Source organism: Nocardiopsis coralli (genome assembly GCF_014892575.1).
GTDB classification, from domain to species: Bacteria; Actinomycetota; Actinomycetes; order Streptosporangiales; family Streptosporangiaceae; genus Nocardiopsis; species Nocardiopsis coralli.
Window position 1 is genome coordinate 1 of record NZ_JADBGI010000023.1, and the last position, 57,671, is coordinate 57,671.

General features: G+C 71.7%; 44 protein-coding genes, 1 tRNA gene and 1 riboswitch (1 of these 46 running past the window's edge). Of the genes, 25 read left to right on the forward strand and 20 right to left on the reverse strand.

All coding sequences use genetic code 11. The features are described 5' to 3' along the window. The coding region (locus IDM40_RS21785) for an acyltransferase (RefSeq protein WP_193123904.1) at positions 1–500 on the reverse strand (500 nt) is incomplete at its 3' end. Positions 501–686: 186 nt separating this feature from the next. Next, on the reverse strand, positions 687–2,720 hold the full coding sequence (locus IDM40_RS21790) for an acyltransferase family protein (protein ID WP_193123905.1): 2,034 nt from the start codon (positions 2,718–2,720) through the stop codon (positions 687–689). 342 nt (positions 2,721–3,062) lie between these two features. Between IDM40_RS21790 and IDM40_RS21795 the strand changes: the two genes are divergently transcribed. From IDM40_RS21795 to IDM40_RS21805, 3 genes are all read left to right on the forward strand, one after another. Further along, entirely contained in the window at positions 3,063–3,677 is a 615-nt protein-coding gene (locus tag IDM40_RS21795; RefSeq protein ID WP_193123906.1) for a superoxide dismutase, read from the forward strand. A gap of 317 nt (positions 3,678–3,994) precedes the next feature. Continuing rightward, the gene (locus IDM40_RS21800; protein ID WP_193123907.1) at positions 3,995–4,168 is read left to right on the forward strand and encodes a hypothetical protein; all 174 of its coding nucleotides are present in this window, start codon (positions 3,995–3,997) and stop codon (positions 4,166–4,168) included. A 48-nt stretch (positions 4,169–4,216) separates the two neighbouring features. Next, complete coding sequence (locus IDM40_RS21805; protein WP_193123908.1) at positions 4,217–5,701, forward strand: SGNH/GDSL hydrolase family protein; 1,485 nt, start codon at positions 4,217–4,219, stop codon at positions 5,699–5,701. Positions 5,702–5,800: 99 nt separating this feature from the next. Here IDM40_RS21805 and rocD read toward each other — a convergent pair whose 3' ends face one another. Beyond that, positions 5,801–7,069: an ornithine--oxo-acid transaminase gene (rocD, locus tag IDM40_RS21810; RefSeq protein ID WP_193123909.1), complete on the reverse strand. Its 1,269-nt coding sequence runs from the start codon at positions 7,067–7,069 to the stop codon at positions 5,801–5,803. A 369-nt stretch (positions 7,070–7,438) separates the two neighbouring features. Here rocD and IDM40_RS21815 point away from each other — a divergent pair, with 369 nt between their 5' ends. From IDM40_RS21815 to thiD, 3 genes are all read left to right on the forward strand, one after another. Continuing rightward, the gene (locus IDM40_RS21815; RefSeq protein ID WP_193123910.1) at positions 7,439–9,124 is read left to right on the forward strand and encodes an acyl-CoA synthetase; all 1,686 of its coding nucleotides are present in this window, start codon (positions 7,439–7,441) and stop codon (positions 9,122–9,124) included. 324 nt (positions 9,125–9,448) lie between these two features. Continuing rightward, positions 9,449–10,378: a DUF368 domain-containing protein gene (locus IDM40_RS21820; RefSeq protein WP_193123911.1), complete on the forward strand. Its 930-nt coding sequence runs from the start codon at positions 9,449–9,451 to the stop codon at positions 10,376–10,378. Positions 10,379–10,402: 24 nt separating this feature from the next. Further along, a riboswitch (TPP riboswitch) is annotated at positions 10,403–10,507 on the forward strand. Next, positions 10,495–11,298, forward strand: coding sequence for a bifunctional hydroxymethylpyrimidine kinase/phosphomethylpyrimidine kinase (thiD, locus tag IDM40_RS21825; protein ID WP_193123912.1), 804 nt, complete (start codon positions 10,495–10,497; stop codon positions 11,296–11,298). Its footprint overlaps the riboswitch before it by 13 nt. Before the next feature lie 83 nt (positions 11,299–11,381). On the opposite strand, the gene IDM40_RS21830 is transcribed toward thiD, so the two are convergent. Continuing rightward, entirely contained in the window at positions 11,382–12,797 is a 1,416-nt protein-coding gene (locus tag IDM40_RS21830; protein ID WP_193123913.1) for an alanine/glycine:cation symporter family protein, read from the reverse strand. A gap of 192 nt (positions 12,798–12,989) precedes the next feature. Beyond that, positions 12,990–13,232, reverse strand: a complete 243-nt coding sequence (locus IDM40_RS21835) for a DUF6457 domain-containing protein (protein WP_193123914.1) — start codon at positions 13,230–13,232, stop codon at positions 12,990–12,992. Positions 13,233–13,494: 262 nt separating this feature from the next. Between IDM40_RS21835 and IDM40_RS21840 the strand changes: the two genes are divergently transcribed. Beyond that, positions 13,495–14,673, forward strand: coding sequence for a macrolide family glycosyltransferase (locus IDM40_RS21840; RefSeq protein ID WP_193123915.1), 1,179 nt, complete (start codon positions 13,495–13,497; stop codon positions 14,671–14,673). A 136-nt stretch (positions 14,674–14,809) separates the two neighbouring features. Here IDM40_RS21840 and IDM40_RS21845 read toward each other — a convergent pair whose 3' ends face one another. After that, the gene (locus IDM40_RS21845) at positions 14,810–16,126 is read right to left on the reverse strand and encodes a pyridoxal phosphate-dependent aminotransferase (protein WP_193123916.1); all 1,317 of its coding nucleotides are present in this window, start codon (positions 16,124–16,126) and stop codon (positions 14,810–14,812) included. Positions 16,127–16,257: 131 nt separating this feature from the next. Here IDM40_RS21845 and IDM40_RS21850 point away from each other — a divergent pair, with 131 nt between their 5' ends. Then, positions 16,258–17,208 (forward strand): LysR family transcriptional regulator, encoded by a 951-nt coding sequence (locus IDM40_RS21850; protein ID WP_193123917.1) that lies wholly within the window; start codon positions 16,258–16,260, stop codon positions 17,206–17,208. Positions 17,209–17,364: 156 nt separating this feature from the next. Here the strand turns inward: IDM40_RS21850 and IDM40_RS21855 are convergent, their stop codons facing one another. From IDM40_RS21855 to IDM40_RS21865, 3 genes are all read right to left on the reverse strand, one after another. After that, a complete protein-coding gene (locus tag IDM40_RS21855) occupies positions 17,365–17,682 on the reverse strand; it encodes a hypothetical protein (RefSeq protein WP_193123918.1) in 318 nt (105 codons plus the stop codon). A gap of 94 nt (positions 17,683–17,776) precedes the next feature. Beyond that, the gene (locus IDM40_RS21860; RefSeq protein ID WP_193123919.1) at positions 17,777–19,003 is read right to left on the reverse strand and encodes a glycosyltransferase; all 1,227 of its coding nucleotides are present in this window, start codon (positions 19,001–19,003) and stop codon (positions 17,777–17,779) included. A 4-nt stretch (positions 19,004–19,007) separates the two neighbouring features. Then, positions 19,008–19,895 (reverse strand): DMT family transporter, encoded by an 888-nt coding sequence (locus IDM40_RS21865; protein ID WP_193123971.1) that lies wholly within the window; start codon positions 19,893–19,895, stop codon positions 19,008–19,010. A gap of 326 nt (positions 19,896–20,221) precedes the next feature. On the opposite strand from IDM40_RS21865, the gene IDM40_RS21870 reads away from it, so the two are divergent. Continuing rightward, a complete protein-coding gene (locus IDM40_RS21870; protein ID WP_193123920.1) occupies positions 20,222–21,844 on the forward strand; it encodes a beta-N-acetylhexosaminidase in 1,623 nt (540 codons plus the stop codon). A 17-nt stretch (positions 21,845–21,861) separates the two neighbouring features. On the opposite strand, the gene IDM40_RS21875 is transcribed toward IDM40_RS21870, so the two are convergent. Together IDM40_RS21875 and IDM40_RS21880 are read right to left on the reverse strand one after the other, a co-directional pair. After that, on the reverse strand, positions 21,862–23,100 hold the full coding sequence (locus IDM40_RS21875) for an alanine racemase (RefSeq protein ID WP_193123921.1): 1,239 nt from the start codon (positions 23,098–23,100) through the stop codon (positions 21,862–21,864). 119 nt (positions 23,101–23,219) lie between these two features. After that, positions 23,220–24,221 (reverse strand): glycerophosphodiester phosphodiesterase, encoded by a 1,002-nt coding sequence (locus IDM40_RS21880; protein ID WP_328807091.1) that lies wholly within the window; start codon positions 24,219–24,221, stop codon positions 23,220–23,222. A 248-nt stretch (positions 24,222–24,469) separates the two neighbouring features. On the opposite strand from IDM40_RS21880, the gene IDM40_RS21885 reads away from it, so the two are divergent. Beyond that, entirely contained in the window at positions 24,470–26,008 is a 1,539-nt protein-coding gene (locus tag IDM40_RS21885) for a hypothetical protein (protein ID WP_193123922.1), read from the forward strand. Positions 26,009–26,322: 314 nt separating this feature from the next. After that, the gene (locus IDM40_RS21890; RefSeq protein ID WP_193123923.1) at positions 26,323–28,134 is read left to right on the forward strand and encodes a gamma-glutamyltransferase family protein; all 1,812 of its coding nucleotides are present in this window, start codon (positions 26,323–26,325) and stop codon (positions 28,132–28,134) included. A gap of 530 nt (positions 28,135–28,664) precedes the next feature. Here IDM40_RS21890 and IDM40_RS21895 read toward each other — a convergent pair. The 3 genes from IDM40_RS21895 to IDM40_RS21905 all read right to left on the reverse strand — a co-directional run bounded on the left by IDM40_RS21895 (position 28,665) and on the right by IDM40_RS21905 (position 33,595). Beyond that, on the reverse strand, positions 28,665–29,885 hold the full coding sequence (locus tag IDM40_RS21895; protein WP_193123924.1) for a C40 family peptidase: 1,221 nt from the start codon (positions 29,883–29,885) through the stop codon (positions 28,665–28,667). A 345-nt stretch (positions 29,886–30,230) separates the two neighbouring features. Continuing rightward, the gene (locus IDM40_RS21900; RefSeq protein WP_193123925.1) at positions 30,231–31,907 is read right to left on the reverse strand and encodes a bifunctional 3'-5' exonuclease/DNA polymerase; all 1,677 of its coding nucleotides are present in this window, start codon (positions 31,905–31,907) and stop codon (positions 30,231–30,233) included. Positions 31,908–32,674: 767 nt separating this feature from the next. Then, on the reverse strand, positions 32,675–33,595 hold the full coding sequence (locus IDM40_RS21905; RefSeq protein WP_193123926.1) for a 2-hydroxyacid dehydrogenase: 921 nt from the start codon (positions 33,593–33,595) through the stop codon (positions 32,675–32,677). A gap of 346 nt (positions 33,596–33,941) precedes the next feature. Here IDM40_RS21905 and IDM40_RS21910 point away from each other — a divergent pair, with 346 nt between their 5' ends. Next, complete coding sequence (locus tag IDM40_RS21910) at positions 33,942–34,316, forward strand: nuclear transport factor 2 family protein (RefSeq protein WP_193123927.1); 375 nt, start codon at positions 33,942–33,944, stop codon at positions 34,314–34,316. A 17-nt stretch (positions 34,317–34,333) separates the two neighbouring features. On the opposite strand, the gene IDM40_RS21915 is transcribed toward IDM40_RS21910, so the two are convergent. Then, complete coding sequence (locus tag IDM40_RS21915; protein ID WP_193123928.1) at positions 34,334–35,146, reverse strand: TrmH family RNA methyltransferase; 813 nt, start codon at positions 35,144–35,146, stop codon at positions 34,334–34,336. 438 nt (positions 35,147–35,584) lie between these two features. After that, a complete protein-coding gene (locus IDM40_RS21920; protein ID WP_193123929.1) occupies positions 35,585–36,250 on the reverse strand; it encodes a hypothetical protein in 666 nt (221 codons plus the stop codon). A 457-nt stretch (positions 36,251–36,707) separates the two neighbouring features. On the opposite strand from IDM40_RS21920, the gene IDM40_RS21925 reads away from it, so the two are divergent. Further along, positions 36,708–38,438: a substrate-binding and VWA domain-containing protein gene (locus tag IDM40_RS21925; protein WP_328807092.1), complete on the forward strand. Its 1,731-nt coding sequence runs from the start codon at positions 36,708–36,710 to the stop codon at positions 38,436–38,438. A 336-nt stretch (positions 38,439–38,774) separates the two neighbouring features. Beyond that, on the forward strand, positions 38,775–40,544 hold the full coding sequence (locus IDM40_RS21930; RefSeq protein ID WP_193123930.1) for a substrate-binding and VWA domain-containing protein: 1,770 nt from the start codon (positions 38,775–38,777) through the stop codon (positions 40,542–40,544). 84 nt (positions 40,545–40,628) lie between these two features. Here the strand turns inward: IDM40_RS21930 and IDM40_RS21935 are convergent, their stop codons facing one another. After that, positions 40,629–41,618 carry an alpha/beta hydrolase gene (locus IDM40_RS21935; protein ID WP_193123931.1) on the reverse strand — a complete coding sequence of 330 codons (990 nt, stop codon included), beginning with the start codon at positions 41,616–41,618 and terminating at the stop codon, positions 40,629–40,631. Between the two features lie 66 nt (positions 41,619–41,684). Between IDM40_RS21935 and IDM40_RS21940 the strand changes: the two genes are divergently transcribed. The 7 genes from IDM40_RS21940 (at position 41,685) to IDM40_RS21970 (ending at position 48,719) form a co-directional block, all read left to right on the forward strand. Then, on the forward strand, positions 41,685–42,263 hold the full coding sequence (locus IDM40_RS21940) for a TetR/AcrR family transcriptional regulator (RefSeq protein ID WP_193123932.1): 579 nt from the start codon (positions 41,685–41,687) through the stop codon (positions 42,261–42,263). Positions 42,264–42,878: 615 nt separating this feature from the next. Next, complete coding sequence (locus IDM40_RS21945) at positions 42,879–43,427, forward strand: hypothetical protein (RefSeq protein WP_193123973.1); 549 nt, start codon at positions 42,879–42,881, stop codon at positions 43,425–43,427. A 99-nt stretch (positions 43,428–43,526) separates the two neighbouring features. Then, positions 43,527–45,596: a hypothetical protein gene (locus tag IDM40_RS28345; protein ID WP_235997833.1), complete on the forward strand. Its 2,070-nt coding sequence runs from the start codon at positions 43,527–43,529 to the stop codon at positions 45,594–45,596. A 310-nt stretch (positions 45,597–45,906) separates the two neighbouring features. Then, entirely contained in the window at positions 45,907–46,575 is a 669-nt protein-coding gene (gene orn, locus IDM40_RS21955) for an oligoribonuclease (protein WP_193123933.1), read from the forward strand. Between the two features lie 303 nt (positions 46,576–46,878). Beyond that, a tRNA-His gene (locus IDM40_RS21960) sits at positions 46,879–46,951 on the forward strand. 200 nt (positions 46,952–47,151) lie between these two features. Beyond that, complete coding sequence (locus IDM40_RS21965) at positions 47,152–47,970, forward strand: helix-turn-helix domain-containing protein (protein ID WP_193123934.1); 819 nt, start codon at positions 47,152–47,154, stop codon at positions 47,968–47,970. Between the two features lie 122 nt (positions 47,971–48,092). Beyond that, complete coding sequence (locus tag IDM40_RS21970; protein WP_193123935.1) at positions 48,093–48,719, forward strand: YHS domain-containing protein; 627 nt, start codon at positions 48,093–48,095, stop codon at positions 48,717–48,719. Between the two features lie 320 nt (positions 48,720–49,039). Here IDM40_RS21970 and IDM40_RS21975 read toward each other — a convergent pair whose 3' ends face one another. Beyond that, on the reverse strand, positions 49,040–49,939 hold the full coding sequence (locus IDM40_RS21975; RefSeq protein ID WP_193123936.1) for a hypothetical protein: 900 nt from the start codon (positions 49,937–49,939) through the stop codon (positions 49,040–49,042). 172 nt (positions 49,940–50,111) lie between these two features. Further along, on the reverse strand, positions 50,112–50,459 hold the full coding sequence (locus tag IDM40_RS21980) for a DUF6086 family protein (RefSeq protein WP_193123937.1): 348 nt from the start codon (positions 50,457–50,459) through the stop codon (positions 50,112–50,114). Between the two features lie 196 nt (positions 50,460–50,655). Between IDM40_RS21980 and IDM40_RS21985 the strand changes: the two genes are divergently transcribed. The 4 genes from IDM40_RS21985 (at position 50,656) to ilvD (ending at position 56,776) form a co-directional block, all read left to right on the forward strand. Continuing rightward, the gene (locus IDM40_RS21985) at positions 50,656–51,384 is read left to right on the forward strand and encodes an NUDIX hydrolase (protein ID WP_193123938.1); all 729 of its coding nucleotides are present in this window, start codon (positions 50,656–50,658) and stop codon (positions 51,382–51,384) included. Then, complete coding sequence (locus IDM40_RS21990; RefSeq protein ID WP_193123939.1) at positions 51,381–52,532, forward strand: 5'-methylthioadenosine/S-adenosylhomocysteine nucleosidase family protein; 1,152 nt, start codon at positions 51,381–51,383, stop codon at positions 52,530–52,532. The genes IDM40_RS21985 and IDM40_RS21990 overlap by 4 nt, the downstream gene beginning before the upstream one ends. 80 nt (positions 52,533–52,612) lie before the next feature. After that, a complete protein-coding gene (locus IDM40_RS21995; protein ID WP_193123940.1) occupies positions 52,613–54,601 on the forward strand; it encodes a hypothetical protein in 1,989 nt (662 codons plus the stop codon). A 483-nt stretch (positions 54,602–55,084) separates the two neighbouring features. Next, positions 55,085–56,776, forward strand: coding sequence for a dihydroxy-acid dehydratase (gene ilvD / locus IDM40_RS22000; protein ID WP_193123941.1), 1,692 nt, complete (start codon positions 55,085–55,087; stop codon positions 56,774–56,776). Between the two features lie 89 nt (positions 56,777–56,865). Here the strand turns inward: ilvD and IDM40_RS22005 are convergent, their stop codons facing one another. Then, positions 56,866–57,671 carry the end of a tetratricopeptide repeat protein gene (locus IDM40_RS22005; protein ID WP_193123942.1) on the reverse strand. 1,957 nt of this gene lie beyond the right edge of the window, so only the last 806 of its 2,763 coding nucleotides appear in the window; its start codon lies beyond the right edge, outside the window; it ends in the stop codon at positions 56,866–56,868.

Here is a 57,671-nt window from a genome sequence, read left to right on the forward strand (position 1 = left end):
CCCTGGATCGACAGCGACCAGAAGTGCTGGACCGGGCTCGCGGCCTCCCCGCGCGCGAGGTAGTCCACGGCGGCACGGGCCAGGGCCCAGTTCTCGTGGTAGAGCGCGGCGGCCCGCACTTCGGCGAGGGTCTGTTCCCACCGGGTGCTGGGCAGGAAGACGTAGGTGGCCGCGAGCACGGCCGCCAGGACCACCGCGACCGGCGGCAGGAGCCGCCGGGCCAGGCGGGAGATGAACGCGGTGAAGGCGATGCGCCCGTCGCGCTCCAGCATCCGCAGCAGCGAGCCGGTGATCAGGAACCCGGTCAGCAGCAGGAACACGTCCACGCCGCCGGAGACCCGGCCGAACCAGACGTGGTAGACGACCACCAGGGCGACCGCGACCGCACGCAGTCCTTCGATCTCGGGCCGGTACCCGCCCCCGGACCCTCGCTCGGAACGCCCCCCGGCCGGTGCACCAGGGGTGGCGACCGGACGGAGCCCCGGAACCGACACGGACATGGGCGCCCTCGCTGCATGGGACGGCGACAGAAGCATCAATCACCCTAGGTCCATGCCTGTTCACACATGGTGATACGCGTGTTCCGGGAGGTTCCCCGCGTTCGGGGACTTCCCTCCGCACCCGCCCCGCAGCGGAGGAAAGCCCCTCGGACACACGAATCGGAGGCCCCCGGACGGGCCCCAGCGTCACCAGCCGGTGGCCTCCAGCAGGGAGTCCTCCATCATCGGCACGAGCGTGCGCGCGTAGGTCGCCGTCATGTGCGAGTGGTCCCAGAAGACCAGCACGTTCCCGACCACCGCGTCGCACTGCCCGCCCGGGCACACGTACTCGGTCAGGTCGAACGTGCTGACGTGCTCGGGCAGCGTGCGTTCCTCGGCCGGGTCGGTCTCCTCGTGGCTGTAGGCGGCCGGGGAGGTGCAGTCCGACTCGAGCCCGCCCTCGACGCACTCGGCGGTCTGGTAGTCGCGGCGCGGCAGGTCGCGGACGCCGAGGACGTCGATGCCGAGGTCGCCCAACTCCTCCCAGCGGTCGACGAACCCGTCGGGCAGGCGCTCACCGCTGGGGTTGGCGGTGGTGGAGGAGGTCAGCAGGGCGTCCGGTTCCAGGTCGGAGAGCACCTCCATGGCGTCCTCGTTCCACTCCTGGCACTCCTCGAAGACCTCGCCGTCGCGCATAGGGGTCTCGGCGCTGAACTGGCACCCGCTCTTGGTGAAGGAGACCAGCCGCCAGCCGTGCTCCTGGGCGACCTCCTGCACCGCCGGGTACCAGTGCGCGACACGGGAGGCACCGACCATCGCGAGGGTGTGCTCGGCGTCCTCGGGCCCTTCTTCGCAGACCACGACCTCGGTCTCCTCCAGGTTGACGTGGCAGCCCTGGTCGTGGTGGTCGGACAGGTCCTCCTCGGCGAGCACCGGGTCGGGCAGGATCGGCATCTCTCCCCCGGCCGGGTACGCGTCCGTGGCCGTGTCGGCATCGGCGTCGGCCAGGCTGAGGGCCCCGGGGTAACTGGAGACCTCCTCGGCGAGCTCGGCCCGCGCCTCCTCCTCGCGCACGATCTGACCCGACCACAGGAGGGACCCGGCCATGAGCGGCACCAGGAAGGAGGCGGCCAGGGCCATGGACCGCGCGGGTGTGCGGCGGTCACGCATCAGCCGGGTGACACCGCCGTCCACGGCCCGGTGCGAGATCCAGGCCAGGGCGAAGGAGAGGGCCACGACGCCGGCGCCGCCCAGGAGTGTGGCGGTGCTGCGGTCGGTCAGGTGCAGGTAGACCACCAGCAGCGGCCAGTGCCACAGGTACAGCCCGTACGAGAGCCCACCGATCCGGGTCAGCGGGCCCCAGGTCAGCAGGCGGTCCGCGCCGTAGCGGCTGCCCGTGGTCCCGGCGACGATCACCAGCACCGCGGCCCCGGTCGGCCACAGCGCGATCCACCCCGGGAACATCGTCGAGACCGGCACCAGCGCCCCGCACAGCACCAGCGCGGCCAGGCCGGTCCAGCCCAGGACCAGGCGCAGGCGTGCCGGCAGGTCGAGGCGGTGCACGACCAGCGCCAGGACCGCACCGAACGCCGGTTCCCACAGCCGCGCCCCGGTGTCGAAGTAGGCCCAGGCCTGGTCGGTTCCGGTCATCCACACCGAGTAGGCGAAGGAGGCCGCGAACACGACGGAGACCGCGGCCAGGGACGCCCGCCGCACACTCGTGCCCAGGCGGGACGCGGCGAACGCGGCCAGGGCCAGCAGCAGGGGCCACAGCACGTAGAACTGCCCCTGGATCGACAGCGACCAGAAGTGCTGGACCGGGCTCAACGCCTCCTCGCGCGCCAAGTAGTCCACGGCCTTCTGCGCCAGGACCCAGTTCTCGTGGTACAGCGCGGCCGCGCGCACCTCCTCGAGCACACCCGGCCACCGCGAGGCCGGCAGGAACACGAAGGTCAGCGCCAGGACCCCGCCGAGCGCCACCGCCGCCAGGGGCACCAGCCTGCGGGCCAGGCGGGAGATGAACGCGGTGAAGGCGATGCGCCCGTCGCGCTCCAGCATCCGCAGCAGCGAGCCGGTGATCAGGAACCCGGTCAGCAGCAGGAACACGTCCACGCCGCCGGAGACCCGGCCGAACCAGACGTGGTAGACGACCACGAGCAGAACCGCGACCGCGCGCAGCCCCTCGATCTCGGGGCGGTGGCGCGGGCGGGACACCGGTGTTGAGGACGGTGTTGCGGACATGGGTTGCAGCGACCTCACGGGGTATGGGGGTGGGACCACGGAGCGACAGCGCTCGGCGCCGTCGCTGCATCGTGCCCGGCCACGGTGTTGCCGTGGTGAAGCCGCGGAGAACGGTCGGCCAACGCCTGGGACCATTACCACGGACCGGGCCGGGCCACACCGTAAGGGCTCGCGCGGACCGGTATTGAAGGACCGGTGTCGAATTCCCGCGAGCGCCGGATTATTCCCGGAACGGGGCCCCGAAGGCCTGACATGGGGGTCCGCACCGGTCGGCTGATAGCTTGCTCAGTAGCGATCCCATCGCTGGTGAACGAATCGCGTCATTGGAAAGGTGCGTCAGAGATGTCTGCGCCGTACGAGCTTCCCGAGCTGCCCTACGACTACGCCTCCCTGGAGCCCTGGATCTCCGGGCAGATCATGGAGCTGCACCACGACAAGCACCACGCGACCTACGTGGCCGGTGCCAACACCGCCCTCGAGAAGCTGGCTGAGGCGCGCGAGTCCGGCGACTTCGGGACCGTGCCCATGCTCGAGAAGAACCTTGCGTTCAACCTCGGCGGTCACGTCAACCACTCCATTTTCTGGAACAACCTCTCCCCCGAGGGCGGCGACAAGCCCGAGGGCGAGCTGGGTGCGGCGATCGACGACCAGTTCGGGTCGTTCGACGCCTTCCGCTCGCACTTCAACGCCGCGGCCACGACCATCCAGGGTTCCGGCTGGGCCATCCTCGCCTGGGACGCCCTGGGCAAGCGCCTGATCATCGAGCAGCTCTACGACCAGCAGAGCAACGCCGCCCTGAGCAGCCAGCCCCTGCTCATGCTGGACATGTGGGAGCACGCCTTCTACCTCCAGTACAAGAACGTCAAGGCGGACTACGTCAAGGCGTTCTGGAACGTGGTCAACTGGGCCGACGTCCAGAAGCGTTTCGCCGACGCCCGCAAGGTCGAGATCGGCTAGAGGCTTTCCCGGGTCCCACGGACCCGCGTCCGCGTTCGGGCGACAGGCGGAGGGCGGCACCCGCACGGCGGGCGGCCGCCCTCCGGCATGTCCGGGGCCCTGGCCCCTTCGCAGTGCCCGCGTGGTGACGGTGTGTGTCGGTACGAGGTTCGGCGCCGGATCTTTGTGGACTTCCACGGGTGCCACGGGGCGGCCCGACCGGCAGAGTCGAAGTGCCTCCCTGGCAGATGGGGGCGTGACGTGTCCCAGCGGGATTGGCCGCCGCTGGGGCCGTCGCCCCCTCCCCCGCCCCGACCGCGAGTGAAGGGGACCGACGCGTGGACGCGAGCGAACAGCACCTCCGCGAGGGCGAGCAGCACCCCGACCCTCTCGACTACCGCAGCCCCTGGACCCTCAGGGCCAACCGACACCCCGACGCCGAGGTCGGCCAACCCGGCAGGCCCGGCGGGGGTGGCGTTCTCGACACGAACGAGGCGAATCGCCCCGGGTAGTCTGGGCCGAGACCATCAGCCGTCCGGGAATGGGAGGCGGTAGCGGCCGTGGCGACCCGTGGTGACGACCCGTCGGAATTCGGCGAGCCCGAACACGACCCCGAGGCCGGGGAACACGGCCGGGACCGGGAACCGGAGGAGCAGGACGGCGTGCCCGAGGAGGGCCCGGCCGGCGGGGCCGAGCAGCCCCCCGGCCCCGAGGCCGACCCCGGGGCCGATGCCGGACCCGGACCCGAGGACGGGTCCGACGCCGAGACCGGGGGCGACGCCGATTCCGAACCCGGTGCGGCGCCCGCGACCGTACGCGGCCGGTTCTCCCGCCGGCTCCCGCGCAGCAGGCGCGGACGCATCGGTCTGGCCTCCGCCGCGACCCTGGCCCTGGTCATGGTCGTCACGATGGCCGTGCCCGCCACCCGCGAGGGCGTCACCGACCTGTGGTGCGGGCTCACCGGCGCCGTGTGCCCCGGCGATCCGCCTCCCCTCACCGAGGAGGAGGAAGAGGAGGAGCTGGACTGGCGTGTGCGCGTCGACCCCGAGGACGCGGCGCTGTGGGGCAACTACGTGGCGCTCGGCGACTCCTACTCCTCGGGTGACGGGGCCGGCGACTACGACCCCTCGACCGCCGAACCGGGCGGGTGCTGGCGCTCGGAGAACGCCTACCCGCGGCTCATCGCGGAGGACTACGAGTTCTCCGGGACGCTCGCCTTCTTCGCGTGCTCGTCGCACAAGGGCGAGGACATGCTCGGGCAGATCGGGACCCCCGAGTCGCAGATCGAACGAGTCACCGACCACACCTCGCTGGTGACGGTCGGGATCGGCGGCAACGACCTCGGGTTCATCCCCGTCCTGCGCACCTGCATGGTGCGGATGCCGATCCTGGAGAACACCGCGTGTGTGGACCAGGAGGACGAGATCGCCGACCGGATGGAGCAGTTCGAGGAGACCCTCACCGAGGTCCTGGAGGAGATCCACGACCGCGCCCCGGACGCGCGCATCCTGGTGCTGGGGTACCCGCGCCTGTTCCCCGAGGACCCGACCGGCATGTACTACACGCTGAGCGTGAGCGACCAGCTGTGGTTGAACTCGGTCGCGCAGCGCTTCAACGAGACGATCCGCGACACCGTCTACCGCGTGGACGGCGACGTCTACGGCGAACGCGAGGTCGGCAGCGCGGAGTACGTCAACGTGTTCAGCGCCCTGAGCGGTTACGAGGTGAGCGCGGACGAGGCGTGGCTCAACGGGATCGTGCTGGGTGAGCTCGGCGAGGGGCTCGAGGTCGACCGCGCGAGCTTCCACCCCACGGCCGAGGGGCAGATGTCGATCGCCGACCGTGTGCGGAGGCAGATCGAGGAGGGGCCCGAGCGGACCCTGTACGTGACCCGGGAGACCGTGGAACAGGTGGACGAGGACGTGCTCATGTCCGAGCTCGGGGGGCCGCTGGACCCGATCGAGCCGGAGGACGGGACCGTCGACGAGGTCACCCCCGAGGAGGACGCAGCCGAGGACTCCCCCGAGGAGGCCGGCGCCTCCTGACGTTCCGCGTGGGAACTCCGACAACGTTCCACGCCCGACAACGTTCCGCGTGGGGCGCGAGCGCCGGTGAGTGCCCCACGCGGAACGTGAACGACAGGATCAGCGGCGCAGGTCCTCCAGCACCTCGCCGAACCGGTCCAGACCCCAGTTGAGGTCCTCCTCCGAGATCACCAACGGCGGCGACATCCGGATCGTCGAACCGTGCGTGTCCTTGACCAGCACCCCGTGCTCGGCCAGACGACGGCACAGCTCCTTGCCGCTCCCCAGCGCGGGGTCCACGTCGACCCCGGCCCACAGGCCGATACTGCGCGCGGAGACCACGCCGTTGCCGACGAACTCCTTCAGCCTGCGCTTGAGCACCTCGCCCAGGCGCTGGGCGTTGTCGAGGTAGGGCCCCTCGGTGAGCATGCGGACGACGGTGTGGCCCACGGCCCCGGCGAGCGGGTTCCCGCCGAAGGTGCTGCCGTGCTGCCCGGGTCGGATCACGCCGAGCACGTCCTCGTCGGCCACCATCGCCGAGACCGGCAGGATGCCGCCGCCCAGCGCCTTGCCGAACAGGTAGGCGTCGGGAACCACGTCGAAGTGCTCGCAGGCGCGGATCGTCCCGGTCCGCCCGAGGCCGGACTGCACCTCGTCGGCGATGAAGAGCACCCGGTTGGCGTCGCAGATCTCCCGCACCCGCGGCAGGTAGTCCGGCGGGGGCACGATGACGCCCGCCTCGCCCTGCACCGGTTCGATGAGCACGGCGGCGGTGGTGTGGTCGATGGCCTCCTCGAGCGCGGCCGCGTCCCCGTAGGGCACCGACCGGAACCCGGGTGTGTACGGCCCGAAGCCGGTCCGGGCCTCGGTGTCGGAGGAGAAGGAGACGACGGTGGTGGTTCGCCCGTGGAAGTTGTCGCCGGCCACGACGATGGTGGCCTGGTCGGCGGGCACGCCCTTGACCTCGTAGGCCCACTTGCGGGCGACCTTGATCCCGGTCTCGACCGCCTCGGCCCCGGTGTTCATGGGCAGGACCTTCTGCTTGCCCGCCATGTCGGCCAGGGCGTTCACCCACGGCGCGAACCGGTCGTTGTGGAAGGCCCGGCTGGTGAGGGTCACGCGGTCGAGCTGGCGGTGGGCGGCCGCGAGCAGGTCCGGGTTGTGGTGGCCGAAGTTCATCGCGGAGTACCCGGCCAGGCAGTCCAGGTACCGGCGTCCCTCCACGTCGGTCACCCAGGCGCCGCGGCCCTCTGCGACGACGACGGGAAGGGGGGCGTAGTTGTGGGCGGACCGCTCCTCGGCGAGGGCGATGTGGTCCGCACTGGAGAGTGACGGTGCGCCGGGGTCCCCGGCGGGGTCGTGCTGTCCCAGGTTCTGGGTCGTGCTCATCGAGATAGCTCCGATCACCATTGACCGATGTCACGCACTTGATACCCACCGTCGGGCGGGGTAGCGCCCTCCGGCGAAGGTCTCCAAGAGTTGAGCAGATGATCCGCTGAGCCCACAAGGGGTGGCACACCTCACAGGTTGACCGGGCAGGCCGAAATGCCGGAAACACGTGCGCCCCGCTCCCCCGACCTGGAGCCCCCCCCCCCCGGCCCGTCCCCTGTGACCCGGGCTCCCGGCACTGGTGACGCGCACCATTCCCCCGACGGGCATCGGCCGAGGCCCCGAGGGGTACGGTCGCGACAGAGCCCCGCGCCGCCACGAGCTCCCCCCGCCGGGGACGGCGCCCGACCTTTGCCTGGGAGGTCCCGCGTGCCCCCATCCGCGTACCCGGACGCACCCTTCTCCCTCGCCCGGCTTTTCGAGGCCGTCACCGAGGCCGTTCCCGACCGCGTCGCCGTGGTCGCGGGCCCCCGACGCCTCACCTACCGGGCCCTGAACGCACGTTCCACACGGGTGGCCCGCCACCTGGCCGGCGCCGGTGTGCGGCCCGGCGAACACGTGGCCCTGCTCGCCCACAACCGTGCCGAGTGGCTGGAGTCCTTCCTGGGGATCCTGCGCGCGGGCGCGGTGCCGGTCAACGTCAACTACCGCTACGTGGCCGGGGAACTGCGCCACGTGCTCTCCGACTCCCACGCCGTCGCCCTGGTCGCGGAGGACTCCCTGGCCGCGACGGTGGTCGGCGTCCGCGCCGACCTGCCACGGCTGCGCCACGTGCTGCTCATCGAGGACGGCGGGCCGCGCGCGAGGTCCCTGGCCGGCATGGACTACGAGACCGCCCTGGCCGCGCAGGCCCCCGAGGACCCGTTCGAGCTGCCCCCCACGAGCGGTTCCGACCACTACCTCCTCTACACCGGCGGCACCACGGGCCATCCGAAAGGTGTGCTGTGGCGCCAGGCCGACATCTTCCGCGCGGCCGTGGAACGCCGTTCCCCGGGGGCTCCGCGCGCCCGCACCCCCACCGACGTGGCCGAACGGGCGGCGCGGTGTTTCCCCCAGCGCATGCTCGTGCTGGGCCCGCTCATGCACGCGGCCGGGCAGTGGAACGCGCTCAGCATGCTCCTGTGCGGCAAACGTGTGGTCGTCTCCACCGACCGGACCTTCGACGCCGGTCGCCTGACGGCCCTGGCCCACCGCGAGGGGGTCCACACGCTACAGCTGGTGGGCGATGCGATGGCGCGCCCGCTGGTGATGCGCCTGCTGGCCGAGCCGGACCTGTGCCCGGCCCTGACCTCGGTGCGTTCCGGCGGCACACCGTTGACGCACCCGGTGCGGGCCCTGTGGCGTTCGTGGCGCCCCGACCTGGCCCTGGCCGATTCCTACGGGGGTTCGGAGACCGGTGTGTGCGGGACCGCCGACGCCGGGGTGGCCCCGGGCGCCGACCCGTCCGGTGAGACCGAGCGCGGCCCGAACTTCGCCATGGGCGGGAGCGTCGCGGTGCTCGACGACCACCTCGACCCCCTGCCGTCCGGGTCGACGGAGGTGGGCCGTATCGCCAGGTCGGGCCACATCCCGCTGGGGTACTACAACGACCCGGTCGCGACGGCGCGCACGTTCCCCGTGGACCGGCGCGGCCGGCGGTGGGCGCTCTCGGGGGACTACGCCACCCGCGGGCAGGACGGTTCGGTGGTCCTGCTGGGCCGGGGCAGCGTCGTGGTCAACACCGCCGGGGAGAAGGTGTACCCGGAGGAGGTCGAGGCGGCGCTCAAGGCCCACCCGGAGGTCGTGGACGCGATCGTGCTGCCGATGCCGGACGAGCACCTGGGCCAGCGGGTCAGCGCCGTGGTCGCGGTCTCCGCGGGCGCCGGTGTGGACACCGAGGAACTGCGTGCGCACTGCCGCGGGCGCCTGGCCGGGTACAAGGTTCCGCGGACCGTGCGGTTCGTGGAACAGGTTCGGCGCACGGCGGTCGGCAAACAGGACTACCGCTGGGCATCCGCGGTGGCCAGGCAGGGTACGGACACGCACGAGAGCGTGCCGGGCCGGCCCGTGTGGTGACCGCCCACCGATGTCCATTACGGGCACAAGGTCGCTCACCGAATACACAACCGAAACCCACCGCGGATTCGGGGATCGGCACACCCGGGCGCCGTTAGACTGACGGGAGCTGCACCCGCCGGCCCGCCTCCCCCATCGCCGGCCCGGGCTCGCCACGACCTCCGCGGCTGCACGTGGGTCCCCAGCTGCACAGGGCGGCCACGCCGCGAGCGGACCACCCCTTCGACGGTCCTCCGCCCCGCCGTGTGCGGGGTGCGGGCCGCAACACCACTAGGACGGAGGTAAGGCGCCCTTCCGGCCCCCGGAGGGCGCCCTACAGCTCACATGGCCAAGTCAGTAGGCTCCTACATCTTCAACGCGGTGCGCGGCGGGGCCGTGGGCACCTCGGAAGCACTGCCGGGCATCAGCGGCGGCACGGTCGCGCTCATCGTCGGGCTCTACGACAAGCTCATCGGCGGGGCCGGCCACGTGGTCAGCGGGATCCGCCTGACCGTGACCGACGGGCTGCGCGGCAAGGGCATGAACCGTGCCAAGGAGGAGTTCGGCAAAGCCGACTGGGGGGTTCTGGTCCCCGCCCTGATCGGCATGCCGATCTTCCTGATCCTGGCACTACTGCTCATCGAGCCGATCCTGCACGACTACAACCAGTACGCCTACGCCCTGTTCTTCGGGCTCGTGCTGGCCAGCGTGTGGATCCCCTACAGCAGCGCAGGGCTCCCGTGGCGGCCCAGGCACTACGCGATCGGCCTCGCCTTCGCCGTGCTGGCGTTCTTCGTGATGGGTCTGCCCGGTGCAAACCTCCCGGTCAACCCCGTCGTGGTCTTCTTCGCCGCCTCGATCGCGATCTGCGCCCTGGTACTGCCGGGCATGTCCGGGTCCTTCATCCTGCTGACCGTGGGACTGTACGAGCCGGTCCTGCAGGCCGTACGCAACGTGGACATCGCCTTCATCCTCACGTTCGCGGCCGGCGCGGTCACCGGTCTCGCGCTGTTCGTCAAGCTGCTGCAGTACCTGCTGGAGAACAAGCGCGCGATCACCCTGGTCGTGCTGACCGGTGTGATGGCCGGTTCGCTGCGTGCCCTGTGGCCGTGGCAGAACGAGGACCGCGAGATCGTGCCCGTCTCCGACGTCCCGGCGACCGTGGGTTTCATGGTCCTGGGCTTCGCGGTGGTCACGACCGTGCTGGTGTTCGAGCACCGCAAGCGGGCCCGGCAGGAGCGCGAGCACGGGCACGAGGCCACCCTCGTGCGCTGAGCGCGTAGCTCCTACAATTCGAGACACAGAGGCGCGGGGTGCCGGAACCGTCGAACCGGTCCGGCTGAGAGCACACCCGTCGAACCTGCCCTAGTTCGTACTAGCGAAGGAACGCCATGAGCGCTTTCAACGTCATGTCCGTGGCCGGCAGCGACCCCAGCGGGGGCGCCGGCATCCAGGCCGACCTCAAGGCCTTCTCCGCGCACGGGGTCTTCGGGATGAGTGTGATCACCGCCCTGACCGCCCAGTCCACGCGCGGGGTCGCGGACGTGCACGGGATCCCGGCAGGCTTCGTCACCCGCCAGCTCGACACCCTGCTCGAGGACGCGACGGTGCACGCGGTCAAGGTCGGCATGCTGGGCACCGCGGAGGTCACCGAGGCGGTGGCCTCCGCGATCGACCGCCACGGGCTCACCGACGTGGTCGTGGACCCGGTGATGGTCGCCAAGAGCGGCGACCGCCTGCTGGAGGAGTCGGCGACCGAGGCCCTGCGTACGGTGCTGCTCCCCCGGGCCGGCCTGATCACCCCGAACCTGCCCGAGGCCGCCGACCTGCTCGGGGTCGAGGAGGCCTCCGACCTGGCGGGCATGCACGAGCAGGCTGCGGAGCTGCTGAAGCTGGGCCCGCGGGCGGTGCTGCTCAAGGGCGGGCACCTGGACTCCGGGCACAGCACCGATGTGCTCGTCGCCGAGGGCGTGCCCGCCGTGGAGCTCACCGGCCCCCGGGTGGCCACGCACAACACCCACGGCACGGGGTGCACGCTCTCCTCCGCCATCGCGGCCCTGCTCCCCCAGAGCCCGGACACCGCCACCGCGGTGCGCGGCGCGAAGGACTACCTGACCGCGGCCCTGCGCCGCGCCGAGGACATCGACGCCGGCGGCGGACAGGGCCCGGTGCACCACTTCCACGCCTGGTGGTGATCCCGCGCCGGACACGGCCCGGACATGACGGAGGGGGACCGGCGGTGCCGGTCCCCCTCGTGCGTTCCCTCGACGATGTGCGGTCAGGTGCGGACGTCGCCCATGACCACGTCGGGGTTGCGCCAGTCGGGGTGGCCGAAGAACCTGCGGGTCTCGGCCACGACCAGGGGTGAGAGCAGCAGCAGGCCGAGGAGGTTGGGCAGGGCCATCATCGCGTTCGCGATATCGCTGAACAGCCAGACTTCGTCCAGCGCTGCGACCGATCCGACGAAGACGACCGCGATGAACACGAGCCGGTAAGGCGTGACGAATCGGCGTCCGCCGAGGTACTCCACGCAGCGCTCCCCGTAGTACGCCCAACCCAGCATCGTGGTGAACGCGAAGACGGCGACGGAGATCGCCACGATGTACTGGCCCGCAACAGCGAACGCGGGGCCGGCCTGACCGAGCCCTTCGGTCATCGCCAGAGAGGTCAGCAGGGAACCGTCGACATCGCCCTCCTGCCAGACACCGGTCGTGATGATGACCATGCAGGTCATCGTCACGACGATGATGGTGTCGATGAAGGTCTGCGTCATCGACACCATGGCCTGGCGGACCGGCTCACGGGTCTTGGCGGCCGCAGCGGCGATCGCACCACTGCCCAGCCCGGCCTCGTTGGAGAAGATCCCTCTGGCGAAACCCTGCTGGATGGCGAGCATCAGCCCGGCACCCGCGAACCCGCCGACCGGCGCGGTGTAGGAGAAGGCACTGACGACCACGAGCTGCAGTGCCGGCAGGATCGAGGCCCAGTTGATGGCCAGGACGAGCAGGCAGGCTCCGACGTAGCCGATGATCATCAGGGGCACCAGGGCCGAGGCAACACGACCGATGCTCTTGATGCCGCCGAGGATGACAGCACCGGCGAGCAGCATGAGGATCAGGCCGACCACCCAGGGCTCGACCTCGACGATGCTGGTGACCTGCTGGGTGACGGTGTTGGCCTGGGTTCCGTTGCCGATACCGAAGGCAGCGATGGCCCCGAAGACGGCGAAAGAACCGCCGAGCACAGTGCCGAGCCAACCGTTGAGCCCGTACTTGAGGTAGTACATCGGGCCGCCGCTCTGCTCACCCTTGTCGTCGGTGCGGCGGAACTTCACACCAAGCAGGGCCTCGCTGTACTTCGTGGCCATGCCGAGGAAACCGACGACCCACATCCAGAACAGGGCGCCCGGCCCTCCGACACCGATGGCCAGGGCCGCACCTGCGATGTTGCCGACACCGACCGTCGCCGCCAGGGCCGTGCTCAACGCCTGGTAGTGGGAGATGTCGCCCTCGACCGAGGAGTCCTCCTTCCGTCGGACCAGGGCGAGCCAGAGCGAGTGGGGCAACCGCAGGAGCTGGAGCAGCTTCAGGCGGACCGTGAGGAACAAGCCGACGCCGAACAGCAAAGGGATGAGGACGAAGGGTCCCCAGAGCACCTCGCTGACGATCTCGGCCATCCCGAGGATCTGATCCATGCGGGGATCTCCGTATCACATTCGGATCGGGGGACGGCTGTGTCCGCATCCTGCTGCACATCGAAGCGGTGGCCGCGCAACGTGCACCAGGTCACGGACTCCATGAGGTGGTGACAGGGTTGCAGTGGTTCATCACGCCTGCGTCACGTTTATTCGACGCGAACGTTTCAGGTCGGGTATCGGCCCAGTTGCTCACTCCCCTGCCGAGTCGAGCGCCAAGCGGCTCAGCCTCGCGGCCACCTCCTGCGGGTCGGCGCCGCGGCCGACCGCGACACCCATCAGGAAGGTCGTCAGCGGAGCGGCGGGCCGGGCGACCGAGTGCGCGGCGTCCTTGGCCAGGTCGAGGACCCGGTCGACGTCGGCCCGGTCCAGGCGTTCGTTCTCGTCCAGTTCCAGCTCCGCACGGACCAGGTCCGCCCATTCCACGAGGGTCACCGATTCACTCCTCTGCGTGATGATTCGATCCGGCGGCCGTGGGTCGTCGCCCGCGCTGCCGCGGTGCGACCCGTGCCGTCGCCGTACCGCACTCTAGAACGGTCGGCCCGCCCTCTCACAGCGGACCCGCGTCCGGACGCCCAGGAAAACCGCGTGCGCCGTGGAGAAGGCCCCGCCTACGCTGACGGGTACGCCGACCCGCGCCGAAGGGCAACGGGCCCGCAACGTCCAACGACCGCCGTCTCTGCACCGGAGCACCGCCATGACCCGCCGCGCCCACATCGCCATGGTCGGCGTCCCCGCCGTGAGCCACGTCCTGCCCAGCCTGGAGATCATCCGCGAACTGGTCCGCAGGGGCCACCGCGTCACCTACGCCAACGACCCCGCGGGCCGGATCGGCGACCTGATCGCCGGCACCGGGGCCGAGCTGGTCCGCTTCACCACCACGCTCCCCACCGGGGACGAGGAGTGGGCGAACGACCCGGTCGAGGGGATGGACATCTTCCTCGAGGACGCCATGAACGTGCTCCCGGTGCTGCGCGAGGCCTACGACGGCGACCGCCCCGACGTCTTCCTCTACGACATCGGGGGTTACGCGGCGCGGGTCCTCGGGATCCGGTGGGACATCCCGGCCCTGCAGCTCTCCCCGACCTACGTCGCCTGGGCCGACTACCAGGACACGGTGATGGAGGGCCTGCGCGCGCTGCCCGGGGCCACGGAGCACTTCGCCAAGTTCGACGCCTGGCTCGCCGAGAACGGGGTCACCGAGCTCGACCACTCCTCCTTCGCCGGGCGGCCCGACCGTGCGCTCGCGATGATCCCCGAGGAGATGCAGCCGCACGCCGAGACCGTCGACCGCGACACCGTCACCTTCGTCGGGCCCTGCCTCGGCGAGCGCGCCGACCAGGGGACCTGGTCGGCCCCGGCCGGGGCCGACCAGGTCCTGCTCGTCTCGCTCGGTTCGGCCTACACCAACCTCCCGGGCTTCTACCGGTCCTGCATCGAGGCCTTCGGCGACCTGCCCGGGTGGCACGTGGTGCTCCAGGTCGGCGCGTACGTCGACCGGGCGGAGCTGGGGCCGGTCCCGGGCAACATCGAGGTGCACACCTGGGTGCCCCAGCTCGACATCCTCGGCAAGGCCGACGCGTTCGTCACCCACGCCGGGATGGGCGGGTGCAGCGAAGGGCTCTACACCTCGACCCCGATGATCGCCGTGCCCCAGGCCGTGGACCAGTTCGGCAACGCCGACCAGCTCGTGGCGGCGGGTGTGGCCCGGCGGATCGACACCGCGGACGCCACCCCCGAGCGCCTGCGCACTGCGCTGTTGGAGCTGACCTCCGACTCGGGGGTCGCCGAACGGCTCGCCCGTATCGGTGCCCGACTGCACGAGAGCGGCACCGGGTACGCCGCCGACCTCGTCGAGGCAGAGGTGCGCGGCTGACCCGACCGGCACACACGGTGAGGGGCCTCCCGGGATCGCGGATCCTGGGAGGCCCCTCGTGTGAGTGTCCGCCCCACCCCCTTTTGACGGGGCGGCACCCGGCCTGAACGGGTCCGGTGGGACCCGGGGCGTCGGGCTACACCGCCGACGTGGCGACCTGGGCGGGCGCCGCGACGGAGCCCGAAGGGCTGTCGGGCAGCAGCGCGTCCAGCACCTCCGACAGGCGCTCCAGGTGGTCGGAGATCCACGGCAGGGCCAGCGGATCCGTGGCCGACAGGGCGGCGTAGCGGCGCTCCTCGGTCTCGCCGTAGAGCAGGCTGGTCGCGACCCTCATGCGCAGGGTGTCGGTGCTCTCGCCGAACTCCACCGCGGGGAGCACGCCCATGCCGAAGCGGTCCAGCAGCAGTCCGGTCAGTTCCGGGCCGGTGGTGATGCCGTGTTGGGCGGCCAGGCGCTCGCGCACCGGCTCGAAGTCCGGGTACAGGTAGAACGCCGCGCGCGGGGTCGGGACCTCGGCGCCGGCGGCGGTGAAGGTGTCGGCCACACCGCGGGCGACGAGGCCGTGCAGGCGGCGGCTGCGGTCGATGTGGTCGACCAGCTCGGCGGGTTCGGTGAAGGCGTGGGCGGCGGCCTCCTGCACGGGGGCGGCGGGGCTGGACCAGATCTCGCTGGCCACGCCCAGGAGCCCGCCGCGCAGGCGCTGTCCGATCTCGGAGTCGGGCAGGCGCAGCACCCCGATGCGCCAGCCGCCCAGGGCCAGGTTCTTACTGAGACCGGTGGAGATGACGGTGCGCTCGGGGGCGAAGTCCGCGGGGCTGTGCACCCGTACCTCGCCGTCGCCGGGGTGGACGAGGTCGCGGTAGATCTCGTCGGAGATGATCACCAGGTCGAGCTCGCGGGCGACCTCGGCCAGGCGGCGGACGGTCTCCTCGCTCGCGACGGTCCCGGTCGGGTTGTCGGGCAGGGTCACCACGACCGCCTTGACGGTGCGGCCCTGGTCGCGGGCGTCGGTGACGGCGGCGTGGAGCAGGTCGGGCTGGGGTACGCCGCCCTGCCCGGTGGCGGTGGGCACCATGACGGGGCGGCACCCGACCAGGCGGCTCTGGGCGGCGTAACTGACCCAGCTGGGCGCGGCGATCGCGGTGTCCCCGCCGAGTTCGAGCAGCAGGCTGTAGAGCAGCGGCTTGCTGCCGGGGCCGGCGATGACCATGGACGGGTCGGTGGGCAGGCCGCGGCGTTCCCAGTAGCCGGCGGCGGCCTCGCGCAGGGCGGTGGAGCCGGCGACGGGACCGTAGGCGTTGGCACCGTTGCCGGCGGAGAGCTGGTCGCGCATGACCGGGTGCACCGGGAGCCCGGCCTCGCCGAAGCCGAGGGGAAGCACGCGCACCCCCTGGCGACGCTTCTCTTCGAGGGCTTCGTTCACGGCAAGGGTCGCGGACACAGTGACGGTCATGTCTGACTCATCTCCGGCTCATCGTTGTGCGCTTGACCGCACCAATGGGTGACGGTCTGTCACCACAAGACTGCCCGCCCTGACCCATCAGCACAAGCACGGCTTTTCGATGGTGAGCGTAAGCTGTTCTTATGCTTGATCTTCGACGCCTCCAACTGCTCCGTGAATTCAGCGCCCGCGGCACGATCGTGGCCACCGCGAACGCCCTGGGATACACGCCTTCCGCGGTCTCGCAGCAACTGGCCACGCTCGAACGCGAGACGGGTGTGGCCCTGCTCGACCGGTCCCCGCGCGGGGCGGAACTGACCGATGCGGGCCGGCTCCTGGTCGCCCAGAGTGAGGAGATCCTGGCTCTGGTCGAGGCCACCGAGTCGGTCCTGGCCGAACAGTCGGACGTGGCCCTGGGGACGGTGACGGTGACGGCGTTCCCGACCGCGGCCGTGGCGTTCGCGCCGCTGTTGGCTCCCCCGCTGCGGCAGCACTCGGAGATGCAGCTGGTGCTGCGCCAGACGCTGCTGGCGACCGGGACCCAGAAGGTGCAGACGCGGGAGGTCGACATCGCCCTGGTCGACGACTGGACGGGCCAGCACCCGGGGCGCACCTCCGACAGCGGCCTGCGCCACGTGCACCTGCTCGCCGACCCGCTCGTGCTGGCGGTGCCCGAGAACCACCGCCTGGCCGACCCCGCCGTCCCGGTGGTGCTGGAGCAGCTGCTCGGGGAGTCGTGGGTGGTGGCGCCCGAGGGCGAGCGTTCGCGTTACGGGACCGACCGGCTCATGGCCGAGGTGGGCGGGTTGCCCTCGGCGGCGTGGGAGTTCGAGGGGCTCGGCACGATCCTGAGCCTGGTCTCACGCGGGATCGGGATCGCGGCGGTCCCGGGGCTGGCGATGGTGGGTGCCCCTGCCGGGCTGGTCTACCGGAGCCTTCCGGGTTCGGCGCCCGAACGGCACGTCTACGCGGTGCTGCGGACGGGGACGCTGCGCAGGCCGGCGGTACAGGTCACGCTCGCGGCGCTGCGCGGGGCGGCCCGCACGGTGGAGGACCAGCTGGAGGAGCTCACCGATCAGGAACCGGAGGGCTGACCGGGCGCGGGCCGGGCCCGACAGCCCGACGCGCGCCCGGTTCCGGGGCGCCGGCCGGTGGCGCGGCCGCCCGCACACGAAGGAACGGCCCGGCCGCGGGGCCGGACCGTTCCGGGGTCGGTCGGTGGCGTCTTCGTCGGGTGCGTCGTTGCGGGGTCATTCCTGGTCGCCCGCGCTGCGGGTGCGGTCGATGCGGCGGCGGAGCTTGCGACAGATGTGCAGGGCTCGGTCCCTGTCGTCGCGGGCGTTCCACCATTGTGCGTAGGCTTCGAGTCTTCTCTTGCGGAGGGACTCCAGCTCGGCCTCCATGCGGTTGACCCGGTGTTCCAGGTCGATGCGTTCGCGTTCGAACGACGACATGTCGCGTTCGTGGCGCCCTGCGTCGTGCTCGGCGTCCTTCAACCTGTCCACCAGGCCGTCGCCCGGCGGCGTCCGCCCGCGGCCTGCCTGTCCCGTGATGCCTTGGAACCACACACCCTGCCTGTTTCCGGAAACAGCTGAATATGCACTGCTCAGCACGCAAAAAACACGGAAACCCCATACTTGAACAAGGCACCCATATCGGGCATCAGACGCTCACCGGCCTCCGCCGTCCGCGGACCGGGACCGCCCCGACCACCCGTGCGTAGACGGTCTCGAAGCGCTCCAGGGACCGGTGGTGGTCGTGTTCCCCCGCCATCTCCCGGCTCGCGGCCCCCAGGAAACCGCGCTCGGACCGCGACCCCAGGATCCTGCTCAACCGGTCGGCGAGGACCTCCACCTCCCCCGGCGGGAAGAGGTATCCGTTGCGGCCCTCGGCGACCAGGTGCGGCAGCGCCATCGCGTCGGCAGCCACCACCGGCAGCCCCGTCGACATCGCCTCCAGCGTCGCGATGCTCTGCAGCTCGGCCACGCCCGCGATCGCGAAGACGTCCCCCGCCGCGTAGACCAGCGGCAGCCTCTCGTCGGGCACAAAACCCAGGAAGTGCACACGGTCGTCCACACCCAGCACGCGTGCCAGATCGGCCAGTTCCTCCTCGCGCTGCCCCGTCCCGGCCAGCACCAGCTGCGCGTCGAGGTCGGCGGTGAGCACGGCCAGGGCGCGCACGAGTTCGTCGATGCGCTTCTCCTCGTCCAGACGGCCCACGAACACGATCGAGTCTCGGTCGGGCACCCCGAGGCTCGCGCGTGCCGCCGGGCGTTCCCCGGCACGGGGGTGGAACCGGGCCAGGTCGATGCCGCACGAGACCGCTTCCACGTCCCGGGTCAACCCCTGTTCGCGCAGCAGCAGGGCGGCGCGCGGGGTCGGGGTGGTCACGTGGTCGGCCTGCTCGGCGATGCGCACCATGTCGTTCCAGGCCACGGAGCCGGCCGCCGACTGCAGGGACCGGGGTACACGCGCGTGTGCGTAGAGGTTGTCCGGCATGAAGTGGTTGGTGAGCACCGTGGGGATCCCGGCCGCTCGCGCCCGGGCCAGCGCGGTGCGGCTCAGCGTGAAGTGGCTCTGCACGTGGACCACGTCGGGCGCGAAACGGTCCAGCAGCCGGTCGACGTGGCCGCCCAGACCCAGGGGCACCGCGGCACGCATGCTGGGTTGGAACGGGATCCGAGCCGAGCGCACCCGGTGCTCGGTCACCTCCCCGGCCTCGACCACGTGCGGGGGCCCCGACGAAGAGGGGCGGAGCACGTGGATCCGGTGTCCGCGCCCGGCCAGCCCCTCGGCGAGCCGGTGGGTGAAGTAGGCGGCGCCGTTGACGTCGGGCGGATAGGTGTCGGTGACGATCAGTACACGCAGTGGGCGCGCGGCTCCGGCCATGGCGTTACTCCTTCGTTCGGATGCGTGCGGACCGTGGGCTTGCCGCGGCCTCGGGGTTGCGGTCCCGGCTGCGCGCGAGGCCGAAGGTGCCCGCGATCGCCAGGAGTGCGAAGAGCAGGGCGCCGAACTGGGCGAACGGTGTCTCGGGGGCGCCCTCGCCGAGCATCACCGCGCCGATGCCGACACCCACGACGGGGTCGGTGACGAGCAGGGTCGCGTAGGCGGCGGCGAAGTGGCCGCTGCGGTAGGCGTTCTGCACGAGCAGGGCACCGAAGACGGCGGTACCCGCGGCCAGGAGGGTCAGCCAGCTGATCAACTGGCTCCAGTCGCCGTGGGCCCCGGCCAGCACCACGCGCGCCAGTCCGGAGGTGGTGCCCATGGCGGCCCCGCCGGCGAGGGCGAGCACGATCGCGCGGACGGGACTGGGGAACCACCGGGCGGTCAGGTGCAACAGCACGCCCGCGCCGATGACACCCCCGGCGAGCGCGAGGGCGGTGCCGGTGTCCATGGCGGGGGCGTCGTCCACGTGAGGGAAGAGCCAGAGCACACCGGTGAGCCCGGCCATGACGGCGAGGCCGGCGGCGATCTGGTACGGGCTGACGGCGCGGTGGGTGAAGGCCGACCAGAGCACGATCGCGAAGAGCAGGCCGGTCACGCCGAGGGGCTGGATGACGGTGAGAGGGGCGCCGCTGAGCGCGGTCATGTGCATGCACGCGCCCAGGACCACCAGGACCCCGCCGGCCAACCAGCGCGGGCGCCCGAACAGGTAGAGGAGGAACCCGGCGCGGGCCACACGCGCGCCGGGCGCACGGACGGCGTCGCGTTCCTGGAGTGCGGATCCGAGTGCCAGGCTGAAGGCCCCCACCACGGCGACGGGAACCGCCCACAGCATCGTCTCCACCACTCCCCTCGATCGTGTGGGCCCGGCCCTTTCGGTCGCGGCCGTGATCTGCCGGGGGGTGCGCACCGCACGACGGGGCCGCGCACCTCGTCGCCCCCGTGGGGATCGCGGATGCCCAGCCCGTGGGGGTGGCTGCTCCCCGGCCACCTGCACCTGGGCCTGCCTCGTCGGAGGGAGAGCCAACATCCACACGCGGTCAAGGTTGGGTATTGGATCGCCCCGAACGAGGAGATCGGCGGTCCGTTTGTCCGCCTCTCTGGGCAGGGGCGTGCGGGCGTGGGACGCTGGGGATTGGTCTAGACCGGATAGGAGCAGTCGTGACCGACACCTTGATCCCCCGCCCCCGTGAGACCTCCCCGGGCGACGGCCCGGGCCTGACACTGACGCCGCGCACCCGCGTGCACGCCGACCCGGCCTCCGCCGGCGTCCTGGCCTGGTTGCGCCGAGAGCTGGGGGCCGCGACCGGGCTCCCCCTGGAACGCGGCGGCGAGGCCGGCGCCGAGATCCGGCTGAGCGTGGACCCCGGCGCCGGCCTCGCACCGGAGGGGTACCGCCTGGTCGTGGACGTCCGGGGCGCCTCCGTCATCGGCCACGACACGGCCGGTGTCTTCTACGGCGCCCAGACCCTGCGCCAGCTCCTGCCGCCCGACGCCTACCGCGACGCTCCCCTGCCCGGCGCCGCATGGGTGCTGCCGGCGGTGAGCATCACCGACGCACCGCGGTTCGGTTGGCGGGGCGCCATGCTCGACATCGCCCGCCACTTCCAGCCCAAGCGCGAGATCCTGCGCTTCGTCGACCTGCTGGCCGCGCACAAGCTCAACGTGCTCCACCTGCATCTGAGCGACGACCAGGGGTGGCGGGTGCAGATCCGCCGCTACCCGCGGCTGACCGAGATGGCCTCGTGGCGCACCGAGAGCCAGGTCGGCGCGGTACGCCCGCCGGTCTTCGACGGGCGTCCCCACGGCGGGTTCCTGACCCAGGACGACGTGCGCGAGATCGTCTCCTACGCCGCCGAACGCCACGTCACGGTCGTGCCCGAGATCGACGTTCCCGGGCACTCCCAGGCCGCGATCCACGCCTACCCCGAGCTCGGTGAGGCCGGCCGGATCCCCGTGGGCACCCAGTGGGGGATCTTCGAGGAGGTCCTGGCCGTCACCGATGAGGTCCTCGACTTCTACCGGAACGTCATCGACGAGCTGCTGGAGCTGTTCCCGTCGCCCTACTTCCACGTAGGCGGCGATGAGTGCCCCAAGACGCAGTGGAAGGGCAGCGCCTCCGCCCAGCAGCGGATCCGGGAGGAGGGCCTGGCCGACGAGCACGAGCTGCAGTCCTGGTTCATCGGGCAGCTCGACCGGCACCTGGCCGCGCGCGGTCGGCGCATGATCGGCTGGGACGAGATCCTGGAGGGCTGGCTCTGGGCGGGTGAGGAGGACACCCGCACCCCGGAGGGCGAGCGCAAGGGGCTGTCACCGGGCGCGACCGTGCTGTCCTGGCGCGGTGAGGAGGGCGGCGTCGCGGCGGCGCGGGCCGGCCACGACGTGATCATGGCGCCGACCGCGACCTCCTACCTGGACTACCGCCAGTCGGAGGCCGAGGACGAGCCGGTCAAGGTCGGCACGCTCCTGCGGCTGGAGGACGTCTACCTGTCCGACCCCGTGCCGGAGGGGCTGAGCGAGCGGGAAGCCGCGCACGTGCTCGGGGCACAGGTCAACACCTGGACCGAGCACATCGACACACCCCGGCGGCTGGACTACATGGTCTTCCCGCGGCTGTCGGCCTTCGCGGAGAAGGTGTGGTCGACGGGGCCGCGCGACTACGCCGAGTTCGAACCGCGCCTGCGTGCCCACCTGCGCCGGCTGGACGCCGCCGGGGTCGAGTACCGGCCGTTGGAGGGCCCCAGGCCGTGGCAGACCCGGCCCGGGGTCGTCGGCCGGGACTGACACCAGGAGGCCGGGCGTCAGAAGTATGTGGCCACGGCCTCCACGACGGTGTCCTCGGCGTCGACGACGGGGATGACGGACCACCGGTCGAAGGCCGTGCACGGGTGCGAGATGCCGAAGGAGACCAGGTCGCCGGGGTGCAGTTCGAGCCCCGGCGGCACACGCAGGTAGGCGTGGTGGTCGTTGAGCGCCTCGATCTCCAGCCCCTCGGCGGGGTGGCGGCTCCCGTCGGGCCGGCGCACGGTGCGCGGCACGGGGAACCCGGCGTCGTAGTTGGCCTCGCGGCGCCCGAGCCCCGCGATGGCCGAACCGTCCTCCGGGGTGGACGTGATCTGGGCCCACAGTTCCAGGGCACCGGCCAGCGCACCGGGCCCCTCGTCGAGGCGGCGGTAGGGGGTGGTGCGCCGGTAGAGGCCGTCGTCGTGGGCGACGTAGGCGCCGCTGCGCAACAGGGGCCACACGTCGCGGGCCCCGCCGAACTCCTCGGCGACCAGGTCGAACCAGGCGCTGCCGCCCACCGACAGCACGGGCCGCTCCAGGCCGTGCGCGCGGGCGATCTCGGCGGCGTCGGTGCGCAGGTCGCGCAGGAAGGCGCGCACCGCGTCGGCGCCCCCGGTCACCGGGCCCTCGTACCCGGCCACCCCTGCCAGTTCGAGGCCCGGGGCTGCGGCCACCGCGTCGGCCACGGCGAGCACCCCGGCACGGTCACGGCACCCGGTGCGCCCGCCGGGAACGCCGCGCTCGACCAACACCCGCAGCGGCCGCCCGTCGGGGTCGGCCACCGAGGCGGCCGCGGCCACACCCTCGGCGGAGTCGGCGTAGAACAGGAACTCGAAGCCGGGGTCCCGGTTCAGTTCGGCGGCGATCCAGGCCAGGGCGCGGGTCTCGAGGAGTTCGTTGGCCAGCACGATGCGGCGCACACCGAAGCTCCGGTAGGCAAGGACCTGGTTGGCGGTCGCCGCGGTCACACCCCAGGCCCCGGCGTCGAGCTGGCGTTGGATGAGGGCGGGCGCCATCGAGGTCTTGCCGTGCGGAGCGAAGGCGAGTCCGTGCTGTTCGGTGAAGGCGGACAGGGCGCCGATGTTGCGCGTCAGCTCCGGCTCCCGCAGCACCATGAGGGGCCAGGTGAAGGGGCCGGTGAACAGGTTCCCGGCCTGCTGCGCGAACTCGTCGAGGGTGACGGACCCGTCGGGCCACCACACCCCCTTGGTGCGCCGGTCGACGTGTTCCTCGGGGATGGTGAGCCGCTCGGTCACGGGGTGCGGACCGCCTTTCGTGCGAGTGGCCCGCCCCGGGACGCGGTCGGCGTCCGGGACGGGCCCGGTGGGTCTGGGGAGGCGATCCTCCCACCTGTGGCCGCGGGCGGCCAGAGGATCTAGTCGGCGGCGGGTTCGGCCTCGGGCTCATCGGCGGGGAGCTGGTCGGCCAGCTCCTCCGGCTCCTGGACGGGCTCGGTCTCCTGGTCGCCCTCGAACTCGGCGATGGCGTCCTGGCCGACGTCGGGGTAGTCGGTCACGAAGCCGTCGACGCCCAGCTCGAGCAGCTCGACCATGCGGTCCTGCTCGTTGATGGTGTAGGGCATGATCTCGTACCCGGCCTCGTGCACGGCCTCGACGTAGTCGCCGGTCAGGCCGTCGTGGCTCGGGTTGACCATGTGGGCCCACTCGTAGTCGCCGAGCTCGTCCTCGGGGACCTCGCCGAGCAGGCCGTGCGGGATGGAGGGCAGGAGCTCCTTGGACGCTTCCATGGACTCCCAGTCGAAGCTCTCGACCACGAGGCGGCGCGGCTCCCACGCGGGGTTCTGCTCCATCCAGTGGTCGCGGGAGCTGAGCTCCTCGGCGAGGGTCTCCTCGATGCCGGGGTGGACCTCGGGGTCCTTGACCTCGAGGAACAGGTTGAGGTCCAGGCTCTCCAGGGTGTCGAGCGCGTCGGACAGGGTCGGGACCGGCTCACCCTCGAAGACCGGGTCGAACCAGCTGCCGGCCTCGACCTGTTCGATCTGCTCCAGGGTGAGGTCCCCGACGTCGTAGGAGTCCAGGTCGGGGTGGACCTCTTCGATGTCGGTGGTGCGTTCCAGGGACGTGTCGTGCATGAGCACGGGCTCGCCGTCCGAGGTCAGCTGGACGTCGACCTCGACGGTCTCCGCGCCCAGGCGTCCTGCGGCCTCGATGGCGGCGAGGGTGTTCTCGGGGGCGTGCCCGGAGGCCCCCCGGTGGGCGACGGCGACGAGCGGGCGTTCGGGGGACGGGTTCTCCGCGGAGACCGGACTTGCGCTGATCCGCTCCGACGGGTGGAGTGACGGCTCGGCCAGGGCGGTGCCCCCGCCGGCCATCACGGTGAACGATACGGCTCCGACAACGATCGCGATGCGACGCACCGGACCTCCCATGTACGAGTGATGTGCCGAGCTCAGGTTGGACTCAGCTGGTGACGACGCGGTGACCATGAGTCGAGCGCGGGATGATGCGAGCCCTACCGTCCGGTTGGGAACGCCTGCATCCGCCCCCTGAATCACCACATGAATCTGCTTGATCACTTTGTGTACGTTTTTTGACCCCAGGACCCTCGTTGACTACTTAGAGTCCTGCAATCATCACTGCTTGTAGTCGATGGGAAGGATGTCTCATGCGCAAGCACCACAGCTGGTGGGTCGCGCTGTTGGGCGCCGGCGCCCTGACCGCCTGCGGGACGGCCGTACCGGCCGCTGCCGCCGACGATCGGGGGCCGGCCTGGCCGAAGGTCGAACGGGGTGAGTCCGACTTCAGCCTCGACGGTTTCACGGTCGGTCCTCTGCCGGAAGGACTGGAGCGGCACACGGTCAAGGCCGCGTCCTCCTCCGACCGTGAGGGCAACCGCCGGTCCGAGATCACCTGGGTCCAGGGCTCGGACGATCTTGCGGGGCACGTGGCCGTCCTGCGTTCCGACAGGATCCAGGACCTGGAGGACCTGCGGCAGGAACGCTTCGGCCACCTGCGCACCGACGGACTGGAACGCCTCGGCGAGGACGAGGGCCTCGATGAGGACGCCTACGTCTCCGAGGAAACGGGCCACCTGTTCTGGGTGGAGCGCCCGGGCGTGGGGGTGGCCACCCACCTGGACCCGGAGCAGTGGGACCGCGAGGACCTCGTGGACCTGGCCGGTTCGGTGACCGACATCGAGGACGCCGACGCCGAGGCGGAGGAGGCCCCCGAGGAGGCCGGTGCCGAAGCCGCCGAGGGCGATGAGGCGGCTGTCGAGGAGGAGGACGCCGAGGACGCCGGGGACGCGGCCGAGGCGGACACCGACGCCACCGATGAGGTCGGCGCCGAGACCGACGCCGAGGCTCCCGTGGTCGAGGACGACGCGGTGGCGGCCGAGGACGAGGACTCCCCCGCGGGCCAGGACGGTGAGGCCGCCGAGGAGGAGGCCCCGGCCGGGGGCTCGGAGGAGACCGCCGGGGAGGGCGCCGAGGCCACCGAGGACGGCGACGCCGCAGAGAGCGAGGCCGGCGACGCGTCCGCGACGGAGGACGAGGCGGAGGCCGACACCTCCGCAGAAGCCGACGCCGAGGCCGCGGAGGAGACCGGCGGTGAGGACACCGCGCCCGCCGACTCGGACTCCGGGACCGACGCGGCCCAGGACGGCGACCCCGTCCGTGCCGCCGAGGACGAGCAGGACGACCGCCCCGTCACCGACGGCTCGGCGTCCGAGGGAACCGTCCAGGAGGACGGCGCCGAACAGCCCGGGGCCGAGTCCGGCGACGCTGCCGGGGGTTCCGCGCTCCCCGAGGGTGTGGCCTTCCCCGAGAGCTCCGGCGCGGAGGATGTTTCCGCGTTCCACCAGTGCGTCGTCGACCGCTTCGACGAGCGCACCGGGCTGAACGCCGACGACGAGGGCGTCACCGAGGAGACCCGGGCCTTCGTCGAGCGCACCCTGGAGACCCGCGAGCTCACCGGCGGCGAGAGCGACCGGTTCCTGGCCACCGCCTGGTTCCACGGGTCCGAGGCGGACAAGCTGCGCGCGGCCGAGGAGTGCGCCGAGGACGAGGAGGCCGGCGGCGAGCGGGCCGATCACGTGACCGGCGGGGCCCCGGAGGTCGTCGCCGAACTCGACGCCCAGGCTCGTACCGCGTTCGAGCAGGCACGCTACGGCGACGGTGCGGCCGACGCCGACGCGGTTTCCTGACGACACGGCCCACGGGTCCACGGCCGGCGGTGCACACGCGCCGCCGGCCGTTGCTGGTGCGAGGACCGTCCGGCTCTGCGGGTGGGTGCCGAGGGCCACCGTCATCACCTCCCCGCACCTCTCTAGGACGGTCCGACATACACCCGATCCCCGCCGTTTCCGGTCGAAGGCCGGATGAATCGTTACACCGGCGCACTTCCCGGTTCGATACGGTCACCCCCACAGTCACCGGACCGCCGCGGCCCCCGCCCGTTCCCCCAGGACGCGCCACCACGGGGCCGCGCCGTCCCCCCGCTCCGAGGAGGCACGCCCCGATGCCAGCCCCCACCACCCGCCCACAGCTGCGCGGCGACTTCGGCATGGTCGCCTCCACCCACTGGTTGGCCAGCGCCACCGGAATGTCGGTCCTCGAACGCGGTGGCAACGCCTTCGACGCCGCCGTCGCGGCCGGTTTCACCCTCCAGGTCGTCGAACCCCACCTGAACGGCCCCGGCGGCGAGGTCCCCGTGCTGTTCCAGGCAGCGGGCGAACCCCCACGGGTCCTCTGCGGCCAGGGTGTGGCCCCCGCCGGCGCGACGATCGGCGCCTACACAGCGCTCGGCCTGGACCGCATCCCCGGCAGCGGCGTGCTCGCGGCCACCGTTCCGGGTTCCTTCGACGCGTGGATGCTGCTGCTGCGCGACCACGGGACGATGGGTGTGCGCGAGGTCCTCGACCACGCCATCGGCCTGTGCGAGCGCGGGTTCCCCGTCCTGCCCAAGATCGCGGCGGCCGTGGAGGCGCTCGCCCCGGTCTTCGGCCGTCATTGGTCGGGTTCGGCGGCGCTGTACCTGCCCGACGGGAGCACCCCGGCCCCCGGGTCCCGCCTGCGCAACCCGGCGCTGGCCGCCACCTACCGGCGGCTGGTCGCCGAGGCCGAGGCGGCCGGGGGCGGACGCGAGGCCCGGATCGACGCCGCACGCCGCGCCTGGTCGCAGGGGTTCGTCGCCGAGGCACTGGACGGGTTCCTGGCCGGGGACGTGCCGAGTTCGTCCGGCGAGCCCCAGCGTGCGTTCCTGTCCGGGCAGGACCTGGCCGACTGGAGCGCCCACTACGAGGACACCGCCTCGGTACGCCACGGCGCGCACACCGTGCACAAGACGGGGCCGTGGGGCCAGGGCCCGGTCCTGCTGCAGCAGCTGCGCCTGGCCGAGGCCCTGGGCTCCGGAAAGCTGTCGGGGACCTCGCGCGAGGGTGTCGACCCCGACTTCGTGCACCGGGTGACCGAGTCCGCCAAGCTCGCCTTCGCCGACCGCGAGGCCTGGTACGGCGACCCGGACCGGGCCGACGTGCCGCTGCAGGAGCTCCTGTCGGCCGAGTACGCACGCGCCCGCGCGGGCCTGGTCGACGACACCGCCGCGAGCCGTGAGCAGCGCCCCGGTTCCGTGGTCGGGCGCACGCCCTACCTGCCGCCGGTCCACGTGCCCGGGCAGGCCCCGCAGGACCGCACCACCGGGGAACCGACCCTGCGCAACGCCGCCGACCCGGCCGACCGCCGCGGCGACACCTGCCACCTGGACGTGGTCGACGCGGAGGGCAACATGGTCTCGGCCACCCCCAGCGGCGGGTGGCTGTCGAGCTCACCGGTCGTGCCCGAGCTCGGCTTCCCGCTCGGCACCCGGGCCCAGATGTTCTGGATGGACGAGGACTCCCCCAACTCCCTGGCCCCCGGGCGCCGTCCGCGCACGACCCTGTCCCCGACGTTGGTGACCAGGGAGGACGGTCAGGCGGTGCTGGCCATCGGCACCCCCGGCGGCGACCAGCAGGACCAGTGGACGTTCACGGCGCTTCTGCGGATCCTCAACGGCGCCGACGACCTGCAGGAGGCCCTGGACGCGCCGATGTTCCACACCAACGCGTTCCCGAGCTCCTTCCACCCGCGCGAGACCGTGCCCGGGGATCTTGTCGTGGAACCGGAGGTCGGACCGGACACCGTCGAGGAGATGCGCCGGCGCGGGCACGACGTCACGGTCAACGGTTCCTGGTCGCTCGGGCGGTTGGCGGCGGTGGGCCGCGACCCCGACACCGGTGAGCTGCGGGCGGCCGCCGACGCCCGTGGCGCCCAGGGGTACGCCGCCGGGCGCTGAGGCCGGAATGTGTGCGGCCGCGGCTCGGTCCGGGCCGCGCACACCGGACCGCGAAGGCTTTCCGAGAAGGGGCGGACTTCGCACGGTGCGCCCCTCTTGGTCCGACCTCTTGCAAAATCTCCGTGTCACTGCTTATGTAGATCTTGTGACGGGGAAACGCCGACTCCGATCGTGAACGCACCCCGCGCAGAACTCCATACTTTCCCCGGCAGGGAACGCGGCTGTCTCCCCCTCCCTCAGCGGCGCCCCTGCTTCTCCCCTCCTCACCGAGGCCTGCCTTCCCCTCCCGGCTGGGTTATTCGGACAAGGAGAGATCCGTGGGCCGTGGCGCCGCTTCCCGAGCGGCACCACGGCCCACGTGTTTTTGTGCGTGGACCGGTATTCGAATCACGCTGAATCGTGCTCTTTTACCACGGGCGCAATGCACTGGCACCCGAGGAAATGTGGCGCACGGAATAACGGTCACATTCAGGAAACGAAAAGGGCGCCCCGGGTCCGAGCCCGAGGCGCCCTCACGGGGTCGGGGTGTCTCAGGCGTGCACGCGCACCACGCCGGCGAAGTTCTCCGTGCGGACCGGGGTGACGCGTACGTCCAACCCGGTGCGCGGGGCCTCCAGCATGTCGCCGTCGCCCAGGTAGATCGCCACGTGGGAGATGTACCCGGGGGCGGTGGGGTCGGAGCGCCAGAAGATGAGGTCGCCGCGTTCCATGTCCTCGTAGTCGACGCGGGTGCCCGCGTTCCACTGGTCGTGGGTCACGCGCGGGATCGTCACACCGGCCTCGTCGAAGGCCCACTGGAGCAGGCCGGAGCAGTCGAAGCCCTGGTTCGGGGTGGTGCCGCCCCACACGTAGGGCACACCGAGCTGGGTCTCGGCGTTGGCGATGACCTCCTCGATGACGGTCGGGGGCACCGCCTCGCCCTCGGTCATCGGTTCGGGTGCATCGGCGACCAGCTGCAGGGAGGTGTCGAACTCCTCCAAGGTGTCCTCGAGGTCCTCCTGCAGGTCGAACAGGTCGGCGTCGGCGGCCGAGACCACGAGCGCGTTGCCCTCGGGCATGCCGAGCTCGGCGGCGCGCTCGCGGGAGACCAGGGCGTCGATGCCGGCGATCCCGGAGGTGGCGTGGGTCCACACCTCCATCGGGACCTCGCCCTTGCCGCCCTGGACGGTGACGTCGGATCCGACCTCGAGGTCGCGTTCGGTCCCGGCGTCCTTGGAAAGGGCCAGGGCGCCCTCGGCAACGCCCTGCCAGACGTCGTCGGACTCGGCGGAGGGTTCGGGCGCGTGGTTGCGGAAGGTGGAGGGGTCCACGCCCAGGAGCGAGGTCTGTTCCCCCTCGATCTCCAGGCGGGCAGCGTCGACGGTGAGGGCGTGCTCGACCCCGTCGATGTCGGAGACCGCCTCGACGGCCTCCTCGGGGAGTTCCTCGGGGGCGACCGCGAAGTACTCGACGCTGCGGGCCTCGTCGAAGGGCTCGACCTCGGCGTCGCCGTCGAGGGTGTCGGTGTCGGCGGTGTCCGGCGCGGTGCCGTCCGCGTCGTCGCCGTCGCTGTCGTCGTCGGGGGCCGCGGAACGGGGGTCGGAACCGCTGGGTTCGGTCTCCGAGGCGGGGACCGTGTCTGCGGGGGCGACCTGCTCGCTCACGGGCGGACGGTCCTCGACCACGGGTTCGGCCCAGACCGGCCCGGAACCGAGGGCCGTGAAGGCGACCACGAGGGCCGCCGAACTACAGGCGCGGGTACGGGTTCGCACGGGGAGATCTCACCCTTCCTCTGGCCGCTCGGGGCCCGGAGCCCCTGCGCCACACGGCCCGTCGACGGTTTCCGGGAAAACCAGAATGGTCGGGCGGCGCCCAGTTTGCAAGAAGCCCAGCCCGTCCGATATCGGACGTCCACCCCTCGGACACCTCGCGGCCTTTCGGCCTTTCCGTGCCCCATGCGGGATCCCTTGCCCCGCAGGGCCTCCCTGGCCTGCGAAAACACCATCGTGACGCTTTCGGGGCGACTGTGGCCGAGGCCTTGCGGAACCTCGTGAAAATGGAGAACGGACCATTCACGGAAGGCTCCGCCATGTTCCACGTGTGGTAGCGCAAGGCGGTCAGATCTGCGAGTGCTCATCCGAAACGGTCGTGACCAGCGGAAACCGGACCGGAGATCCGGGAAAGAGCAGTTCCCGCGTCTCGCGCTCGGCCTCGGCCACCGCCCGGACGGCCTCCTCGGCGCGGTCGGCGGGCACGTGCAGGACCACCTCGTCGTGCACGAAGAAGACCACCCCGGCACCCTCGGGCAGCGCCGGCTCGAGCCGGGCGAGCCGGACGCGCAGGGCGGCCAGAAGCACCGACGCCCACTCGGCGGCGGTGGCCTGCACGACGAAGTTGCGGGTGAAGCGGCCCTGCGCCCGGCGGGTGCGGTCGCCCTCGGTGCCCGACGGAAGGGTGTCCCACCCGTGCGGGCGGGGCGAGGTGCGGCCCAGCCACGAACGCACCGCGCGGCCCTCCTCGCCGGCGCGGGCCGCGGTGTCGACGTGGTCGAGGGCGCGCGGGTAGAGGCGGCGCATCGTTGCGAGCAGGGGTGCTGCGTCGCCGGTGGTCTGGCCGTACATCGCGGCGAGCATGCCGATCTTGGCGCGGTCGCGGTCGCCGCCCACGTGCACGGCCAGCCGGGCGTAGAGGTCCTCCTCCGCGGCGGCCTCGGCCAGGGCCAGGTCGCCGGAGACCGCGGCAAGGACCCGGGGTTCCAGCTGTCCGGCGTCGGCGCGCACCAGCGCCCACCCGGGGTCGGCGCGCACGGCCCCGCGCAGAGCCTTGGGGACCTGGAGCCCTCCCCCGCCGCGGGTGGCCCAGCGCCCCGAGACCACGCCCGCGACGACGTAGTCGGGGTGGAAGCGCCCGAGCCGCACGCCGCCGGGGCCGGGGCGTTCGCTCACCCACTGCTCACGCCAGGCCCAGCCGTTGGCGGAGTGGAGTCGGGCGAGCTCCTTGTACCGCAGGAGCAGGGGCGCGGCGGGGTGTTCGACCTCCCGCAGGACCCAGGAGCGCGTCGAGGGGACGGGGTGGCCCGCGCGTGCGAGCGCGCGCATGACCTGGGAGGGCGAGTCGGGGTTGAGCTCCTGGTCCAAGGCGTCCCCGATGCGGGCGGCCAGGTCGGCGAGCACGGCGGGGCGTTGGCCGGCGACCGGGCGCGGGCCGAGGAGTTCGGTGAGCAGCCGGTCGTGGATGTCTGGGCGCAGGGGCAGGCCGTCGTGGCTCATCTCGGCCGCCGCGAGCCCGCCGGCCGACTCGACCGCGGCGAGCAGGCGCAGACCGCCCGAGTCGGTCAGGGCCTCCAGGCGGCGGACCTGGTCGTCGTGGACCTCGGCCAGGGCGGCGAGGCGGTCGGTGCCCGGGGGCAGGGTGGAGCGGTCGGCCCCGAACAGCGCGGGCTGGGCGTGAGCGCCCTCCCCCGTGCGCCGCACCGGGTCGTCGGGCACGGGGCGGCCGTGGAGCCGGGCCCACACCGCGCCCAGGGAGTGGGGTTCCTCGTGGCGTCCGTCGTGGCCGAGCAGGAGCGCCTCGGTGAGGGCGGTGTCGTGGCTGCGGCGGACGCGGACCCCGGCGCGCACGAGGTCTGGGTAGAGGTCCTCCCACGCGTCCCACACCCAGCGGGGCGGTGGCCCGGCGGCGTTCTCGCGGTCACGCACGGCCTCGGCGAGGTCGGGCACGCGCTCGGGGCGGGCGGTCCCGAGTTCCTGGAGCCACCCGCCGCCCTCGCCGTCGGCGACCACCGCGATCCGCATGCCCCCAGTCTCCCGCGGGAGCACCGGCGGCGCGCACCGGGACACGTGCCCGCGAGCCTCGAAGGAGCGATGCTCATCCGCCACGCACAGCTCCAGCGCCGGCAAGCATGCTCCGCAGACAGCACCCACACCCCCGAGAAGCACCGCCCGACGGAATACGCCCCGAAGGGGCGCCGCACACCATCAGCGAACCCGGCCGGCACAACCAGACGCTCCTCGGCCCCGGGGCCGAGTCCGCCCACCGCGACACGCACCGAGAGCCTTGAAGGGATGCCCCGGCGCACATGCATGCGAAGCACGTCCGGCGGCCGGGACCGAAGCGCCGAAAGGCGACGACGTGCCCCCCGGGGGGGTACCGATACTCATCCGGCACACGCAGGTTCAGCAACGGCGCGTCTGTCGCGAGAGCGCTCGGGACGTGGAGCGAGCCCGGAAGGGCGAGCCCCGGGCTCGGTTCACAGAAGCCGGGCCCCGAAGGAGCGATGCTCATCCCACACGCGCAAGTTCGGCACCGGCACACCTGCGCCAGACCCCAGGTCGGCCACATGCCACACGCCCCGAAGGGCGGCACCAGGGCACGTTCGGGCACGGCGCGGTCCGAGATCGGGGCAGGGGCACCGGGGCCGGCCGCCCCGTTCGACAACGGCTCAGCAGGTCCGGCGGAGCAGCAGCGCGGTCGGGGCCGGGCGGCCCCGACCGCTTCACCCCGGGGCCCGGTCGGCTCATCCGGGCGTTCCGGGACCGGGCGCCGGGGGGCGTGGTGCGGGTCAGGCGCCGGGGCGCACCACGTTGGTGAGGGGCTCGCCCGCGGCCCAGCGGGACAGCTGGGCGTCCATGAACGTGCGGGCGCGGGGGTAGAACGACGCCGCGCCCCCGGCCACGTGCGGGGTGATGTGAACCCCCGGGGCGTCCCACAGCGGGTGGTCGACCGGCAGCGGCTCGGGGTCGGTCACGTCGAGAGCCGCACGCACACGCCCGTTCTGCGCCAGGAGCGCCCCGGTGTCCACGACCGGACCGCGGCCCACGTTCACCACCAGCGCGTCGTCCGGCAACAGGTCGAACTCCCGCGTTCCGAACAGCCCTCGGGTGGACTCGGTGAGCGGGGTGACGATGACGACCACGTCCGCGTGCGGCAGCAGGTCGTGCAGTTCGTCGACACCGTGCACGTCCTCGCCGGGGCGGGCGCGGCTCGCCACCCGGGTCACGGTGGTCTCGAACGGCAGCACCCGGCGCTCGACCGCAGCCCCGATGCTCCCGTAACCCACGATCAGCACCCGGCAGTCGGCCAGGGAGCGCTGGGGCACCGAGCCCCACCGGTGGTCGCGCTGGTCGACCGCCCACCGCGGCAGGTCCCGCTGCGCCGCCAGCATGAGCGCGAGCGCGTGCTCGGCGGTGCTCGCGTCGTGCAGACCGCGCCCGTTGCACAGGGTCACGTGGTCCGGCAACAGCGGCAGGACCTGCTCGTACCCGGCCGAGACCAGCTGCACGACCTCGAGGTTCGGCATACGCGCGATGACGTCGGTGGACTCGTCCACGCCCTGGGTGGAGGGGCTGTAGGGCACTTGGTAGAAGGTCACCTCGTCCAGCCCCCTCGTGGGCGCGGGGCCGCCCGCGTAGAGGTCGACCTCCAGGGAGTCGGGGGCGTTCTCCCGGTTCTGTTCCCACTGCACGAGTGCTCGGCCGCCCATGTGGCTGCACAACCTTTCCGCATCGGTGCTCGTCACGCGCCAGCCTAGGGCCTGTTTGGTAGGTGCCTTCCGTCGCGAGCGTCGTATCCAGTGGTGCTATCGCAAGGCCGAAGAAGGAGTCGGCCTGGATGTGCCGTTGACTGATGAGAACGCAGCGAGAGTGCCGCTGGGGCGACGCGCAGCAGGTAACTGGGCACCTTCCAAGCAGGCCCTGGGTGCCGGGGCGACCCGGTGCCCCCGGCGCCCGTCCGCAGCGCCCGCCGACCGTGCCCGACGGCGCTCCGGCGCGGCGCAGGGCCGGGGCCGAGCAGGGGTGTGAGGCTACCGGCGAGCGAAGGGGGACGGGATGGACGAGATCGAGGAACTGCAGGCGCTCGACCGGGCCTGGCGCCGCGCCATCGTGGCCAACGAGGCCGGAGAGATCGGGCGCTTCATGTCCGAGGACTGGGTCCTCGTCGACGGGGACGGTGTGGGCACCCGCGAGAAGTTCCTGTCCCTGGTCTCGTCCGGGGCCCTGACCCACAGCAGGATGGAGGCCGTCCCGGGCACCGAGCGCGTTCGTGTGTACGGCGACACGGCCGTGGTCACCGCACGCGTCGTCAACACCGCGCACTACGGAGGCCGGGACTTCCACGCCGACGAGTGGACGACCGACGTCTACCGCCAGACCGATCAGGGCTGGGTCTGTGTGATCTCGCAGGCCACCCCGGCCCAGGGCTGAGGCCGTCCGAACGCCGGTCAGCTCTGCGCGAGCTCGTAACAGGCCACGGCCGCGGCGGCGGTGACGTTGAGCGAATCCACGTCCCGGTCGGCCATGGGGATGTGCACACGTGCGGTGGCGCGCTCCAACCACCGGGACGACAGCCCGTCGCCCTCGGTGCCCAGCAGCAGCCCCACACGTGCGTCGCGCTCCAGCCCCGAGACGGCCGCGCGCAGGGGCACCGACCCTTCCCCGGGGGTCAGCGCCATGAGCTCGAACCCGGCCCCGCGCAGGGTGTCCAGGCCGCCGTACCAGTCGGTCAGGCGTGTGTACGGCAGGGTGAGCACCGCGCCCATCGACACCTTGACCGAACGCCGGTACAGCGGGTCGGCGCACCGCGGGGCGAGCACGACGGCGTCCACCCCCAGGCCCGCGGCGCTCCGGAAGATCGCTCCGACGTTGGTGTGGTCGACCAGGTCCTCCAGGACGACGATGCGCCGCGCCCCGTGCAACACGGTCTCCAGATCGGGCAGCGCCTTGCGGTGGAAGGCGGCCAGCGCACCGCGGTGCAGGTCGAAGCCGACGAGCTCGCGCGCGGTCTCCTCCTCGACCACGTACAGGGGCGCGTCGGAGTCGGTGACCAGGCCGTCCAGGGCCTTGGCGCGCCGCTCGGTCAGCAGGAAACTGCGCGGGGCGAACCCGGCGGCAGCGGCACGCCGGATGACCTTCTCCCCCTCGGCCATGAACAGCCCGTGCTCGTGCTCGAGGTGGCGGCGCAGGTTGACGTCGCGCAGGCGCGTGTAGTCGGCCAGACGCGGGTCGGTGGGGTCGCTGACCCTGATGATCTCCATGTCCAGCATGATCGCCGATACCGGACACCGGTTGGGGTGCCCCGGAAACTCGAGGATCTTGCTACCAGAGCCGACTTCGGCGCCGAACCCGGCTCTGGTAGCAAGATCCCCGTCTGTTGGGCCTAGGGTCTGTTTGGTGGACGCCTTCCGTCGCTTCGGCCAGCTACTGCGCCGAAGGCGTCCGTTGAGGGCGGTGGCGGGTGACGGGTGGGCGCAGCCAGTGGTGCTATCGCAAGGCCGAAGAAGGAGTGCCCCTACTGTGCGTGCCTCGCAAGCTCGGCAGTTTCGCACAGCGGGGGCCCGGCTGGGGTCCTGTCGACTGATGAGAACACAGCGAGAGTGCCGCTGGGGCGACGCGCAGAAGACAGTGCTGCGCCGAAGGCGTCGTTTGAGGGTTGGTGGCGGGCGACGGGTGGGCCGGTGTTCGCCAAACAGGCCCTAGGCGAGCTCCTCGGTCAGCGAGCGCAGCCGCTGCCAGCGCGCCTCCTCGCACGAACCCTGGCGCGAGAGCGTGGTGTCGATGTCCTCGCCCTCCCAGACACCGGTGATGGCGGCCTCCTGCGGGCCGTACACGGTGTCGGTGCACACCGTGCCCTCGCGGACCTCGGTGAAGAGCACCTCGGTGCCCGGCTCCTGCCCGGCCTCCTCCTCGGGCGGCCCGGCATCGACGCCCGCCTCGACCGGCGCGTCCTCGGCGGGCTCCTGTTCCTCGAGCTCTTCCTCCTGCAGCTCGGGAACCTCGACGGTGGAGTCGGTGTCGCCCTCGAAGTCCACGGCCGCCTCGGCCAGGGCAGTGCACGCGGCGTGGTCGCGGTCGAGGTCGCCGGTGCAGGTGAGCGTCTGGACCCAGGCACGGTCGAGTTCGCTGACCTGCACCTCCAGGTGACCGACGGGGCCCTCGAGCTCGGGTTCGGCCTCCGGTTCCTCGACCGGCTCCTCCGTCTCCTCGCTGCCCGCGGTGTTGGTGGCCTCCACGTCCTGGGGCGGCAGCATGGACGGACCGACGAGGACCGCGTAGGCCAGCGCCCCGACACAGCAGGCGCCGGCGAGGAGCTTGGTACCGAGGGGGCCTCGGTTGCGGTCTTCACGGTGCGTTTGGGACATGCCAAAACCCTCGGGGGTCAGTCGGTCACGGTTGCGTCAGGCGCGCGGGGGAGGCAGGCGTGGGGCGCGCACGGACTCCGGGAGAGGCCCTCAAGACTAACGGGCCCGCGGAGTACTTCTGGGGGAGCACGGTAACAAAGCGATCACCCCGCCTCGTCCGTGCGTTCGTGCGCGCGGTGGGTGTGCGGCGGCCGCTTCCTGCAGCTCCGCACCCCTTCCATCCCGGCATTACCAACGAGTAGGGTCCCGTTGGGAAACCTTCGTGGTACTTGGTGCACACATCATCACCCATACAGTGTGATGTGACCCACGGCCCGTCGGTTCACCCCCGATTCCGTCCGCGGGTGCTCGGCCCGGGTGTCCGCGCCCGCACCCCCTGCCCGCGGCCGCCCCCGACCCTCCGGCCTCCGGAACTCCCCGCACCGGAGCCGGACACAGCTACGCCCCCGGAGTTCCTGTGTCCACTGGACGCCATCGACTTGCCTCGCCGACCGCCGCCACCACACGCAAGGTGGTGCGGTCGCCGCTGGGGATCACCGCGATCGTCGTCGCGCTCGTCGCCGTCGCAGCGATCCTGGTTCCGGTCGGCCTGAATGCCCTCGGCTGCGGTGAGACCCGGTACCTGCGGGTCTCCACCACCCAGAGCATGGCCCCCGTGCTGCGCGAGGCCGCCTCGGAGTTCAACTCCACCTCGCCCTCCTACGGCGGCGAGTGCGTGTACGCGCAGGTCGACGAGATCGCCCCGCACCGCATCATGAGCGCGATCTCGGGCGGCCAGCCCGGCGACTCCACCATCGCCCCGCACGTGTGGGTGCCGGAGTCCTCCGCCTGGGTGGAGCTGGCCCGCGTCTCGGCCGAGGGCGCGCACGGCATCGAGACCGACCCGCCGTCCCTGGCCTCTTCCCCGGTGGTGATGACCGCGCCCGAGGACACCGAGGGCCTGCCCGGCGGTGACGAGGCGCCCTGGACCACGGTGCTGCCCGACGAGCTCGACCCCGAACGCCAGGTCGTCATGGTCGACCCCAACCGGGGCGCCGACGGGATGGCGGTGATGTACGCGGTACGCGACCACCTGGGGACCGGGGACGCGGCCGACACCGACATGACCGACTTCGTGCGCGACGTGCAGCAGGACAGCGCGTTCGGTGAGATCGACCTCAGCACGTTCTACAGCGGTTCCGACGCCGCACAGGAACGGGTCGACCCGCTCGTGGTCGTGCCCGAGCAGGCGGTCGTTGACCACAACACGACCCGTCCCGACAACGCGCCCGAGCTCGAGGCGTACTACCCGGAGGAGGGCACGGTCGGGCTCGACTACCCGTACGTGACCACCACCGAGGAGCCTCACCTGCGTTCGGCCGCCGCCGACCTGTACGAGGTGGTGGCCGGCGAGGCCTACCGCACGCGCATGCAGGACCTCGGCTTCCGCGACCCGGACGGCTCCTCGTCCGACGCCCTGGAGGGGCAGTCCGGCATCGTCGCCGACGAACCCGAGGTGCACGGCGACCTGACCGGTGACGCCCTCGTGGACGCGGTCAACGACTGGAACCGGCTGTCGATGCCCAGCCGCGCCTTGGTCCTGGCCGACACCTCCGTGCACATGGAGGGCGACCTCAACGGCGGCCCTTCCCGGATCGAGGCGGCCCGGGAGGCGGCACGGACCGGACTGCAGCTCTTCCCCGACGAGACCGACATGGGCCTGTGGATGCTCTCCGAGGAGCTCGGTGCGGACGGCCGCGACGAGGCCGCGGACCTGCACCAGCTCGGCTCCACCGACGACGGCGACGTCACCCGCCGCCAGGAACTGGCCGAGGTCGCCGACGAGATCGAGGTCGAGGGCGGGGAGTCGCACCTGTACGACAACATGCTCGACGCCTTCAACGAGGTGCAGGACAACTACCACGAGGACAAGATCAACAGCGTCATCATGCTGACCGCCGGGGTCGACGACGGCAGCAGCGACATCAGCCACCAGGAGCTGGTCGAGACGTTGCAGGACCGCTTCGACCCCGAGCGTCCGGTCAGTTTTTTCATCATCGCGTTCGGTGACGGCGCCGACGAGGCGGAGCTGCAGGCCATCGCCTCGGCGACCAGCGGTTCGTCGTTCGTCACCGACGACCCCGACGAGATCGGTGACATCTTCCTGAGCTCCATCTCCCGGCGCCTGTGCGTGCCGGACTGCGACTGAGGTCGGGCGCCGCCCCACGCAGCGCCCGGCCGGCCCCGCGCGCGTGCCCACCGGGACCCTCGCCGAGGGCACCCGGCGGGTCTCGATCGCATATCGGAATGGGTCGGCGCGGCCCCCGTCCGGTCCGACGGACCGGGCGGGGATCACCGAGGTGATCGGTCGTGCGGAGGCCCCCACTCCGCCACGAACCGTGACAGGAGCCACCTTCCGACACCGAACGGTTGAGTACCGTTCCCTCCAGTAACCCCGTTTCGGTCCGGCCGAACCCCCGCCGGCGGGCCCCCGTCCACCCCCCTGTACGACACACGGTCCGTACACCACCCCGTGAGGAAAGCTGTGGGACGTCACCGCGGAAAATACGCAGAGGAACCCTCCGGCGAGCGCCAGAGACGACGCGGCCGAGGAGGCGCCGTCGCCGCCCTGGCCGGCGCGCTGGTGATCGTCCTGGCGATCGTCGCGGCCGGCGTGTACGTACTCGTCGACCGCTCCGACGGGTGCGGTTCCCAGCTCGACCTCGACGTGGCCGTGGCCCCCGAGATGGCACCGGCCGTGCAGGCGGTCGCCGACGGGTTCAACGAGGAGGAGAACACCGTCGACGGCCAGTGCGTGCGTGTGGACGTGCGCCAGGCCGACCCCGCCGACGTCGCCTACGCCATCACCGGGTCGGGCGCCACCATGGGCGACACCGAGTCCGACGTGTGGATCCCGGACTCCTCCGTGTGGCCGCGCCTGGTCCAGAGCGAGGCGGGCGACGCGATCATCACCGAGACCGGAACGTCGCTGGCCCGCTCGCCGCTGGTGCTGGCGGAGCTGGAGGAGCACGCCGACGACTCCTCCGAGAGCAGCTGGGAGGACGTCGTTCCCACCGGCGCCCCCGGCGAGGACCAGGACCGCACCGTGCGGGTGGTCGACCCCGTGCGCAGCTCCACCGGGCTGGGAACCCTGTACCTGCTGCACGGTGCGCTGCAGGAGTCCTCCGACGACGCCGACACCTTCAACGCGCACATGACCGCGGCCCTGCAGTCGCTGCACCAGGGGGCGTCCGCCGACGAGGAGGCCGCGTTCCTGGCGCTGAGCGGTGGCGACGCCGAGGCCCCGCCGCTCATGGTGATGTCGGAGCAGGCGGTGTGGCGCTACAACACCCTGCACTCCGAGGCCCCCGCGCAGGCCGGATACCTCGACAGCACCTACTACCTCGACTACCCGTACGTGGTGCGCAGCGAGGAGAGCGCCGTGACCCGCGCGGCCGAGGAGTTCCGCAACGCGGTGCGCGCCGACGAGAACCAGGAGCACTTCCAGAGCGAGGGGTTCCGCGACACCGACGACACGATGGACGCGGACGTGCTGAGCGCCGACGCCGGGTTCCAGGAGGACGTGCCCGAGGAGCTCCCGGTGCCCTCCGAGGGGTCGATAGACGAACTCACCCGCTCGTGGACGCAGCTGAAGATGGACTCTCGGGTGCTCACCATCGTCGACGTCTCCGGCTCGATGCTGGCCGAGGTGCCCGGGACCGGGATGACCCGCATGCAGGTCACCGGCGCGGCCGCCGGCGACGGGCTCGACATGTTCACCCCGACCTCGGAACTGGGGCTGTGGGAGTTCTCCACCGACGTCAACGACGGGCTGCACCACCAGGAGCTCGCGCCGGTGCGCGAACTCCAGGCCACCGACGACGACGGCACCGAGCACCGCGACACCATCGCGCAGGAGCTGGATGGCCTGGAGCCGCTGCCCGACGGTGACACGGCCCTGTACGAGACCTACCTGGCCGCCTACGAGGAGATGTCGCGGACCTACCGGCCCGACCGCACCAACGTGATCCTCATGCTGACCGACGGCGACAACGACCACCCGGGCGGCATGGACCTGGACGAGCTGCTGGACGGCATCGACGAGCTCTCCAGCCCCTCGCGTCCGATCCCGATCATCACGATCGCCTTCGGCCCGGAGGTGGAGGACGTCGAGTCGCTGCAGGAGATCGCCGCCGCCACGGGTGGTGCGGCCTACCGCACCGAGGACCCGCGGGAGATCGGCGAGATCTTCGTGCAGGCGTTCTCGCTGCGGATCGACGACAGCGGCACCGGGGGCGCCGGCGGCGGGAGCTAGGCTGCGGGGATCTTGCTACCGGAGCCGGGTTCAGCGCCGAAGTCTGCGCTGGTAGCAAGATCCCCGCCGGAAGGGCCCCTGGGATCAGGGCGCGAGGTGCTCTTCGAGGAAGCGGAGGATGTCGGTGCGCGCGTCCTCGGCCCGGGGAACCAGACGGGGCAGGCTGAGGAAGGCGTGCACGGCGCCGGGGTGTTCGCTCAGCCGCGCGGGGCTTCCGGCCCGCAGGAGGCGTTCTGCGTAGGCACGACCATGGTCGGCCAGGGGGTCGAGGGTCGGGACCACCACCAGGGCCGGGGCGAGCCCGCCGTGGTCGCCCGCATGGAGGGGCGAGACCGTGCGCGGATCGACGCCTTCGGGGACGGCGAGGCGGCGGAAGAACTCGATCTGGGGCACGGTCAGGGTCGGGCTGTCGGCGTGCTCGGTGACCGAGGGGTACTCCAAGGCCGTCGCGGTCAGATCGACACAGGGATTGACCAGGACCTGGGCCCGCAGGTCCGGACCGGCACCCCTCGCCCGGAGCGCCGACAGGGCGGCGACCGTCGCACCGGCGCTCTCGCCGAGGACCGCGATCCGGTCGGCGTCGATCCCCCAGTGCGCCGCGTACCGGGCCAGGTGCTGGAGCGCGTCCCAGCCGTCGTCGACCGCCGCTGACAACGGGATCCGGTGGGTCAGGAGGCGGTGATCGACCGAGACGACCACGGCCGGCAGCCGTGCGGCGAGGTGGCTGTTGATCCAGTCGCTCTGAGGCGCAGTGCCGACGAACCCGCCGCCGTGGACGTGCAGCACCAGCGGCAGCGGCGCCGATCCGGTCCCCGCGCCGCGGCCGGGCCGGTGGACCCGCACCGGCAACACCCGGCCGTCCAGGGCGACCTGCTGCCAGGTGATGGCGGCTCCGCGGTCGGGGAAGCCCGCGATGAGCCTGATCGCCGCCGACCTCCGCTTGCGGTTCTCGGCGGTGCGGAAGGCGGCCAGGTCGTCAGGGGTCATGGCCGACCAGTCCGGCTCCCTGCTCAGCAATGGGCTCAGTAGGCGCACACCCAGCGGAGGCCGTGTCGCGGTCGTGGTCCGGTCCATGGCTCGTCCCCACTTCTGTTTCCGCTACCGTTGGTATCGATACTAACGGTAGCGTATATTGGGCGCATGACGCCAGTGCCCGGATCCGACCGTTCACCCGGCCGCCCCCGCGCCCGCATCGATGCCGCGGTCTTCGCGGCCACGCTGAGCACCATCGACGAGTTCGGCTACACACGCGCCACGGTCGACCGCATCGCCACCGGGGCCGGCGTCGCCAAGACCACGATCTACCGCCGCTGGCCCTCCAAGGGGGAGCTGGTCACCGCCTGCCTCCTCGACACGTTCGGCCCGGCACCGCTGGAGGGGGAGGACCGGCAGGAGATCATGGCGTCGGCCGTCCGCTGGGCCGTGGCGAAGATCGGGGAGCCCGGCGTCGGTGCGGCCTTCGCGGGCGTGTTCACCGACGCCATCAACGACGCCTCTCTGCGCCGGATCCTGTCGGACCGGCTGCAGGACCCCTATCGGCTCGCGCTCCAAGAGGCCTTGGGTGAGACGGAGGAGCGCGTCCTGTTCTTCATCGACGTCACCGTCGGCACGCTGCTCCACCGGCTGGGGATGACCGGGGGGCCGATGGCCCCTGCCGACGTCGACGCCCTGGTCGGGATGCTCGTGCGAGAACTGGCACATGACGACGGGAACCGGTGACGGCGGGGATCGAGGCGCACGGCCCGGTTCCGTCCAGTGCCGACGCCGGGCCTGCTGCGAAGGCAGCCGACGGTTCGGGGCGGGAGCATGACAGGGGCGCCCCAGAAAGGCGGCATCACCCCGGACCGTGTACACACCCGAGCCGAAGCCCCGTTCGAGGCCGGTCGGAGGACTCGAGAGTGCCCGCCCGGGCGCACCCCGGCCCGGAGAACGGGGCGGGTGACGGGCGCCGGCCGACGCCCGTAAGGCGTACTCGGCGTGACTGTGCGAGAGACACCTCGGGACGCATGGGCGACTGGCGGCTTCGGCCGCTCCGGCCAGGGGCGTCCCCGAGGTGACATGACCCTGTCCCCGCGCAGAACGGCTCTGGACAACCCCCGGGCCCTGGCGTACGCAGAAGGGACGAGGGCCTGTTCGGTGGATGCCTGGCGTCTCAGGCGGTCGGTGTCCTCCGAGCAGACCCTGAGGGTCTCGTCCGGCCCCACTCCCCCTTGCGGGGCCGGACCCGCGACGACCGGATTGGGGAATGCCATGGCCAACGCGTGGATGCCCGGCGCGCAGCGACTAGCAGGGGGGAGCGAACACGCGCCGCCCGGCGCCGGCGCACCCCGGGCGGTGTGGACCGTGACCGGAACGGCCCCGGGTACCGGATCGGCCCGCGCGGAGGCCGAACGCCTGGTGACCGAGGGCTGCGCGCCCCACCTGGTGTGGAACCCCCTCTCCGGCGAGACCGTGCAGACCCTGGCGGCCACCCGCCGCAGCGAGCTGTCGCTGGGCGCGACCCGCTACTACGAACAGCACGTCGATCACGCCGAGGAGGGGCGCGTGTGCCTGGTGGTGGCGGTGGTGGCTCGGCGCAGTGTTCCGTTCACCGACGGACCGATGCTGGGCCTGGCGGCGATCATGGACTGGCTGGGCTCGTGGGGGGTGGCGCGCCGCTGGCCGGCGGGCCCTCCCGGCGACGGTGTCGCCGTGCGTGACCGGCTCGCGCGCGAGCGCACGGCGCGCATGTGGGCGCGCGGGGGACACTTCGGCCACGACCAGGTTCCGGGCTCGCACCAGCCCGGTCCGGGCCTCATCGACGTGGGCCGATTGCTCACCCCGGACAGCGGTGGCACCGCACTCAGCACCTCCCCCGACACGCAGGTCACAGCCATCCCCTGAATTCGGTCATTTCACTAGAACCAGAACACCTGTCGACAAACTCCACTATTCGGGTACCGCTGGTTAAGTGCCGAGCCAAAACCCCTTAGTCTGTCCGCCATGGGTGGATCTATCGAGCCGGGTTGGTACGCGGACCCGCAGGGCGACGCACAGACGCTCAGATGGTGGAACGGTGACGAGTGGACGCGCCATACCCGTTCACTGAGCGAGCTGCAGGGCGGGGGCGGTCCCGTCGACGACGAACCCGCCACGACCCGTCTGGGAGGCGGGGGCCAGGGCGCTCCCGACCCGGGCGAGGACGAGGAAGGCACCGTACGGCTGGACACCTCCGGACCGGCACCCCAGCCGGCCGAGGACGAGCCCAGTACCGTGCGCATCGATCCCCCGGCCCAACCTCCGGCCGAGGAGGAACCCAGCACCGTACGGATCAGCCCCTCCGTCCCCCAGACCCCCTCCCCCGCACAGGACTTCTCCCCCGCGTCGGCCCCCGAATCCCCCACCCCCGCCGAGGACGAGCCCAGCACCGTGCGGATCAACCCGGACGACATCCCCGGCCGCGGAGGCGCGTCGGCGGGTGACCGGGCGGCGGGCGCAGCGCCGGCCGGCGGAGCATCCTCGGGCGAGGACGACGAGCTGCCGACGGCCGACCTCACCGGCGGTGACGAGATCCCCACCGCCGACCTGGCCGAGCACGCGCGCGGCGCACGGGGTTCCGACCCCGTCGACACCACCCCGGACCCGGATGCAGGAGCGGGCGCGGGTGCAGGTGCGGGATCGGGCGACCAGGCCCCGCGCACCGCGGTGTTCGACCCCGACGCCCCGGTCGGCGGCACGGCCGTCTTCGACCCCGGGGCCCCGAGCGGCTCCGACGAGGCCGCCCCCGGCGGTGTGGCCGGGACCGCCATTTTCGACCCGAACGACCCCGCGTTCTCCGGCGCGGCCCACGCGCAGGGCGCCCCGGGCTCCGACGACGAGGACGGCAAGAAGGGCGGCCGGTTCAACAAGCTCCTGGGCAGCCTCAAGGAGGGCTGGGCCGACCTGTCCGAGGAGCGCAGGGAGCAGAAGGAGGAGGCCAAGCGCAAGGCCGACGAGGAGCGCGCCCAGCAGCAGGCGGAGGCGCAGCGCCAGGCCGAGGCGCAGGCCGCACAGCAGCCTCAGCCGGGTGCCCAGCCCGGCTCCCCGGAGTCCGGTGGGATGCCGGGCGCCGGTGCCGCGGGCGCGGCGGGTCAGGTTCCGGGCCAGGGTCCGGAGCAGCAGGGGCCCGGCCAGTCCTCCGGGGCCGACGAGGGTCAGGCCCCCGGTGCGGCAGGGGCGGCAGGCGCTGCCGCCGCAGGTGGGATCGCCGGTGGCGCAGCGGGCGCCGCGGCCGCCGGTGGTCCCGGTGGTCCTGCGGGCCCGGGCGGTGCGCCCGAACCCGGCGTGCCCGGTGGCGCGCAGGGCGCCCCCGTCCCGCCGAGCGGCCCGCAGCAGGGGTGGGCACCCGGCCAACCCCCGCAGGCACCGGGTTCCGGCCCGCAGTACGGGGCCGGTGCACCTCAGCCCCCGCACCACCCGCCGTCGGGGCCGCAGCCCGGCCACCAGCCGCAGTACCACTCCGGCCCGCAGAACCCCTACTCCGGTCCGCAGCAGGGCTTCGGCCCGCCGCCCGGTGCGTTCCCGCCGCCCGGCGGTTACCCGCCCCCGGGCCCCATGGGCGGCCCGGGTCAGCCCCCGCCCCCCGGTGCGCCGATGGGCCACCCCGGTGGTCCCGGTGGGCCTGGTGGGCCTGGTGGCCCCCCGCCCGGCCCGATGGGGCACCCCGGTGGCCCGCCCCCGGGCGCGTACCCGCCGCCCGGCGCGATGGGTGGCCCCGGCGGCCCGGGAGGCCCGCAGGGTCCGCCCGGGAGCGGTCCGCAGCAGCCGCCGTGGGGCCCGCCCGGAGGCCCCGGAGCGCACGGTGGACCCGGTGGCCCTGGTGGGCCCGGAGCACACGGTGGGCATCCCTACCCGGGTGCCGGCCCGCAGCAGCCGCCCAAGAAGAAAAAGAGCGGTTGCGGCTGCGGGTGCCTCGTACTGACGTTGATCGTGGTCGTGGTGCTGGTCGCCACCTACCTGCAGGTGTGGGGCGTCTGGGACTGGATGTACGAGCTCTTCGACGTCGGCGGACCCCGGCAGTTCGTCTGGGAGTGACGCTGTTGCCGTCCCTCGGGGCTGCTGGGGCACGTGGGGCTCGGGCTTCCTGAGCCTTCCGGGCCCGGTGGTTGCCCCGGGCCCGGCCTCCCCGGGGACAGCGACACCATGACCCCTCGGGGGCGGGCACGCGCGTGCCCGCCCCCGACGTGTGTCCGGGGCTCGTTCGGTCTCGTTCGGGCCCGCCCCGCACCCTTGTCCGCGTGCCCTCCGCGTCCCCCGGGTCCTGCTCCGCACCACCTCCGCGCCGGTTCCGTCCCATGTCCACGCCTCGTACGGGCCGCTTCCTGTGGCGCTTAGGGTGTCCGTTATGAATGACAGTTTGGTGTGGATCGACTGCGAGATGACGGGCCTCGACTTCGAGAACGACGCGTTGATCGAGGTGGCCTGTCTGATCACCGACGGGGAGCTCAACATCCTCGACGAGGGCATCGACGTGGTGGTCAAACCGCCGCAGGCCGCACTGGACCGCATGGGCGACTTCGTGCGCGACATGCACACGACCTCCGGGCTGCTCGAACAGCTCGACCAGGGGCTGTCGCTGACCGAGGCCGAGGACGCCGTCCTGGAGCACATCCGCAAGTACGTGCGCGAGCCCGGCAAGGCTCCCCTGTGCGGGAACTCGATCGCCACGGACCGCACGTTCCTGGCGCGCGACATGAAGCGCATCGACGAATACCTGCACTACCGGATGATCGACGTCTCCTCCATCAAGGAGCTCCTGCGCCGGTGGTTCCCCCGCGTGTACTACGCCAGCCCGGAGAAGGCCGGCGGCCACCGCGCACTCGCCGACATCACCGAGAGCATCCAGGAGCTGCGGTACTACCGCGCCGCCGGTTTCGTTCCCGAGCCCGGGCCGAGCACCGCCGTGTCCCGCGCGATCGCCGCCGACATCACCGCGGGCGGCAACGGTGTGGAGGCCCGGAGGACGGCGCTGGAGGCCGAGGCCGCTGAGGCTGCGGAGGCCTCGGGGTCCTGAGGGGTTCCCGGGAACACGGAACCCGGGATCCGGACCCCGGAATCCGTTCAGCAGTGAACGGGCCCCGCCCCGAGTCCGTGGGGAACCGCCCCCGCGTTCCCGGGACGGGGCCCGATCCGCATCCGGGGCCGGTTCCGGATCAGGCCCGCGGCCCTCTCCCCATTGGCCCCGCAGCTCCGGGGCGGAACGCCGACCGCCTTCGGACACGGGACCCGGCGCGGCGCCGGGAAAAGTGGTCGAAGCACTCCCCTGCATCCGCTAGGATTGAGAACGTACGCAAGGCCGAGAGGCCGGGCGGACATGGTGGGTGTAGCTCAGTTGGCAGAGCACTTGGTTGTGATCCAAGATGTCGCGGGTTCAAGTCCCGTCACTCACCCCGAGGCGAAGGCCCCGACCGCAAGGTCGGGGCCTTTTGCGTGCGCGGGGGTCCGGGCCCCGGGACACGGTGCCCTGAAACGCACGTGGCCGCCCCCGGTCTCGGCGCAGCTGCGTACACGATCCGGGCCGTACCGCCCGCACGATCGGTCTCCGCACGGGATCATGTCCGGGCGCGGGCGCCGACCGTACGGTTGAGCGATGAGCACACACGAACCCGTGGGTACGCTGCTCCGCCGTTGGCGTGAGCGCCGGCGCCTCTCCCAGCTCGATCTCTCCATCGCGTCCGAGGTCTCGGCCCGGCACCTCAGCTTCCTCGAGACGGGCCGGTCCCGGCCGAGCAGATCCATGATCGACCGGTTGTGCGACGAGCTCGACGTGCCCCTCAGGGAACGCAACGGGTTCTACCTGGCCGCCGGGTTCGCGCCGGTGCACCCCGAACGCCCTCTGGAGGATCTCGGCGCGGCCCGTTCGGCCGTTCGGGCTGTGCTCTCCGGGCACGAACCCAACCCGGCCGTTGCCGTCGACGTCCACTGGAACGTGCTCGCGGCGAACGACGCCATGTCGCGCTTCCTCACCGGGGTCCCGCGAGAACTGCGCGAGCCCAGGACCAACATGCTGCGGGCGACCCTGCACCCCGACGGTCTCTCACACGGGTTGGCCAATCACGCCCAGTGGCGCACGCTCACGTTGCGCCGGGTGCGCCGCCAGTACGAACGCACCGCCGATCCCGCGCTGTCCGAGCTGCTGCGCGAGCTCGAGGGCTACCCGCCTCCCCCGCGGCCCTCCGAGGACGTGCCCGGCCCGCAGAGCGACCTCGTCACCCCGATGCTGTTCGACAGCGACCTGGGGCGCCTGTCCCTGCTGTACGCGGTCACGGTCTTCGGTTCACCCCGCGACGTGACCCTCGACGAGATCGCCGTCGAGACGTTCTTCCCGGCGGACGACCGCACGAGGGAGGTGCTGGCCCAACTGGCCGAGCAGGCCGAGTCGGCCGCGGCCGGTGACCAGCAGAGCTGACACCGCGCAGCCCCTCGGGCCCCTCTCCCATGACCTCCCACGTCATTGCGGGGCCCTGTGGCTCCGGCAAGGCTGGTTGCGAGGCGGCCGCCCGGTCGCCCGGTCCGAAGAAGGGGGACATCATGCTTCTCATGGAGATCGCCCACCCCACGGGCAGCCTGGACAACTGCGACCGCGACCAGCTGAGCGGGGCCTTCCTCGACCTGTTCCTGGGCGCCCCGGGGTACACGGAAGAGATTCTCCGGCGGGTACGGCCCACCACCCACATCGCCTTCCGCGAGCTGCAGGGGTGGCGGAGCGGGGACGGCCCGCCCCGGGAGGGGACCGCGCCGCCGATGCTCGTCACCGTCACGCTCCCGCAGGCCTGGCAGGAGGAATCGGCTGCGTTCCTGATCGGTCTGGTCCGCACCGCTGTCCGCCGCCTGGACGACGACCGCGGCTGGGTCAGGCCCCGGGGGAGCCTCTGGATCAAGGTGGAGGGTGTGCCCGACGGCAGCATCGGCCTCGACGGGCGCCCTGCCACAGCCTCCGACGTGCTCGCCTTCCTCACGGAGGAGACCCGGGCCGCACGCGAGAACGGCACCGCGGCACCCGTACCCGAGGGGCGGTTGCCCGATCCGGTCTGCGGGATGACGGTGGCCGATGGCAAGGGCGCCCTCGTCGTCGAGTACCGCGGTGAGCGGCTGGGCTTCTGCTCGCGGGTGTGCCGCGACACCTACGTGGGCGAGCACCCCGGCGCCGTGGTCTGAGCGCAGGCGCCGGCCGAGCGGTGCCGGACCACCGGACGGCAGGGCCGGGGCGCCTGTCCACGCGCCCCGGTCCGCTCATGCCGGCTCACCGGGAACCGGAACCGCCCCTGCGAGGCCTACTGGGCGGAACCCACGGGCCACCGGAGACAGAACGGGCCTACGCGTCTCGGGGGGTGCGTGGGTCGGCGCATGGGGCGGCGCTCCGGGCCACGCGGACAGAACAAGCCACCAACCGGATCTGTGCGGCAGCCCTGAAGCGAGCACCCGATCCCCCGGCGGTGCCACCTGCCGGCATCCTCAGCGCCGGTGCGTACTCAGCCTCAGCACCAGTGCACACATCCGCCGGTCTCCACGGCCGCCCGGCAGAGACGGGTGAGCGGCGCGACGGCGTACTCCAGCTCCTGTGGGGGCAAGCGTGTGCGGTGGACCCCGAGCACGTCGGGTTCCCGGCCTTCCTGCCCTCCCCGTCCCAGGAGGTGGCGCATCGGAACCGTGGTCTCCCCGCCGTGGTCGAGCGCCGTGAAACGCACCCGGTCCTCCCCCACGCGCTGCTGGGTGAACCGCCGCGACCGGAAGAGCTCGGTCCGCGTTCCGTCCTCCGCGCACCCGCCGTCCTCCGCCCGCTCGGGGCAGTACTCGACGAAGAACCCGTCGTGGTCGAGACCGGCGACGTACTGCGCGGACCGGTCGGGCATCCTCCGGCTCCGCCCCGCACCGAGGTGTTCGTGGATCGGTCGCGCGCGCAGGCCGTCCGCGCCGGATTCCTCCCTCGGCCCTGACCCGCCTCCCGTGCCGCTCGTGTCACTGGTGAGCACCGTCCACGGGCCCAGGTCCCGGCTCCGGGACAGGTCCCGCAGCTCCGCCAGCATGGATGCGGCTTCCTCGTTCTCGAGCCGGCCGCTGTTCGCCTGCGGGAGCCGGTTCACCAGGGTCGGAAACCGGTGCGCGCCCCCGGCACCGTCCAGCGCCCTGCGCAACCGGCCCATCCCACCGCTGTTCGCGATCCGCTCGGCGATCAGCTCCATCTCCTCGTGCGGGCAGGCCTCGCGGGCCGTCCACCGGTCGAACCGGTGGTGGAGTTCCTCGTTGCCCGTGATCGGCACGTCCAGGTCGGGAAGCCCGCTCTCCTCGTCCGGCTGGATGAGGGAGGGATCCGCAGGCGGTGGTGTGGTGAGCCCGTCCCTCCAGCAGTGGCAGGGCACGTAGGCGTCGTAGCCCATGGGGGCGCGCTCCTGTTCCGTCGTCGTGCCGTCGTCGGTCCATGGTCGTGACCGTCACCGGGGTGGCGGCCGGGGCGCCCGTCCACAACGCCCCGGCCTGCCCGCGTCCACTCGTGGCACCGAATCTACGGGCCGTCTACGACAGAACGGGTCGCGTGCCTCCGAAGGCCCCTCAGCGGGGCATGCAGCGTGACGCTGCCCGTGCCCGCTCAAACCATCGCGGGTCCCACGCGGCGGCTCCTGCATCGAGGCCGGCGCGTTCGGCGAGCACGAGCAGGACCGCGGCCGTGTCACCGGTGCCCTCTCCTGTTTCCCCCGGACCTTCCCGCGCCAGCATTGCCGCGACGAACGCGCCGAACACCGCGCCGTCGATGTCGTGCTCGTCGGCGAGCACGGGAGCTATGCCCGACGGCACCCCGAGCTCGCGTTCGAGCATCGCGACGCGTTCCATGAACCGCTCCGCCCGGCCGCTCGCCGGGCTCCACACCGTGCGCCCGTCCACGTCGAAGAACTTACTCATTACGCCTTTCACGTCTTCTCAGATCACGACGGAACACCGATTCCACGTCGGGACATACCGCCACGCAAGAAAATACAGGCCTTTTAGAACTCCACAAACAAAGGCAACAAGAACCACATCAACACCCCTGAAAACATTCACAGAAAAGTACACCAACCTCTTCCTGTTGATCTGACAAGAAGGTAATGTCCCGGGCATGGACGAAACCCCCTGGGAACCCCCGACCGTCCTGCTCGCCGTCGATCTGGTGATCCTCACCTTGCGTTCCTCGACCTTGCACGTCCTCCTCGTGGAACGCGGAATCGAACCCCACAAGGGCCGATCAGCATTGCCCGGCGGGTTCCTCTTCGACGCCGACGAGGACCTGCGCACGGCCGCCCACCGAGAACTGTCCGAAGAAACCGACCTGGACGCCGCGCGCCTGCACCTGGAACAACTCGGAACATACGGCGACCCCGGCCGCGACCCCCGAGGCCGTGTCGTCTCCGTGGCCTACCTGGCCATCGCCCCCGAACTCCCCGAACCCGAAGCGGGGACCGACGCCTCGGCCGCCGCCTGGACCCCCGTGGAGGAATGCCTCTCCGGCCGGACCGAGCTCGCCTTCGACCACCGCAGCATCCTCGACGACGGTCTGGAGCGCGCCCGGGCCGAACTCGAGCACACCTCACTGGCCACGGCCTTCTGCGACGAGCCCTTCACCATCTCCGACCTCCAGCAGGTCTACGAGGCGGTGTGGGGACAGCGGCTCGATCCCCGCAACTTCTACCGCAAGGTCCAGGCGGTGCCGGGCTTCATCGTGCCCGCCCTCCCGGACCGCCGGCGCACGCGGGGCCGACCCGCCCGACTGTTCCGTCCAGGGCCAAGGGACCGGCTCCGCCCTCCGATGATGCGCCCCGACCCCCCGACATCGAGCGAGGAACGATGAACGACAACCCGGTGGTGATCCTCACCGCCCTCAACCTCGAGTACGAAGCCGTGCACGGGATGCTCGGCGATCCCCGCCCCCACCGCCACGCGAGGGGCACCCGCTTCGAGATCGGCACGCTCCCCCACGGGAAGGGCCGGGCTGTGCTCGGCCTGGCCGGCAAGGGCAACCACTCGGCCGCCGTGCTGGCCGAACGCGCGATCCAGGAGTTCTCCCCGAGCGCCGTCATGTTCGTGGGCGTGGCCGGAGCCCTGTGGGACACCCCTCCGCTGGGCGACGTGGTCATCGCGACCCACGTGTACGCCTACCACGGCGGGACCAGCGAGGACGACGGGCTCAAGGCGCGGCCCCGGGTGTGGGAGGCCCCGCACGAGATGGCCCAGCTGGCCGCGCACGTCGCCCGGTCCGCGGGTTGGGCGGAGACTGCCTCGCCCCCGCCCGGAGGTACCGCGCCGAAGGCCCACCTCGGCGCGATCGCCGCTGGGGAGATCGTACAGAACTCGCGGCTCTCCCGTGAGGCGGAGTGGATCCGGCAGACCTACAACGACGCCGCGGCCATCGAGATGGAGGCAGCCGGTATCGCTCAGGCCGGGCACCTGAGCGGTTCCCCCGTGGCGATCGTCCGCGGGATCAGCGACCGTGCCGACGGATCCAAGTCCAGTGGCACCGACCGCAACTGGCAGCCGATCGCCGCAGGGAACGCGGCCGCGTTCGCGCTCCGGCTCGCGCAGGAGCTCACCGAGACCGAGGAGGAGACCGCCATGGCCGACACCACCCCTCCGGGCGGGAGCGGCAACGTCACGAACACGGCCTACGGGAACGTCGGGTTCCAAGCCGGCGACATACACAACAGTTCGTTCCACGTGAGCGCGCCCTCCCCCGGTCCGGCCCCCGACGTGGTGGCCGAACTGCACGCCCTGCGCAAGGAGTTGTCGAAGGAACGCTCCGCCGGGCGGATCGACGACGAGACCCACGAGGCCGCCTCGGCAGAACTCGACATCGCCGACAAGGGGATCGAGGAGGGCACTTCTCACGGGAAGAAGGCCACGATCCTGGCGCTCAAGCGGCTGAAGGGGCTGCTCAGCGACCTCGCGTCCCTCGCTTCGAAGGTCGCCCCGCTGATCAGCGCAGTGAGGGGGAACTCGTGAGCGGACCCGAGAACGAAAGCCCCGGCGACACCACCAATACCGCGGAACCCGGGTCCTACGTCGGGGCCCAGTTCGGGCACGTGCACAACTCCGAGGTGTACGTGGTGGGCCCGGACGAACCCCCCGAACGCAAGTACGAGGTCGGGCTCCGGTACTTGGAGAACGGGATGCCGCGGAAGGCGCACGATCTGATCGCCGCGGCCTTCACCAAAGAGCACGACAGCAGCGAGATCCGTTTCCATTGGGTCCTGGCCCTGCTCAGCAAGCGATCGTTCCGAGACGTGTCCTCCGGGGACCACGAAAAGCTGCGCGAGTTGTGGACCCGGTTGCACACCTTCCCGGAGGATGCTTGGAGGAGGGCATTGGAGTCGCTCTCCGCCCTGCTGGAGTGCTTGGACGACCCCGACGCGGATCCCGAGCCCGCGGTCGACGCCGTTCTAGAGCTCCCCAGCGAGCAGCGGGAGCTCATCGTCCACCACCTGGGAGCCATGGTCACCGGCGGCGCGAAGGCCAAGCTGTGGCAGCAGATCGTCCAGGACGCGGTTCGGGAAGCGACCGACAACGGCCGCCGCGATCGTGCCTGGTCCTACTTCGAGCCCACCCCCGCCGGCGCACGTGCCCGCAAGCCGAAGCCGAACTCCACCAACGTGTGGGACGGCGTCGGTACGGCAATCTGGGGCTCTCTCCTGCTCATGTGCGCTGCAGGCATCGGGTGGACCGCGCTGGCCCACGGCGGTTTCCTCGAGCTCGCCTCGTGTGTCCTGGCCCTGGTGGCCGGTTACCTCGCTCTGCGCAATGCCCTCCTCTGGTGGCACAGGAACCGGCTCTGCAACGGCGGCACACAGACACAGTTCCTCCGACCGCTGAAGAGGAGGCCGCCCCCGGCCGGGTTCGCCGACCGCGTCGACCAAGACTTCCGCCGCTACTTCATCAAATACGCCCCTGACCGCGACGAATGGCAGGCCTGGCTCGAGGAGACCGAAGACGTTCGCCGGACCTTGCGCGATGAGGTCGTCCACATCTACCGCGAGAAGGAGGTGGACGCCGGGTCCGTCAAATGGTTGATCCGGCACATGGCGCGCGATGTCCGTGATCGATCGAGCAAGGACCTGCCACTCGACCCCCGGCCCCGCCACGAGGCCGGGAGGTCGGTCAGGAAGCGAACCTGGCTCTTCTCCGTCATCGGTGTGGTCGCCATGCTGAGCGTGATCGCTTCTGCTCTCCTCCATGCACCGGTGATCACGGTGGTCTGCCTCCTCGGCGCAGGGGTGAGTTCCAGGTACGCCGTCTCTCTTTGGGCCAACATCGTCAGCGAGTCCTGGCGTGTGCGGGAGGAGAGGGCCGAACGCAAACGCATCCTGCAAGAGAGGCAGGAGGAGTACGAGCGATGGACCGACAAACTGGCCTCCCTGCGCCCCACGGAATCGGAGATGGAGACCTGGCTCAACGCCGACAAGACCCTCATCCTCCGGAGCGCGCTGATACACCATCAGCTGTCCTGGCACGAGATCGTCGCCCACACGTTCCTGCAGACCTCTGACGAATCGAGCCGACGGGCCAAGGAGAAGTACGGCGCGTGGCGCTACTCGAAGTATGTGATCCGGCTCTTCCTGATCACCCAGGAGGGGGTCAGGGACGTGGAGGCGCGGCTCAACTTCAACCGCGGTCTTGTCGGTAAGCGTGAGTTCGGGGACTACCGGTTCGACTCGGTCTCCTCGGTCCATGTGGTGGAGCAGAGCCGGATCAACTACACGCTGTACCTGACGTTGACCAATGGAGACCCTCAGAAGATCGATGTCTTCGAACCGTCGGCCCTCGTGGATGAACGTGCTGAGGAATCGGGCGAGGACGAAGACGAGGTGAACGTGAACCTCGACGCGTCCGGGTTCTCCCACACGCGGCGCATCCTGGAGGGGATCGCAGCCGAGGGCAAGTCCTGGATCACACGAGACCAGGATCAGCGGGAGCGCAAACGGACAGCCGCTTCTACGGCCCACGCCGGACAACCCGGCGTCGGCGGCGAGCCGAAAGGCAGCCAGACCCCGGAAAGGGTGAGCGCGGAGCACTGAGTCCGCGGGGTCGGGCGGAAGGCCACCGGTAGACCGACGAGGTTACTGCGGCGCAGGAGGAGAGCGGGTTTGCCCTCCGGCCTCGGCCGGGTTCCCCCATACCGCCCCGCCCGACCGCTCCTACGCTCGCCGTTTGCCCCGACGGCCACGGGAAAAGCAGGGTGAACAGGTACGGCGTTCCCGGGGTTCGGGCACGGCGCTCCCCGGAACACGGTTAACCTTCCGGGACCCGCGTGCGTCGCTCCCGAGCCCCGGACCGGTCTTTGACCGGGCTCGGGGACGGCCCGGGTCCGCCCGGTAACGTCCGGACCCACCGGCCCCTGGCCATCCGTGTCAGAATCCGCCGGAGCGGCGTGACTCGCCGTACCCGCTTTACCCGTTGCACCCGGCCCCTCCCGGCCGTCCCGAACACGCACGTACCCGCACACGCATCCGAACACGTAACCGCACGCACGCAGTCGACGATCCCTTGCGAGGCACCCGATGGCCATCGACCCGAAACCGCGCAGCCGCACCGTCACCGACGGCATCGAAGCAGCCCCTGCCCGCGGCATGCTCCGCGCCGTCGGCATGGGCGACGGCGACTGGGACAAGCCGATCATCGGCGTGGCCGGCTCGTGGAACGAGATCACCCCCTGCAACCTCTCCCTCGACCGGCTCGCGCGCGCGAGCAAGGGCGGCGTGCACGCGGGCGGCGGTTACCCCCTGGAGTTCGGCACGATCTCGGTCTCCGACGGCATCTCCATGGGTCACCAGGGCATGCACTACTCCCTCGTCTCCCGCGAGGTGATCGCCGACTCCGTCGAGACCGTCATGCAGGCCGAGCGCCTGGACGGTTCGGTCCTGCTCGCCGGCTGCGACAAGTCGCTTCCGGGCATGCTCATGGCCGCCGCCCGCCTCGACCTGGCCTCCGTGTTCATGTACGCGGGCACGATCGCGCCCGGGTGGGTGAAGCTGTCCGACGGCACGGAGAAGGACGTGACGCTCATCGACGCCTTCGAGGGTGTGGGCGCGTGCAAGGCCGGGCGCATGAGCGAGTCCGACCTCGACCGGGTCGAGCGCGCCATCTGCCCCGGTGAGGGCGCGTGCGGCGGCATGTTCACGGCCAACACCATGGCGTCGATCTCCGAGGCGATGGGGATGAGCCTGCCCGGTTCGACCTCTCCGCCTTCCGCGGACCGGCGCCGCGACCACTTCGCGCACAGGTCCGGCGAGGCGGTGGTCAACATGCTCGAGCAGGGGATCACCGCGCGCGACATCATGACGAAGAAGGCGTTCGAGAACGCCATCACGGTGGTCATGGCGCTGGGCGGGTCCACCAACGCCGTGCTGCACCTGCTCGCCATCGCCCACGAGGCCAAGGTCGACCTCGAGCTCGACGACTTCAACCGGATCTGCGACCGGGTCCCGCACATCGCCGACCTCAAGCCGTTCGGCCGCTACGTGATGAACGACGTCGACCGGGTCGGCGGGATCCCCGTCCTGATGAAGGTGCTGCTCGACGAAGGGCTGCTGCACGGCGACGCCCTCACGGTCACGGGCCGCACCGTCGAGGAGAACCTCCAGGACCTCGCGCCGGACCCGATCGACGGCACCGTGCTGCGCCGTTTCGACAACGCGCTCCACCCCACCGGCGGGATCACCGTGCTGCGCGGTTCCCTCGCGCCGGAGGGGGCCGTGGTCAAGACCGCCGGGTTCGACACCGAGACCTTCACCGGCCCCGCGCGGGTGTTCGAGCGCGAGCAGGCGGCGATGGACGCGCTCAGCTCGGGTGACCTGCGCAAGGGCGACGTCGTGGTGATCCGCCACGAGGGGCCCAAGGGCGGCCCGGGGATGCGGGAGATGCTGGCCATCACCGCCGCGATCAAGGGCGCCGGGCTGGGCAGCGACGTCATGCTGCTCACGGACGGGCGGTTCTCCGGCGGCACGACCGGCCTGTGCGTGGGCCACATCGCCCCGGAGGCTGTCGACGGCGGCCCGATCGCCCTGGTGCGCGAGGGCGACTCCATCACCGTGGACATCGCCGGGCGCAGCATCGACCTGCACGTCGACGAGGAGGAGCTCGAGAAGCGCCGCGCCGGGTGGGAGCCGCTGCCCAACCCGTTCCCGGAGGGGGTGCTGAGCAAGTACGCCAAGCTCGTGCGCTCGGCCTCCACCGGCGCCGTGACGCACTGAGGGCCTTCGGCGCCTGCCCGCCCCGGCCGTGCCCGCCCCCGGGCTCGGCCGGGGACGGGGTACATCACGCACACGCCCGGCCGTCGCTGCTACCGGTCGAGTGACGCACGCAGGCGATCGGCCCGCGGATCACCGATCTCCTCGAAGATCGCCAGGGCCCTGACCCTGCAGTTCCGTGCCTCGTCCTCACGCCCGAGGTGGTCGAGGGCGTCCGCCAGCCCTCGGAGGGTGAAGGCCAGCCCGTACCGGTCGATGCGCTCGCGCACCTCCACCACTTCGTAGAAGGCGTCGACGGCCTCCTCGTACGCATCCGACCGCACCAGCACCGTGGCGACGTTGTTCACCGCCCACGCACGACCGTGTTCGTCACCCAATGCAGTGAACACCTCGGCCGCCAGGCGCGTGTGCTCCAGTGCCAGGCGCAACTCGCCGAGCTCCGCGTGGACGCCGCCGATCAGGTTCAGCGCCCGGGCCCCTCCATGGTCCGCGCCGGCTGCCTCGAACGACACGAGGGCAGCGTCCGACAGCTTGCGGGCCTCGTCCAGATCCTTCGTGTCCCTGTGGACCTGTGCCAGGTGGAGCTGGGCCTCTCCGAGCCCTTCGCTGTCACCCGCCTCGGCGAATCGTGTGACGGCTTCTGTCAGGTACTCGAGGGCGTCCACGTACCGCCCCTGCTCCCGGTTGGCCACCCCGAGCCCGTCGCACAACCAGGCCTGCGCGCGTCGGTCACCGAGGTGGCGTGCGGCCTCCAGCCCGGCGCGTTGGACACGGGTCCACGTCGCCCACGGCTTGCGGCTGAAGAAGTAGCCCGACGGCGCGAGCGCCACTTGCCAGGCGAGTTCGTGCTCGCCCTGGTCCAGCGCTGCCTCCACAGAAGCGGCCAGGTTCTCGATCT

Coding starts and splice junctions, on each gene's coding strand:
- IDM40_RS21795 (WP_193123906.1), top strand. CDS start 3,063: ATGTCTGCGCCGTACGAGCTTCCCGAGCTGCCCTACGACTACGCCTCC.
- IDM40_RS21915 (WP_193123928.1), bottom strand. CDS start 35,146: ATGGAGATCATCAGGGTCAGCGACCCCACCGACCCGCGTCTGGCCGAC.
- IDM40_RS21860 (WP_193123919.1), bottom strand. CDS start 19,003: ATGGCCGGAGCCGCGCGCCCACTGCGTGTACTGATCGTCACCGACACC.
- rocD (WP_193123909.1), bottom strand. CDS start 7,069: ATGAGCACGACCCAGAACCTGGGACAGCACGACCCCGCCGGGGACCCC.
- IDM40_RS21935 (WP_193123931.1), bottom strand. CDS start 41,618: ATGGACCGGACCACGACCGCGACACGGCCTCCGCTGGGTGTGCGCCTA.
- IDM40_RS21865 (WP_193123971.1), bottom strand. CDS start 19,895: ATGCTGTGGGCGGTTCCCGTCGCCGTGGTGGGGGCCTTCAGCCTGGCA.
- IDM40_RS21845 (WP_193123916.1), bottom strand. CDS start 16,126: ATGACCGTCACTGTGTCCGCGACCCTTGCCGTGAACGAAGCCCTCGAA.
- IDM40_RS21965 (WP_193123934.1), top strand. CDS start 47,152: ATGAGCACACACGAACCCGTGGGTACGCTGCTCCGCCGTTGGCGTGAG.
- IDM40_RS21885 (WP_193123922.1), top strand. CDS start 24,470: ATGCGCAAGCACCACAGCTGGTGGGTCGCGCTGTTGGGCGCCGGCGCC.
- IDM40_RS21980 (WP_193123937.1), bottom strand. CDS start 50,459: ATGAGTAAGTTCTTCGACGTGGACGGGCGCACGGTGTGGAGCCCGGCG.
- IDM40_RS21970 (WP_193123935.1), top strand. CDS start 48,093: ATGCTTCTCATGGAGATCGCCCACCCCACGGGCAGCCTGGACAACTGC.
- IDM40_RS21830 (WP_193123913.1), bottom strand. CDS start 12,797: ATGGATCAGATCCTCGGGATGGCCGAGATCGTCAGCGAGGTGCTCTGG.
- IDM40_RS21940 (WP_193123932.1), top strand. CDS start 41,685: ATGACGCCAGTGCCCGGATCCGACCGTTCACCCGGCCGCCCCCGCGCC.
- IDM40_RS21820 (WP_193123911.1), top strand. CDS start 9,449: ATGGCCAAGTCAGTAGGCTCCTACATCTTCAACGCGGTGCGCGGCGGG.
- IDM40_RS28345 (WP_235997833.1), top strand. CDS start 43,527: ATGGGTGGATCTATCGAGCCGGGTTGGTACGCGGACCCGCAGGGCGAC.
- orn (WP_193123933.1), top strand. CDS start 45,907: ATGAATGACAGTTTGGTGTGGATCGACTGCGAGATGACGGGCCTCGAC.
- IDM40_RS21990 (WP_193123939.1), top strand. CDS start 51,381: ATGAACGACAACCCGGTGGTGATCCTCACCGCCCTCAACCTCGAGTAC.
- IDM40_RS21910 (WP_193123927.1), top strand. CDS start 33,942: ATGGACGAGATCGAGGAACTGCAGGCGCTCGACCGGGCCTGGCGCCGC.
- IDM40_RS21890 (WP_193123923.1), top strand. CDS start 26,323: ATGCCAGCCCCCACCACCCGCCCACAGCTGCGCGGCGACTTCGGCATG.
- thiD (WP_193123912.1), top strand. CDS start 10,495: ATGAGCGCTTTCAACGTCATGTCCGTGGCCGGCAGCGACCCCAGCGGG.
- IDM40_RS21985 (WP_193123938.1), top strand. CDS start 50,656: ATGGACGAAACCCCCTGGGAACCCCCGACCGTCCTGCTCGCCGTCGAT.
- IDM40_RS21840 (WP_193123915.1), top strand. CDS start 13,495: ATGACCCGCCGCGCCCACATCGCCATGGTCGGCGTCCCCGCCGTGAGC.
- IDM40_RS21900 (WP_193123925.1), bottom strand. CDS start 31,907: ATGCGGATCGCGGTGGTCGCCGACGGCGAGGGCGGCGGGTGGCTCCAG.
- IDM40_RS21920 (WP_193123929.1), bottom strand. CDS start 36,250: ATGTCCCAAACGCACCGTGAAGACCGCAACCGAGGCCCCCTCGGTACC.
- IDM40_RS21905 (WP_193123926.1), bottom strand. CDS start 33,595: ATGGGCGGCCGAGCACTCGTGCAGTGGGAACAGAACCGGGAGAACGCC.
- ilvD (WP_193123941.1), top strand. CDS start 55,085: ATGGCCATCGACCCGAAACCGCGCAGCCGCACCGTCACCGACGGCATC.
- IDM40_RS21975 (WP_193123936.1), bottom strand. CDS start 49,939: ATGGGCTACGACGCCTACGTGCCCTGCCACTGCTGGAGGGACGGGCTC.
- IDM40_RS21850 (WP_193123917.1), top strand. CDS start 16,258: ATGCTTGATCTTCGACGCCTCCAACTGCTCCGTGAATTCAGCGCCCGC.
- IDM40_RS21790 (WP_193123905.1), bottom strand. CDS start 2,720: ATGTCCGCAACACCGTCCTCAACACCGGTGTCCCGCCCGCGCCACCGC.